General features: G+C 59.8%; 54 protein-coding genes and 1 other annotated feature (1 of these 55 cut by a window edge). Of the genes, 23 read left to right on the top strand and 31 right to left on the bottom strand.

The annotated features are described in order from the left end of the window. Positions 1-69: 69 nt before the first annotated feature. From JNB88_RS04500 to JNB88_RS04485, 4 genes are all read right to left on the bottom strand, one after another. A complete protein-coding gene (locus tag JNB88_RS04500) occupies positions 70-1,041 on the bottom strand; it encodes a beta-ketoacyl-ACP synthase III (protein ID WP_037134728.1) in 972 nt (323 codons plus the stop codon). A gap of 19 nt (positions 1,042-1,060) precedes the next feature. Then, positions 1,061-2,107: a phosphate acyltransferase PlsX gene (gene plsX, locus JNB88_RS04495; RefSeq protein ID WP_037134726.1), complete on the bottom strand. Its 1,047-nt coding sequence runs from the start codon at positions 2,105-2,107 to the stop codon at positions 1,061-1,063. Positions 2,108-2,210: 103 nt separating this feature from the next. After that, complete coding sequence (locus JNB88_RS04490; RefSeq protein WP_220354461.1) at positions 2,211-2,765, bottom strand: YceD family protein; 555 nt, start codon at positions 2,763-2,765, stop codon at positions 2,211-2,213. Between the two features lie 9 nt (positions 2,766-2,774). Then, positions 2,775-3,365: a ubiquinol-cytochrome C chaperone family protein gene (locus JNB88_RS04485; protein ID WP_197066673.1), complete on the bottom strand. Its 591-nt coding sequence runs from the start codon at positions 3,363-3,365 to the stop codon at positions 2,775-2,777. A 179-nt stretch (positions 3,366-3,544) separates the two neighbouring features. Here JNB88_RS04485 and JNB88_RS04480 point away from each other — a divergent pair, with 179 nt between their 5' ends. Further along, the gene (locus JNB88_RS04480) at positions 3,545-4,078 is read left to right on the top strand and encodes an outer membrane protein assembly factor BamE (RefSeq protein WP_220354460.1); all 534 of its coding nucleotides are present in this window, start codon (positions 3,545-3,547) and stop codon (positions 4,076-4,078) included. 70 nt (positions 4,079-4,148) lie between these two features. Here JNB88_RS04480 and JNB88_RS04475 read toward each other — a convergent pair whose 3' ends face one another. The 3 genes from JNB88_RS04475 to JNB88_RS04465 form a co-directional block, all read right to left on the bottom strand. Then, positions 4,149-6,284 (bottom strand): sodium-translocating pyrophosphatase, encoded by a 2,136-nt coding sequence (locus JNB88_RS04475; RefSeq protein ID WP_037134717.1) that lies wholly within the window; start codon positions 6,282-6,284, stop codon positions 4,149-4,151. A gap of 208 nt (positions 6,285-6,492) precedes the next feature. Next, a complete protein-coding gene (nusB, locus tag JNB88_RS04470; RefSeq protein ID WP_037134715.1) occupies positions 6,493-6,975 on the bottom strand; it encodes a transcription antitermination factor NusB in 483 nt (160 codons plus the stop codon). A 3-nt stretch (positions 6,976-6,978) separates the two neighbouring features. Next, positions 6,979-7,434 carry a 6,7-dimethyl-8-ribityllumazine synthase gene (locus JNB88_RS04465; RefSeq protein ID WP_007801069.1) on the bottom strand — a complete coding sequence of 152 codons (456 nt, stop codon included), beginning with the start codon at positions 7,432-7,434 and terminating at the stop codon, positions 6,979-6,981. A gap of 332 nt (positions 7,435-7,766) precedes the next feature. Between JNB88_RS04465 and JNB88_RS04460 the strand changes: the two genes are divergently transcribed. The 3 genes from JNB88_RS04460 (at position 7,767) to JNB88_RS04450 (ending at position 9,279) form a co-directional block, all read left to right on the top strand. Further along, positions 7,767-8,117: a hypothetical protein gene (locus tag JNB88_RS04460; RefSeq protein ID WP_220354459.1), complete on the top strand. Its 351-nt coding sequence runs from the start codon at positions 7,767-7,769 to the stop codon at positions 8,115-8,117. A gap of 99 nt (positions 8,118-8,216) precedes the next feature. Then, the gene (locus JNB88_RS04455; protein ID WP_220354458.1) at positions 8,217-8,720 is read left to right on the top strand and encodes a cupin domain-containing protein; all 504 of its coding nucleotides are present in this window, start codon (positions 8,217-8,219) and stop codon (positions 8,718-8,720) included. A gap of 25 nt (positions 8,721-8,745) precedes the next feature. After that, positions 8,746-9,279, top strand: a complete 534-nt coding sequence (locus JNB88_RS04450; RefSeq protein ID WP_220354691.1) for a GNAT family N-acetyltransferase — start codon at positions 8,746-8,748, stop codon at positions 9,277-9,279. Here the strand turns inward: JNB88_RS04450 and JNB88_RS04445 are convergent. The 8 genes from JNB88_RS04445 to JNB88_RS04410 form a co-directional block, all read right to left on the bottom strand. Then, complete coding sequence (locus JNB88_RS04445; protein ID WP_220354457.1) at positions 9,242-9,862, bottom strand: riboflavin synthase; 621 nt, start codon at positions 9,860-9,862, stop codon at positions 9,242-9,244. The two genes, JNB88_RS04450 and JNB88_RS04445, sit on opposite strands and share 38 nt — an antisense overlap. Further along, entirely contained in the window at positions 9,862-10,971 is a 1,110-nt protein-coding gene (gene ribD / locus JNB88_RS04440) for a bifunctional diaminohydroxyphosphoribosylaminopyrimidine deaminase/5-amino-6-(5-phosphoribosylamino)uracil reductase RibD (protein ID WP_220354456.1), read from the bottom strand. Before ribD ends, JNB88_RS04445 begins: the two co-directional genes overlap by 1 nt. Positions 10,972-10,974: 3 nt before the next feature. Then, complete coding sequence (nrdR, locus tag JNB88_RS04435; protein WP_007531462.1) at positions 10,975-11,451, bottom strand: transcriptional regulator NrdR; 477 nt, start codon at positions 11,449-11,451, stop codon at positions 10,975-10,977. Positions 11,452-11,460: 9 nt separating this feature from the next. After that, complete coding sequence (glyA, locus tag JNB88_RS04430; protein WP_037134701.1) at positions 11,461-12,759, bottom strand: serine hydroxymethyltransferase; 1,299 nt, start codon at positions 12,757-12,759, stop codon at positions 11,461-11,463. Between the two features lie 152 nt (positions 12,760-12,911). After that, positions 12,912-14,216: a L,D-transpeptidase family protein gene (locus JNB88_RS04425; protein WP_220354455.1), complete on the bottom strand. Its 1,305-nt coding sequence runs from the start codon at positions 14,214-14,216 to the stop codon at positions 12,912-12,914. Between the two features lie 388 nt (positions 14,217-14,604). After that, positions 14,605-15,450 carry a glycosyl transferase gene (locus tag JNB88_RS04420; RefSeq protein ID WP_220354454.1) on the bottom strand — a complete coding sequence of 282 codons (846 nt, stop codon included), beginning with the start codon at positions 15,448-15,450 and terminating at the stop codon, positions 14,605-14,607. A gap of 185 nt (positions 15,451-15,635) precedes the next feature. Beyond that, the gene (ldtR, locus tag JNB88_RS04415; protein WP_037134694.1) at positions 15,636-16,151 is read right to left on the bottom strand and encodes a transcriptional regulator LdtR; all 516 of its coding nucleotides are present in this window, start codon (positions 16,149-16,151) and stop codon (positions 15,636-15,638) included. A gap of 131 nt (positions 16,152-16,282) precedes the next feature. Further along, positions 16,283-16,720 (bottom strand): DUF6163 family protein, encoded by a 438-nt coding sequence (locus JNB88_RS04410; RefSeq protein WP_037134691.1) that lies wholly within the window; start codon positions 16,718-16,720, stop codon positions 16,283-16,285. A 135-nt stretch (positions 16,721-16,855) separates the two neighbouring features. Between JNB88_RS04410 and hemB the strand changes: the two genes are divergently transcribed. The 4 genes from hemB to JNB88_RS04390 all read left to right on the top strand — a co-directional run bounded on the left by hemB (position 16,856) and on the right by JNB88_RS04390 (position 20,233). Further along, positions 16,856-17,869: a porphobilinogen synthase gene (gene hemB / locus JNB88_RS04405; protein WP_220354453.1), complete on the top strand. Its 1,014-nt coding sequence runs from the start codon at positions 16,856-16,858 to the stop codon at positions 17,867-17,869. 61 nt (positions 17,870-17,930) lie between these two features. Next, positions 17,931-18,389, top strand: a complete 459-nt coding sequence (locus tag JNB88_RS04400; RefSeq protein WP_220354452.1) for an RDD family protein — start codon at positions 17,931-17,933, stop codon at positions 18,387-18,389. A gap of 179 nt (positions 18,390-18,568) precedes the next feature. Then, positions 18,569-19,345: an arginyltransferase gene (locus JNB88_RS04395; RefSeq protein WP_037134680.1), complete on the top strand. Its 777-nt coding sequence runs from the start codon at positions 18,569-18,571 to the stop codon at positions 19,343-19,345. After that, positions 19,346-20,233, top strand: a complete 888-nt coding sequence (locus tag JNB88_RS04390) for a DMT family transporter (RefSeq protein ID WP_220354451.1) — start codon at positions 19,346-19,348, stop codon at positions 20,231-20,233. Here the strand turns inward: JNB88_RS04390 and JNB88_RS04385 are convergent. Beyond that, positions 20,172-20,681 (bottom strand): SRPBCC family protein, encoded by a 510-nt coding sequence (locus JNB88_RS04385; protein ID WP_223217075.1) that lies wholly within the window; start codon positions 20,679-20,681, stop codon positions 20,172-20,174. The genes JNB88_RS04390 and JNB88_RS04385 overlap by 62 nt on opposite strands. Before the next feature lie 157 nt (positions 20,682-20,838). Further along, a complete protein-coding gene (gene parC, locus JNB88_RS04380; RefSeq protein ID WP_220354449.1) occupies positions 20,839-23,094 on the bottom strand; it encodes a DNA topoisomerase IV subunit A in 2,256 nt (751 codons plus the stop codon). 237 nt (positions 23,095-23,331) lie between these two features. On the opposite strand from parC, the gene JNB88_RS04375 reads away from it, so the two are divergent. Then, a complete protein-coding gene (locus tag JNB88_RS04375) occupies positions 23,332-24,519 on the top strand; it encodes a YdgA family protein (protein WP_220354448.1) in 1,188 nt (395 codons plus the stop codon). Between the two features lie 53 nt (positions 24,520-24,572). Here the strand turns inward: JNB88_RS04375 and JNB88_RS04370 are convergent, their stop codons facing one another. Both JNB88_RS04370 and aspS read right to left on the bottom strand, forming a co-directional pair. Continuing rightward, positions 24,573-26,054 (bottom strand): SulP family inorganic anion transporter, encoded by a 1,482-nt coding sequence (locus JNB88_RS04370; protein WP_220354447.1) that lies wholly within the window; start codon positions 26,052-26,054, stop codon positions 24,573-24,575. A gap of 66 nt (positions 26,055-26,120) precedes the next feature. Next, positions 26,121-26,176: a sequence feature (sul1 is cis-regulatory element that is thought to sense ions involved in sulfur or methionine metabolism; They are found in Alphaproteobacteria), on the bottom strand. A 92-nt stretch (positions 26,177-26,268) separates the two neighbouring features. Further along, positions 26,269-28,062, bottom strand: coding sequence for an aspartate--tRNA ligase (gene aspS / locus JNB88_RS04365; RefSeq protein ID WP_220354446.1), 1,794 nt, complete (start codon positions 28,060-28,062; stop codon positions 26,269-26,271). 266 nt (positions 28,063-28,328) lie between these two features. On the opposite strand from aspS, the gene JNB88_RS04360 reads away from it, so the two are divergent. The 4 genes from JNB88_RS04360 (at position 28,329) to JNB88_RS04345 (ending at position 33,566) form a co-directional block, all read left to right on the top strand. Next, the gene (locus JNB88_RS04360; protein ID WP_220354445.1) at positions 28,329-29,720 is read left to right on the top strand and encodes a multicopper oxidase family protein; all 1,392 of its coding nucleotides are present in this window, start codon (positions 28,329-28,331) and stop codon (positions 29,718-29,720) included. An 83-nt stretch (positions 29,721-29,803) separates the two neighbouring features. Beyond that, the gene (gene rnd / locus JNB88_RS04355; RefSeq protein ID WP_037134664.1) at positions 29,804-30,949 is read left to right on the top strand and encodes a ribonuclease D; all 1,146 of its coding nucleotides are present in this window, start codon (positions 29,804-29,806) and stop codon (positions 30,947-30,949) included. A gap of 145 nt (positions 30,950-31,094) precedes the next feature. Beyond that, the gene (locus JNB88_RS04350; RefSeq protein ID WP_037134662.1) at positions 31,095-32,162 is read left to right on the top strand and encodes an adenylate/guanylate cyclase domain-containing protein; all 1,068 of its coding nucleotides are present in this window, start codon (positions 31,095-31,097) and stop codon (positions 32,160-32,162) included. A 45-nt stretch (positions 32,163-32,207) separates the two neighbouring features. Then, positions 32,208-33,566, top strand: coding sequence for an esterase-like activity of phytase family protein (locus tag JNB88_RS04345; RefSeq protein WP_220354444.1), 1,359 nt, complete (start codon positions 32,208-32,210; stop codon positions 33,564-33,566). A gap of 96 nt (positions 33,567-33,662) precedes the next feature. Here JNB88_RS04345 and JNB88_RS04340 read toward each other — a convergent pair whose 3' ends face one another. From JNB88_RS04340 to JNB88_RS04315, 6 genes are all read right to left on the bottom strand, one after another. Further along, the gene (locus tag JNB88_RS04340) at positions 33,663-34,283 is read right to left on the bottom strand and encodes a YdeI/OmpD-associated family protein (RefSeq protein ID WP_220354443.1); all 621 of its coding nucleotides are present in this window, start codon (positions 34,281-34,283) and stop codon (positions 33,663-33,665) included. 194 nt (positions 34,284-34,477) lie between these two features. Beyond that, a complete protein-coding gene (locus tag JNB88_RS04335; RefSeq protein WP_220354442.1) occupies positions 34,478-35,437 on the bottom strand; it encodes a DMT family transporter in 960 nt (319 codons plus the stop codon). Between the two features lie 68 nt (positions 35,438-35,505). Further along, positions 35,506-37,029 (bottom strand): exopolyphosphatase, encoded by a 1,524-nt coding sequence (gene ppx / locus JNB88_RS04330; RefSeq protein WP_037134655.1) that lies wholly within the window; start codon positions 37,027-37,029, stop codon positions 35,506-35,508. A gap of 12 nt (positions 37,030-37,041) precedes the next feature. Continuing rightward, positions 37,042-39,246 carry an RNA degradosome polyphosphate kinase gene (locus tag JNB88_RS04325; protein ID WP_220354441.1) on the bottom strand — a complete coding sequence of 735 codons (2,205 nt, stop codon included), beginning with the start codon at positions 39,244-39,246 and terminating at the stop codon, positions 37,042-37,044. Positions 39,247-39,311: 65 nt separating this feature from the next. Further along, positions 39,312-40,025, bottom strand: a complete 714-nt coding sequence (gene hdaA, locus JNB88_RS04320; RefSeq protein ID WP_220354440.1) for a DnaA regulatory inactivator HdaA — start codon at positions 40,023-40,025, stop codon at positions 39,312-39,314. Then, complete coding sequence (locus JNB88_RS04315; RefSeq protein ID WP_220354439.1) at positions 40,022-41,143, bottom strand: AI-2E family transporter; 1,122 nt, start codon at positions 41,141-41,143, stop codon at positions 40,022-40,024. Before JNB88_RS04315 ends, hdaA begins: the two co-directional genes overlap by 4 nt. 246 nt (positions 41,144-41,389) lie before the next feature. Between JNB88_RS04315 and purM the strand changes: the two genes are divergently transcribed. Both purM and purN read left to right on the top strand, forming a co-directional pair. After that, on the top strand, positions 41,390-42,463 hold the full coding sequence (purM, locus tag JNB88_RS04310; protein ID WP_220354438.1) for a phosphoribosylformylglycinamidine cyclo-ligase: 1,074 nt from the start codon (positions 41,390-41,392) through the stop codon (positions 42,461-42,463). Continuing rightward, complete coding sequence (gene purN, locus JNB88_RS04305) at positions 42,460-43,134, top strand: phosphoribosylglycinamide formyltransferase (protein ID WP_220354437.1); 675 nt, start codon at positions 42,460-42,462, stop codon at positions 43,132-43,134. The genes purM and purN overlap by 4 nt, the downstream gene beginning before the upstream one ends. An 82-nt stretch (positions 43,135-43,216) precedes the next feature. On the opposite strand, the gene JNB88_RS04300 is transcribed toward purN, so the two are convergent. From JNB88_RS04300 to JNB88_RS04290, 3 genes are all read right to left on the bottom strand, one after another. Next, entirely contained in the window at positions 43,217-44,380 is a 1,164-nt protein-coding gene (locus tag JNB88_RS04300; RefSeq protein WP_220354436.1) for an alpha-D-ribose 1-methylphosphonate 5-triphosphate diphosphatase, read from the bottom strand. Positions 44,381-44,476: 96 nt separating this feature from the next. After that, a complete protein-coding gene (locus tag JNB88_RS04295; protein WP_220354435.1) occupies positions 44,477-45,070 on the bottom strand; it encodes an NUDIX domain-containing protein in 594 nt (197 codons plus the stop codon). Further along, positions 45,067-47,205 (bottom strand): molybdopterin-containing oxidoreductase family protein, encoded by a 2,139-nt coding sequence (locus JNB88_RS04290; RefSeq protein ID WP_220354434.1) that lies wholly within the window; start codon positions 47,203-47,205, stop codon positions 45,067-45,069. The genes JNB88_RS04295 and JNB88_RS04290 overlap by 4 nt, the downstream gene beginning before the upstream one ends. Before the next feature lie 83 nt (positions 47,206-47,288). Between JNB88_RS04290 and JNB88_RS04285 the strand changes: the two genes are divergently transcribed. After that, entirely contained in the window at positions 47,289-48,158 is an 870-nt protein-coding gene (locus tag JNB88_RS04285; protein WP_220354433.1) for a 23S rRNA (adenine(2030)-N(6))-methyltransferase RlmJ, read from the top strand. Positions 48,159-48,216: 58 nt separating this feature from the next. Further along, positions 48,217-48,813 (top strand): glutathione S-transferase family protein, encoded by a 597-nt coding sequence (locus tag JNB88_RS04280; RefSeq protein ID WP_220354432.1) that lies wholly within the window; start codon positions 48,217-48,219, stop codon positions 48,811-48,813. Here JNB88_RS04280 and JNB88_RS04275 read toward each other — a convergent pair. Next, on the bottom strand, positions 48,804-49,709 hold the full coding sequence (locus tag JNB88_RS04275) for a LysR family transcriptional regulator (RefSeq protein WP_220354431.1): 906 nt from the start codon (positions 49,707-49,709) through the stop codon (positions 48,804-48,806). The two genes, JNB88_RS04280 and JNB88_RS04275, sit on opposite strands and share 10 nt — an antisense overlap. 113 nt (positions 49,710-49,822) lie before the next feature. Here JNB88_RS04275 and JNB88_RS04270 point away from each other — a divergent pair, with 113 nt between their 5' ends. Continuing rightward, the gene (locus tag JNB88_RS04270; RefSeq protein WP_220354430.1) at positions 49,823-50,656 is read left to right on the top strand and encodes an oxidoreductase; all 834 of its coding nucleotides are present in this window, start codon (positions 49,823-49,825) and stop codon (positions 50,654-50,656) included. A 69-nt stretch (positions 50,657-50,725) separates the two neighbouring features. On the opposite strand, the gene JNB88_RS04265 is transcribed toward JNB88_RS04270, so the two are convergent. Beyond that, positions 50,726-51,358, bottom strand: a complete 633-nt coding sequence (locus JNB88_RS04265) for an outer membrane protein (protein ID WP_037134630.1) — start codon at positions 51,356-51,358, stop codon at positions 50,726-50,728. Positions 51,359-51,721: 363 nt separating this feature from the next. Here JNB88_RS04265 and JNB88_RS04260 point away from each other — a divergent pair, with 363 nt between their 5' ends. The 5 genes from JNB88_RS04260 to JNB88_RS04240 all read left to right on the top strand — a co-directional run bounded on the left by JNB88_RS04260 (position 51,722) and on the right by JNB88_RS04240 (position 55,947). Further along, positions 51,722-52,489, top strand: coding sequence for an SDR family oxidoreductase (locus JNB88_RS04260; protein ID WP_037134823.1), 768 nt, complete (start codon positions 51,722-51,724; stop codon positions 52,487-52,489). Continuing rightward, positions 52,486-54,525 (top strand): excinuclease ABC subunit UvrC, encoded by a 2,040-nt coding sequence (uvrC, locus tag JNB88_RS04255; protein ID WP_220354429.1) that lies wholly within the window; start codon positions 52,486-52,488, stop codon positions 54,523-54,525. The genes JNB88_RS04260 and uvrC overlap by 4 nt, the downstream gene beginning before the upstream one ends. Before the next feature lie 111 nt (positions 54,526-54,636). Next, entirely contained in the window at positions 54,637-55,227 is a 591-nt protein-coding gene (pgsA, locus tag JNB88_RS04250) for a CDP-diacylglycerol--glycerol-3-phosphate 3-phosphatidyltransferase (protein WP_220354428.1), read from the top strand. Beyond that, on the top strand, positions 55,224-55,478 hold the full coding sequence (gene moaD / locus JNB88_RS04245) for a molybdopterin converting factor subunit 1 (RefSeq protein WP_220354427.1): 255 nt from the start codon (positions 55,224-55,226) through the stop codon (positions 55,476-55,478). The genes pgsA and moaD overlap by 4 nt, the downstream gene beginning before the upstream one ends. Position 55,479: 1 nt before the next feature. Continuing rightward, on the top strand, positions 55,480-55,947 hold the full coding sequence (locus JNB88_RS04240) for a molybdenum cofactor biosynthesis protein MoaE (protein ID WP_220354426.1): 468 nt from the start codon (positions 55,480-55,482) through the stop codon (positions 55,945-55,947). Here JNB88_RS04240 and JNB88_RS04235 read toward each other — a convergent pair whose 3' ends face one another. Beyond that, positions 55,948-56,482, bottom strand: partial view of a branched-chain amino acid ABC transporter permease gene (locus JNB88_RS04235; RefSeq protein ID WP_220354425.1) — the 3' portion only. Its footprint extends 362 nt past the window's final position; the window shows 535 of its 897 coding nt (coding positions 363-897); its start codon lies off the right edge, out of view; it ends in the stop codon at positions 55,948-55,950. It lies immediately after the preceding gene.

The following is a 56,482-nucleotide window of genomic DNA, read 5'->3' as shown; positions in this document are numbered from 1 at the left end:
AACAAAGAGTATTTGTCTTGCGCCTCACGGTCAAGCTCTTGTTCGTCGGTAGTTTTTTGGATTTTCGGGTTACCAGCGCAGGAGTGCCGCGCCCCAGGTGAAGCCACCGCCCATCGCTTCGAGCATCACCAGATCGCCTTCCTTGATCCTGCCGTCGCCAGCGGCTGTTGCCAGCGCGAGCGGAATCGAGGCGGCAGAGGTGTTGCCGTGCAGATCAACCGTAACGACTACCTTCTCCGGAGCAATATGCAACTTCTTGGCGGAGCCGTCGATGATGCGACGATTGGCCTGATGCGGTACGAGCCAGTCGAGATCGTCAGGCGTGGTGCCTGTGGCGTCAAACGCAGCCTGAATCACGTCGGTGATCATGCCGACGGCATATTTGAAGACTTCGCGGCCTTCCATGCGCAGTTTGCCGACAGTGCCGGTCGTCGAGGGACCGCCATCCACGTAGAGCTTTTCCTTGTGGGAGCCGTCGGAGCGCAGATGCGCTGTCAGCACGCCGCGATCCGCAGTGGTACCCTCACCTTCCGCTGCCTCCAACACGATCGCACCAGCGCCGTCGCCGAAGAGCACGCAGGTGGTGCGGTCGTTCCAGTCCAGGATCCGCGAGAAGGTCTCGGCACCGATCACCAGCACGCGCTTGGCAAGGCCGCCCCTGATGTAGGCGTCGGCCGTCGTCACCGCGTAAACAAAGCCGGTGCAAACGGCCTGCACGTCGAAGGCAAAACCGTGATGCATCCCCAGCCGGCTCTGGATATTGACTGCGGTCGCCGGAAACGTGTTGTCAGGCGTCGAGGTGGCACAGATGATCAGATCGATATCGGCCGGCGTCAGACCAGCCCTGTCGAGCGCAGCGCGCGCTGCGGCCTCACCGAGCGACGACGTCGTTTCGCCCTCGCCGGCGATGTAGCGCTGACGAATGCCCGTGCGCTGGACAATCCATTCGTCCGATGTGTCCACGACATCTTCCATGTCGCGATTGGTCATAACGCGTTTCGGAAGTGCGGCTCCGAACCCACGAACAACTGAACGGATCATATTGCTTAAACCCCGTCGCTCATGCGGCTTCCGGCCCGATCGGGGGCAGCCGCTTGGCATGATACTTCTGCAGATCGTTTTCTATTTTCTGATTGAGGCCATTCTTGGCCATGTCGTAGCCAACCTCGATGGCGGCAGAGATGCCTTCGGCGTTAGCGCCGCCATGGCTCTTGATGACAACGCCGTTGAGGCCCAGGAAGACGCCGCCGTTGACGCGGCTCGGATCCATCTTTTCGCGCAGCATGTCGAATGCGCCCTTGGCGAAAAAGTAGCCGATCTTGGCAAGCAGCGTGCGCGACATTGCAGCACGCAGATACTCACCGATCTGCCGCGCCGTACCTTCGGCCGCCTTCAACGCAATATTGCCGGAGAAACCTTCGGTCACCACGACGTCGACGGTCCCCTTCCCCAGGTCGTTGCCTTCGACGAAGCCATAGTACTCGAGCGAGTCGATGTTTGCTTCGCGAAGCAGGCGTCCCGCTTCCTTAACCTCTTCCTGTCCCTTGATCTCTTCGACACCGACATTCAGCAAACCGACCGTCGGACGCTCGATCTCAAACAGCGCGCGAGCCATTGCCCCACCCATAAGGGCAAAATCCATCAACTGCTGCGAATCCGCGCCGATCGTTGCGCCGACATCAAGGACGATGCTCTCGCCCTTCAACGTCGGCCAGATGGCGGCGATCGCCGGTCGCTCGATATTGGCCATCGTGCGCAAACAGAACTTGGCCATCGCCATAAGGGCGCCGGTATTGCCCGCTGACACGGCGACGTCAGCTTCCTTCGTCTTCACTGCCTCGATTGTCCGCCACATGGTGGAGACATAGCGACCGCGGCGAAGCGCCTGGCTCGGCTTCTCGTCCATGCGGACGGCCAGCTCGCAATCGTGGAAGACAGTCTTTTCCTTAAGCTTCGGAAACTTGTCGAGAACCGGCTCGCACTGTTCCTTCAAACCATACATCACGAAGGAAATATCGGGATGTCTTTCCAGTGCCTTAGCGGCGCCGGGGATGACAACCTGGGGGCCATGGTCGCCACCCATGAGGTCGATAGAAATTCTGATCACGCGTCCCTGATCCTTATTTTTCGCCTCCGGCGGGCGAAATTTCGGCCAAAATACCGGTTTTCCCGTCGCTTACAACTGAATTGTGTCAAATCCCCAACGGGGTTCAGTCCTTTTTCCAATCCTTCAACACGGCGAAGGCGGATGGCTTTTTATCGTTTTCTCCGGTGTCTTCTATGTGACTACCGAACTCGACACCAGCCTTGCGGGGATAAGGATCGATCGCAAGCGCAGCGAACTCAGTCACCACCTCACCTGCATCGATCGTATCGCCGGCAAAGCTTTCGGGAAGGTCTGGACCGTCCGGATCGAGCACCATCTCACCGGCGTCATTGGCTGGTCGGCGTGCCAGCTTCGAATTCTCAGGCACGAAAATCTGCTCGAAGGTCTCGTCGATCGCGGATGGGACGGGATCGAGGGTGACGACGCAGGACTGTACGATGTTAGCCTGAACCCTGCCCTTGATGCGGATGCCATCCCGTTTCCAGCGACCGATCTGCAATTCCGCAGTGAAGCTGTCTACCGAAAGAACACTCCAACTCTCGGCGAGCGCCACCAATTCCCGCTTGTCCGCCTCCAGACGCACCTCGACAGGATTGGCCGATATATGACCGACATTCACGAGGTAGGAGAATGGCACGTCATCTCTCTTGTTCTTCATCGTCTTCTCCTAGGCAACCTTCGGAAGCGTCGCCGAGCCCGTTGCGATGACGTCTTCGGACAGCGACAAAAGATGATCCTCGGCCTCGAACATCCAGCCCGCGAGACCGCGCATATCGACCGGCTCTGTCGCCTGGGGATGGATGTTTCGGACGAGCGCAACGGCAAGGCCCTCGGCATCCCTGACATCCATCGCCTTGGAGTAAGCCTCAAGGCGGCCGTAGAACATGCCGGCCAGCTTTTTCATGCGCTTCGGCACGCTGTTGTCACCAATGCCAAGTTCCCGGATTGAATAGTCGATGTCCTGAAAGAAGGCATCGACGATTTCCTGTGCGATTTCCTGGCCGCTCGTCTCAGACGTTCGCGTACGTCGGAAAAAGAGGATCATCACCGCAGAGAGCATTTCGAAGCGCCCCATGACGGTATCCGGAACATTCAAGCGCTCGTAGAGTTCCGGCATTCGCGCGGCTGACGTCAGTGTCTCATATTGCCGATCTACGATTGCCTGGTTGTTGTTTTTCTTGCCAAAGAGCCCGAAGATCATCGTTTTTTCCGGAAAGGCCGCATTCTTGACGCCAAGCGGCGTCCGGCCTTGTTGCATGATTTCGAAAGCTGGTTTACCGAAGCAGGCGCGAATTGCAATGCCGAAGGTGGCCACTTTCGGGACAGCACCCCATCTGTCCGCATGAGCCAACGGGACTTCTCACCCCGGAATGGCCACAATGGTTTTGCATCAGCGATCTGAGGCCGGTGGCTGCCATTCATAATTTTAGGGAGTAGATGTCGTTGACGAAACGGTATTTCAAGTCTGACAAAAAATTCCTCAGCAATGCCGCCATTGCCATCATCATCGCCTCCGCCGGACTTTCGGGCTGCCAGACAGGAACCGTCCTCAATGGCGGATATGTCGCCGATGAGCAGTCCCTGAATCTCGTCCCGGAAGGATCGAGCCGCGAGCAGGTTCTCCTGTCCCTGGGTACGCCTTCCACGACGGCGACGTTCGATGGCGAAGTCTTCTACTACATCTCGCAGCGCCGCGAGCGCTCGATGGCCTTCCAGAAGCTGAAGGTCGTAGACCAGAGCGTTCTTGCGATCTATTTCGACAAGGACGGCATCGTTACGCGTCGCGCGAACTACACCCTCAAGGACGGCAAGGTCTTCGATACGATCACGCGCGTCACCCCGACGGGCGGCAAGGACCTCACCTTCATGCAGCAGCTTCTGTCCGGCGGCAGCGCCGCGAACATGGCCAAGGGCCTCTTCGGCGCGGGCAACACCCCGGCTTCTCCACAGAACCCGGCCAGCTTGCGCTAGCCGGCACATACCCTTCAACGAGAAAACCCGCCGGATCGCTCCGGCGGGTTTTTTAGTGTTCGCGGTCGCCTCAGGCCAGAGAGGCAAGCAGCAGCAACGCAACGATATTGGTGATCTTGATCGCCGGGTTCACAGCTGGGCCGGCCGTGTCCTTGTAGGGATCGCCGACTGTGTCACCGGTCACAGAAGCCTTGTGGGCGTCGGACCCCTTCATGTGACGGACGCCGTCCTTGTCAACGAACCCGTCTTCGAAGGACTTCTTGGCGTTGTCCCAGGCGCCACCGCCCGAGGTCATCGAGATTGCCACGAACAAGCCGTTGATGATGACTCCGAGCAGCGATGCGCCCAGCGCCGCGAAGGCCGACGCCTTCGAGCCGGAAATGATCAGGACCCCGAAATAGACGACGATTGGTGCAAGTACCGGAAGCAGCGAAGGGATAACCATTTCACGGATCGCCGCCTTGGTCAGAAGATCGACAGCGCGGCCATAGTCCGGCTTCTCCGTGCCCTGCATGATGCCGGGCTTCTGCTTGAATTGACGGCGAACCTCTTCGACAATCGCGCCGGCCGCGCGGCCGACGGCGGTCATCGCGATGCCGCCGAAAAGGTAAGGAATGAGGCCGCCGAAGATCAGTCCGGCGACGACATAGGGATTGGAAAGATCGAAGGAGATGTCCCCAATACCCGCGAAATACGGGTACTTGTCGCCGTTGGCGGCAAAGTACTTGAGGTCGTAGGAATAGGCCGCGAACAGAACCAGGGCGCCGAGACCGGCAGAGCCGATCGCATAGCCCTTGGTGACGGCCTTCGTCGTATTGCCGACTGCGTCGAGGGCGTCGGTCGACTTGCGAACTTCCGGCGGCAGGTGGGACATCTCCGCGATGCCACCGGCATTGTCGGTCACCGGACCGAAAGCGTCGAGAGCAACGATCATGCCGGCAATGCCGAGCATGGCGGTAACCGCAATGCCGGTGCCGAAAAGGCCGCCGAGCTGATACGTCGCAAGGATGCCACCGACGATGACAATCGCCGGGAGGGCTGTCGATTCAAGAGAGACGGCAAGGCCCTGGATGACGTTGGTGCCGTGGCCGGTCACAGAGGCCTGGGCAATCGAATTGACTGGGCGCTTGTTGGTGCCGGTGTAGTATTCGGTGATGACAACAATCAGCGCTGTGACGAGCAGGCCGATCAGACCGCAGACGAAGAGATGCGTACCGGTAATGTCCTCGCCACCGACGGTGCCAATCGAACCCCAGCCAACGGTCAGTGACGTCGCTGCGCCAAGGCCGATGATGGACAGCAGACCCGTTACGATCAGGCCCTTGTAGAGCGCGCCCATGATCGAGCCGTTGCTGCCGAGCTTGACGAAGAATGTGCCGACGATCGAGGTGATGATGCAAGCGCCGCAAATCGCAAGCGGGTAGAGCATTGCCGATTCAAGAACGGGTGCACCGGCGAAGAAGATTGCGGCGAGGACCATCGTTGCAACGACGGATACGGCATAGGTTTCGAAAAGGTCGGCCGCCATGCCGGCGCAATCGCCGACATTGTCGCCGACGTTGTCGGCAATCGTAGCAGGGTTGCGCGGATCATCTTCCGGAATACCCGCTTCGACCTTGCCGACGAGGTCACCGCCGACGTCCGCGCCCTTGGTGAAAATACCACCGCCGAGACGGGCGAAGATCGAAATCAGCGACGCACCGAAGCCAAGCGCGACGAGTGAATCGATGACTTCGCGAGAGCCGCCTTCATGTCCGAGGATAGCGGTAAGAACGTAGTAGTAGATAGACACGCCAAGCAGCGCGAGGCCGGCGACCAACATACCGGTGATGGCGCCCGACTTGAACGCGATTTCAAGGCCGGCTGCCAAGCTTTGAGATGCTGCCTGCGCCGTGCGGACGTTGGCGCGCACGGAGACGTGCATGCCAATAAAGCCAGCGGCGCCGGAAAGTACAGCGCCGATAAGGAAACCGATTGCAGCCGTGCCGGAGAGCAGCAGCCAGGCTGCAATGAAAACGACGATGCCGACAATTCCAATGGTCTTATACTGGCGCGTAAGGTAGGCCTGCGCGCCTTCACGAATATAACCTGCAATTTCCTGCATGCGCTTGTTGCCCTGATCGGCGGCAAGCACCGACCGGGTTGCCCAGATGGCATAGACCACCGAGAGCAGACCGCATGCTATTACCCATAAAAGAATGCTCATTTCGCTCTTTCCTCCAAAAGAGCCGGAGCTCACTCCTTCTCCGGCTGCGAACACGCCGACTCGATTTCCTCCCACAGAAATGCTGCAACGCCGGGCGGAGATTGCGTGGAGGAAAACGGCGCGTCAAGTCCGCAAGGGGGCAAAAGCCCTTGCAGCACAATGGGAACCGGGGATTTCTGGAGGTCAGGGCCGCAGCCCCGCAGGAACGCTACTTCTTGGCTTCGCCGCGAACCTGTTTTGCAATGCGATCGAGCACCGCGTTGACGAGCTTCGGCTCATCCTCGCTGAAGAAGGCCTGGGCGATCTCGACGTACTCCGTGACGATAACCGCAACCGGAACGTCCTTGCGATCGAGGATCTCGAAGACGCCGGCGCGCAGGATCGCGCGGACCGTGCTATCGAGCCGCGACAGAGCCCAATCGTCCTGCAGTGCGGAGGCGATCAGCGGGTCAAGACGACGCTGTTCGCGGACGACGCCGGATACGATGGATCGGAACCAGGAGGGGTCGGCCTTCAGATAGGTCTCGCCATCAAGTTCCTGGCCAAGGCGATGCGCCTCATACTCGGCGACAATTTCAAGCACGCCGGTGCCACCGATATCCATCTGATAGAGCGCCTGAACGGCAGCCAGGCGCGCGGCACCTCGCTGGTTCGCGGTCTTGACGGGACGCTCTGTGTTCTCGTTGGTCATTCGCTATGCACCCAGTTTTTTCTTCAACTCGATCATCGTGAGAGCTGCCCTGGCGGCAAATCCGCCCTTGTCCTTGTCCGAACGGCGGGCGCGGGCCCATGCCTGATCGTCATTCTCAACCGTCAGAATGCCATTTCCGATGGCAAGGGATTCGCTCACGGCCAGATCCATCAGCGCGCGCGAGGATTCATTCGACACAATATCGAAATGATAGGTCTCACCGCGGATGACCATGCCAAGGGCTACATACCCGTCATACTGCGTACCGTCATTATCTGCTCCGTCGAGCGCCATGGCAATCGCTGCCGGAATCTCGAGCGCGCCAGGAACCGTGACGACTTCATAGGTCGCGCCGGCCTCTTTCAAGGCGAAGGTCGCGCCTTCCAGCAGGGCGTCGGCCATGTCGTCGTAGAAGCGGGCTTCAACGATCAGAATGTGGGGTGCGGTTTCTCGCGCCATGCTTCACCTTCGGAGCTAGAGGACTTCGCCATTCGGCAGGTCGCGGTCAAAACACGCCGCGACCCGAATGGCAAGCAAATTCCGAGCATGGCTCGGATGCGAAATCTGGAATTAGGGCCGGGACACAGGGGGCAATCCATACTGCACCTTTCCGTAGCGGCTTCCCGGCGCTTCGAAAATGGCAAATCAAGGGCGATCCGCATGAACAATTTGTAACTGAATTCCAGCTACTTATCCGTTGAAAGCGAGTGCGCGCGGCACCAACTCAAACTCCGTAACGCCGCGATCGACTGCCGGCAGTCGATCGTCGGAGCAGAGGAAAGGACACTCCCATGAATCGCGTTGCCGCAATCGCATCCGCAGTCGCTGCTCTAACCTTCGCGGACGCCAGCCGCGCCGACAGCCTGGACATGAACACGCCTTCTGGCATCGAGAGAACGCTCCGCACCTTCAGCGGCAGAAATCTCGATGTGCGGCAGATTTACGATCACGGCGGATCCGGAAATATTGGTGATCCCAAGTCCTTTGCCGCACGCAGTGTGAACGACATCCAGATGATCCGCGCTGCCATTGCGATCAACAAGCCTCTCGTGCATCAACTCAACGCCAGGGGCGTGCTCTTGGGAAACATTGTCAACGCTGATCAGGCGGCGGATGGCGGCATCACCGTCTATTATCGCTAAAAGCAGAGGGCGACAGCGCAAGGCTGCCGCCCGGTACTATGCTTTGCGGTTGTATTTTCTGGCAGGATAGTGCCTCTTCTCCGGAAACAGGAGGAGACCATGTCCAGCGTATCGAAGCCGGTTATCAACGTCGGCGATTTGAAGCTTGAGCAGTGGAAGCAGGGAGACCTGTATGAAGGCGCGGACGTCTCGTTTGGCTCGCTCCTCGGCCTCGCCGGTCTCGGCATAAGCTACAACGAAGTTCCGCCCGGCAAGTCCAGCTGTCCGTTCCATAACCATCACGTGGAGGACGAGCTGTTTTTTGTCATTGAAGGTACCGGCGAATACCGCTTCGGCGCTGACCGCTACCCTATTCGAAAGGGTGACACACTCGGCGCCCCAGCCGGTGGAAAAGAAACGGCGCATCAGATCATCAACACCGGCTCAACGACGCTGATCTATCTCGGCATCTCGACCAACTCGAAGACCGAGATCGTCGAATATCCCGATTCCGGCAAGTTCCTGGCCCGAGCAAAACGCGATGGTGACCGAGGGAACCGCTTCCACTTCATCGGAAAGCAGACCGAGGAGCTGGATTATTGGGATGGGGAGCCGGGCGCATGACTTTCATCAGGGAGTGCATCTCGTGATGGCCAGTATTCCGACCATTGAGACAGAACGGCTGCTGTTGCGTCCACATACCATCGACGACTTTCCCGCCTATCAGACACTGTGGAGCGATGAAGCAGTTGTCCGCCACATCTCCGGCATTCCCTCGACACGCGAGCAGACTTGGGCGCGGCTGATGCGCGCTGCCGGCATGTGGCACCATATGGGCTTCGGTTTCCTCGCGATCGAGGAAAAGTCGACCGGACAAATGATCGGCGAGGCTGGATTTCACGAGGTCAGGCGCGACATGAGCCCTTCGATTGAGGGCACTCTGGAGGTCGGCTGGCTATTGTCACCTGAATCGCAGGGTCGCGGTTATGCGATGGAGGCGCTGCAGGCACTCATCGGCTGGGCGGGCGCAAACTTTCCGGGCAAGCCGATGACGTGCATCATCAGTCCAGAAAACTTGGCATCGCTACGGCTCGCAGGCAAGCTCGGCTTCGCCGAATTTGCCCGTGCCGACTATCATGGAGACGTCATTCTGCTTTCGCGGTCGGGAACTCCGCCAGCCTAGCGGCATAGCGCGCCATCGTATCAACCTCGAAATTCACGAAATCGCCTGCCTTCCGTTCACCCCAGGTCGTGACCTCAAGCGTGTGGCGGATCAGCAGCACGTCGAAGTCCGTGCCGTCGACCGCGTTGACCGTGAGTGAAGTGCCGTCAAGAGCAATGGAGCCCTTGGGGGCCACGAACTTGGCAAGATGCTCCGGCGCACGCAGGCGGAAGCGCGTCGCATCCCCCTCCTCCGTCACCGAGAGAATCTCGGCCTTGCCATCCACATGGCCTGAAACAATGTGGCCGCCGAGTTCATCACCGATCTTCAGCGAGCGCTCGAGATTGATGTGGCTGCCTTCTTTCCAAGTCGCGATGGTGGTCAGGCGCAGCGCCTCCTCCCAGGCCTCGACCTCGAACCAACGGCCGTTGCTGCCTTCATCTGGCAGGCCGGTTACGGTCAGGCAGATGCCGGAGTGGGAGATTGAGGCGCCCATGTCGATGGTCGCCGGATCATAGGCCGTGGCGACACGCAGCTTGATGCCTTCCTTCAGCGGAGAAACGGACTCGATCGTGCCGACGTCGGTGACAATTCCGGTAAACATCAAAGCTCTCTTTCGTATTCGTCCAGGCGATCGCCGCCAAACATGAATGTGCCCCTGTGAAGGAAGCCCGATGGCATATCGGTCTTCCTCACTGGCGATTCAATACCATCCTGCCCGATCACGACAGGACCCTGATAGAGGAGAATGCGATCGACGTATCCGGCATCGAGAAAGAGTTTCGCCGTCCGAGCGCCGCCTTCGACGACAAGTGAGGAAATGCCGCGCGATGCAAGCGCTGGCAGCAATTCGTCCGGGCGGTTCGGGTTGCATTGGAGCACTTCGACGCCCGCCTGATCCAAAGCATCTCTTCGTGCGAGAAAGGCCTTGTCGTTGCTGTCTTCAAAGCCGGGCGGCTCCGTTGCGACAACGATCAGGGGAACCTGCTTCGCTGTGGCAACCAGCTTGCTATCCAACGGCAACGATAGGTTTTCGTCGAGTATGACACGGATCGGCGATCGTGTCTCAAGGCCCGGGGTACGGACCGTGAGCAAGGGATCATCGGCGATCGCGGTACCGATTCCGACTAGAATTGCATCGGTTTCCCCACGCAGCCTCTGGACTTCGGCGCGGGCCGCCGGCCCTGTGATCGCGATCTGCCCCTCGCCTCTCTTTCCGATCATGCCATCGGCAGAAATCGCAAGCTTGAGAGTCACATAGGGCCGATTCTTCGTCTGCCGTGTTAGGTAGGCAGCAAGCGAACGCTTGCCTTCATCCTCTAGAACCCCGGACTCGACCTCAATCCCGGCATCGCGCAGCATGGCAATGCCCCTGCCCGAGACGCGGGGATCCGGATCGGTCACGCTGATGACCACACGGCCAACGCCGTAAGCAATCAGCGCGTCTGCGCAAGGCGGTGTCTTGCCGTAGTGCGAGCAGGGTTCGAGTGTGACGTAGGCGGTCGCGCCACGCGCCAGTTCTCCGGCCTCGGCCAAGGCCTGCGGCTCGGCATGCGGACGCCCGCCGACTGCCGTCGTGCCACGCCCAACGATCTGCCCATCACGCACGATGACGCAGCCGACCGAGGGATTCGTGGATGTCTGACCGAGGTGCAGGAGACCTAGGCGGATGGCCTCTTGCATGAAACGCGCGTCGTCTTCCGAGGCGCTCATCAGCTAGTTATCCAGGGGATCGCGGGCGATCTTGGCGTTGATCTCGGATATGACTTTTTCGAAATCCTCGGCATGCGAGAAATCGCGATAGACCGAGGCGTAACGAACAAAGCCGACATCATCCAAGCTCTTCAACGCTTCCAGCACCTGCAGGCCGATCTGCTCGGAGCTGATCTCGACCTCGCCGGAGCTTTCGAGCCGTCGAACGATACCGGAGACCGCGCGCTCGATGCGGTCGCGATCGACAGGACGCTTGCGTAGCGCGATCTCGAAAGATCGCACCAGCTTGTCGCGGTCAAAGGGCACTTTCCGGCCAGTCTTCTTCGACACCATAAGTTCGCGCAGTTGCACGCGCTCGAAGGTGGTGAAACGACCGCCACAATCGGGACAGATACGCCTCCGGCGGATGGACGTATTGTCCTCCGCCGGGCGTGAATCCTTGACCTGTGTGTCTTCCGATCCGCAGAATGGGCAGCGCATGCGCTATCCTTAGCCGATGTAGTCGTACATTGGGAAGCGGCCGGTGAGGTTGACCACTTTGTCGCGTACGGCTGCTTCGACGCTGGCATTGCCTTCGTCTGAGTTGGCGGCCTTCAGGCCATCGAGAACCTCGACGATGAGGTTGCCGATTTCCTTGAATTCGGCTTCCTTGAAGCCGCGCGTGGTGCCGGCAGGCGCGCCGAGGCGGACGCCTGACGTAACGAAAGGCTTCTCAGGATCGAACGGTATGCCGTTCTTGTTGCAGGTGATATAGGCTCGGCCGAGCGCTGCTTCAGCCCGCTTGCCGGTCGCGTTCTTCTTGCGAAGGTCGACAAGCATCAGGTGGTTGTCAGTGCCGCCGGAGACGACATCGAGGCCGCCTGCGACCAGGGTTTCGGCAAGCGCCTTGGCGTTCTTGACGATCTGGGCTGCGTAGTCCTTGAACTCGGGCTGCAGCGCTTCACCGAAGGCAACGGCCTTGGCGGCGATGATGTGCATGAGCGGGCCGCCCTGCAGACCCGGGAAGACGGCCGAGTTGAACTTCTTCGCCAGATCTTCGTCGTTCGTCAGGATGACACCACCGCGCGGGCCGCGCAGCGACTTGTGGGTCGTGGTCGTCGCAACATGGCAGTGCGGGAACGGCGACGGATGCTGGCCACCAGCAACGAGGCCGGCAATGTGGGCCATGTCGACCATCAGGTAGGCGCCGACTTCATCGGCGATCTCGCGGAAGCGCTTCCAGTCCCAGATACGAGAGTAAGCGGTGCCGCCAGCAATGATGAGCTTCGGCTTGTGGGTGCGTGCCTTCTCGGCGACGTCGTCCATGTCGAGGAGGTTATCGCCTTCGCGCACGCCGTAGGAAACGACGTTGAACCACTTGCCGGACATGTTGACCGGCGAACCGTGGGTCAGGTGACCACCGGAGTTGAGGTCGAGGCCCATGAAGGTGTCGCCCGGCTGCAGCAGCGCGAGGAAGACGGCCTGGTTCATCTGCGAACCGGAGTTCGGCTGAACGTTGGCGAAGTTGACGCCGAACAGCTTCTTGGCGCGTTCGATCGCGAGTTCTTCGGCGATATCGACGAACTGGCAGCCACCGTAGTAGCGCTTGCCCGGATAGCCTTCGGCGTACTTGTTGGTCATGATGGAGCCCTGGGCTTCCAGAACCGCGCGGGAAACGATGTTTTCCGAAGCGATCAGCTCGATCTCATGACGCTGGCGGCCGAGTTCCTTTTGGATCGAACCGAAGATTTCCGGATCGGTATCGGCAAGCGAGCGATTGAAGAAGGTCTGGGTGGAAGCATTTGTCATGGGCGGGCTCCTCAACTGGAATGCGCGAAGGTATTAGCGCCCCGCCCTGTCAAGGGCAATACGAAGAACGACATTTGCTAGGCAATCTACGCGCAACAAAAAACCGCGCCGGGAAGGCGCGGTTTCAAAAAGGCAAAACAAGACGCGAGCGACTATTGAACCGGCTGCTCGGTGCCTGACGTCGTATCGAGCGCGAGTTCGGCATTGCCGTCGAGCTGGTAGATGTCGTCGCGGAACTGCACGACACCGTCAGGCATGCCCCATGCGGAGATGTAGACGAAGTACACAGGCACCTCCACGCCGAGCGTGATCGGCGTGTTCACGCGGCTTGCGATCACCTGCTCCATCTGCTGACGCGGCCAGCCGGGCGTATCGCGCAGCAGCCAGGTCGTAAGGTCGCGCACGTTCTGCACACGGACACAGCCCGATGACTCGAAGCGCATGAGCTTGTTGAACAGGCCCTGCTGCGGCGTGTCGTGCATGTACTCGCCGTTCTTGTTATGGAAGTTGATCTTCGTGGACGCCATGGCGTTGATCTTGCCAGGATCCTGCCGGAACATGAAGTTCGGCGCCTTCTCGGCATTCCAGTCGACCGTTTCCGGCGCGACCTCGTTGCCCCTGCCGTCGATCAGACGAATGGCATTCTTTTCGAGGTAGGTGGGGTCCTTGCGCATCAGTGGCACGATGTCCTTCTCGACGATCGAGCGCGGTGCGGTCCAGTAAGGATTGAGAATGACTTCGTAGATCTTCGAGTTCACGAGATGCGTCGGACGGCTGATGCGGCCGACAACGGCAGCGTGACGCGTGGCAACGCTGCCATCTTCCACCGCCTCGACGTAGGCCGCTGGAATATTGACCATGACGTGACGGCGACCCAGATCCTCTGGGAAAGTCTGCAGACGGATGAGATTGGTGTTCAGCTGCTGCAGGCGCACATCGGCTGGAATGTTCATCGCCTTCAAGGTGAATTCACCGATGACGCCGTCGGCCGGAAGGCCGTGGCGTGCCTGAAAGCGCTTCACCGCTCCATCGACGTAGGAGTCGAACGCAGAGGACATGCCGGCTTCACGCGGGAGGTCGCCGGTGATGGCGAGACGCTGGCGAAGGCTCTCGACGGCTGGATCCGTCACGCCGATCTGCAGGCGCTGCTGGCTGGGATTAACCTGCGGCCAGCCGCCGGCCGAAGCGATCTGCTGATATTGCCAAATCGCCTGCTGGATGCTGGGCACCGACTGCGGTCCGAGAATCGGCGTGTTCGAAACGACAGCCGTTGCCGTGCGGGATGCTGCTTTTGCATCGAACTGATCGTCCCAATCGCCGCGCCGCGGAGCATTGATGAGCGAATCGATTGCCGATTGCGCAAGCGCGGGAGCAGCAAGAGCGCCAGCACCAACCATTGCCGCCGACGTCAGAAACGTCCGACGAGAGAAAGCTTCAGTTCCTGTTTTCTTTGACATTCATCCCAACCACTAAATTGCCGCTGCTTGAGAGATCGGCGACCTTTACGCTATCCCTGCGAGAACGCAGATCTCTATCAACCCGTTGCTATGGCGCATCGCACAATTTTGCTGCCGGCGATCACATGATTGCGAGCAGGCAGCGCGAGGTTGTCGGACCTCATTGGGGAAGCGCCATTTGCCGTGTATTTTCGCTGACATGCTAATATGGCCAATTCGTGTCGCCTTCCACCACGCTCAACCATCAGTGGCGCGCGATGCCGAAGAAACCATACCAATACACAGGGTTTGGCGGGTAATAGCGGCTAAAAAACGGCTTGAATACAGACGATTACGCTTGACTGCCATGCGTTGCAAAGATGTCACGAAATCGAGAAGGAGGAGACGTTCACTCGCGCCAGTGGTCGGCCACCCATGGCGTAGGGCGGATGTAATGACGTAGGTAACGAAACAGCGACTTGTTCCTTCTCCATTCCGAATCGAACATGTGAAGGATGTGATCGAACGGCGCCGCCGCTCTGCCCTTCAACCCGAACCTCCCCTCCACCGCAAACTGCGGATGAAAGTTGCGAGGGAAAAGGATGACCCGCGCATCAGCGGGCAGGCGCGGTGCAAGGAAATAATTCAGCGGGAGGGGCCAGCAACAGTCTTGCTTGAAATGCAACACCCATCGGCGTGGGAAAAATTTCGCGCCCCCAGGTGCATTCCGGGTCACGAACCGCTGCTCGAATTCGTACTTGTCGGCCACGCCTTGCGGATCAGCGCGGAACTTCTCCTGCAGTGGAACCAACTTGCCGACGGGAAACCGAAAAAGCGAGGTCTGCCCGAGGCGCTCGAAAGGCGTCGTCTGGTTGCGCGAGAGGACCACATCATCAGGCCCGCCAACCTCGAAGAAGGAATCGAGGGAGCCTACGATGACGAGATCGAGGTCCAGGAAAAGAACTGGGCCGCTCAAATTTCCAAGTGTCGGCCCCCAAAGCCGCCCCTTGGGCCAGATGCCCTTCGTCCTGACAGGCATGTTCTCGACATCCAGCGGCGGCAGGTCTTCGCAGAGAATTTCGGGATTCAGGTCGGCGCGGTTATCGGTAAAGCAGGTGAAGGTGAAGGGCGGCGTTATGTTGCGCTTCACCATGGCGTACAGGCGATTGATGAAGGGGGCGCCGTATTTGGTTCCCCAACTGATGCAGATAACCTGCTTCACCCCACCGCTTGCAGCCAATACAGCTGACGTCATAACGCACAAACTCCTGCTTCCGCAAAAACCCGGACATCCGTATCGAAGTCATTATCAACTCGGCGACAGAATAAGTAGCCCCCTCGCGAAGCGCAGAAAACAGCGAAAAGGGCGCCACGGAATACCGTTGCGCCCTTTCGTGCCTTGGAGGTCCGATAAGCCAGCAGGGAAGTTGGCTTTAGAGATTACAGGCGGTACAGGATCTGGTCGTTCCAGAAGCGGTCCAGACGTGTCAGCAGCTTGTTCATCTGCGTGAACTCGTCGGTGCCGATGCCGCCGACCTTGTCGATCGAGCCGACGTGGCGCTCATAGAGCTTGGCGACGGTTTCGGCGATGTCCTGGCCGCTTTCCGTCAGGCTGATGCGGACCGAGCGACGATCGATGCGCGAGCGCTGATGGTTGATGAAGCCGAGGTCGACCAGCTTCTTGACGTTGTAGGAAACGTTGGAGCCGAGATAGTAGCCGCGAGAGCGAAGTTCGCCGGCGGTCAGCTCGGAGTTGCCGATGTTGAAGAGAAGAAGGGCCTGGACGGCGTTGACGTCGCTGCGACCCTGACGGTCGAACTCGTCCTTGATGACGTCGAGGAGACGGCGGTGAAGACGTTCAACTAGATGAAGGGATTCCATGTAAAGATCACGGATGCCCTGCTCCTGCTGGTCACGGAAGTTCGATACCGCCTGCGGCTTGATTTTCGTGTTCATGATGACTGCCTCACTGTTTTGTTTGGCGGTGTTGGTTTTCTTCCCGCCTTGAGACAGACCCTATCGAATACAAATAAAATTCTACTTAAACCGCAGGCTTAACAGGGCCTTACCGAAAACCTCGCGTTGTATCAGGGTAAATCAACGCTTACCTGCTGGCGCCTCTTGCGCGCTTCGTACCAGAGCACGGCACGGAATCCGAGGTAGGCCATGACGACCGCGACATGCAGCAGAACGATCAATCGGTTCGGCCCGAAGACCTCCGGCATGAAGCCATACATGATGATTTGCCCGCCTGCTGCGAGGACCCAGATAACGGGGCCCCAGGAGACAGCAAGCCACAGGCCGAGGGACGCAACCGGGAAGAGGACAGCAAGGCAGGTGCTGGCGACTTTCCAGGGGAGGCTGAGCAGATCGAAGCGGCCTGCGCCGACCAGCGAATAACCGACCAGCATCGCCCAATACTGCAGTCCGAACCAGAAGCAGGAAATGGCGACAAGCCGCAGGAACAGAATGAAGAGAACGCTGGTCAGCGTCCGTTTCGGTATCGTCGGAGAATCAGCGTCCATGTCTCAAACAATAGGGTTGCTGTTGCGACTTCGCCAGCGTCTCTTCGATTGCGGCCAATCGTCCGGTTTGGATTTGGGCCATGCCATGATAATGAGCGCTTCGACAAACCGGAATGGCAGAAAACTGGAACGACCATGCAGGACAAGACCCACCTCGTCGACGAAATCACCGGCCATCGGCGCATGCGCCGCAACCGCAAGGCCGACTGGACGCGACGTCTCGTTCAGGAAAATCGCCTGACCGTCGACGATCTCATATGGCCGGTTTTTGTCGTTCCCGGCACCGGCATCGTGGAACCGATCCCGGCGATGCCAGGCGTCAACCGCATGAGCGTGGACCGGCTTGTCGAAGCCACCAAGGAAGCGGTCGACCTCGGCATCCCGGCAATTGCGACCTTCCCGAACATCGAAATGGAACTGCGTGACGAAACCGGTTCGAACAGCCTCGAGGCCAACAACCTCATCAATCAGGCGACGATCGCGATCAAGAAGGCGGTACCAAATATCGGCGTGATCACCGATGTTGCGCTCGATCCCTTCACCAGCCACGGCCACGACGGGATTTTGAGACAGGGCGAGATCGTCAACGACGAGACCGTCGAACAGGTCGCCCGCGCAGCCGTAATGCAGGCAGATGCGGGATCGGACATCATTTCGCCCTCCGAGATGATGGACGGCCGTATCGGCGCCATCCGCCGCGCGCTGGATGCTGCAGGGCATCAGAACGTTGGCATCATGAGCTACGCCACCAAGTTCGCCTCGGCATTCTATGGCCCCTACCGTGAGGCGATATCGACAGGCGGCCTGCTCAAGGGCGATAAGAAAACATACTACATCGACCCTGCGAACGGCACGGAAGCGATCCGCGACGCCGCGCTCGATGTGGAGGAAGGCGCCGACATGCTGATGGTCAAGCCCGGTCTACCCTATCTGGACATCTGCTGGCGCATGAAGGAGGCCTTCGGTCTGCCGACCTTCGCCTACCAGGTTTCGGGCGAATACACGCAGATCAAGGCTGCAGCGATGAATGGCTGGATCGACGGCGAACGGGCCATGCTCGAAACGCTGCTATCGTTCAAGCGTGCGGGCTGCGATGGCGTTCTCACCTATTTCGCAGTCGAAGTAGCGCGGATTCTCGCCAAACGCTGATTGCATTTGATGAAGGCGATACCATATCAGCGGCATCGCTTCTCGAAAGGAGACCGCTAAAATGACGCTCACCCCCAACCCGCTCTATGCCGCACCGGACGACTGGCGCGCCTATAGCGGCACGCTGAGCCGTCGTGTCTTCGCGTTCATCCTGGATTACGTGATCATCCTGCTGCTCTGCATTCCGGCAGCGGTCTTGCTCTTCTTTCTGTCTATCGTGACGCTTGGGTTGGGATTCTTTCTCTATCCAGCGTTGTTCGTGATCGTTGCCGGCCTCTATTTCGGTTTTACCGTCGGCGGCTCCAGTCAGGCCTCCCTCGGCATGCGGGCGATGGGGATCGCGATCATGCGCGTCGACGGACAACGGATGGATTTTCTGTTGGCGATCGTGCACCTGGCGCTTTTCTGGATCCTGAACTCAATTCTGACCCCGCTGATTCTGCTGGTCGGCCTTTTCACCGAGCGCAGCCGCCTGATCCACGACTTTCTGGTAGGTACGGTCACCGTACGCACTGCCTAACCAGCTTTACAATAAGCTAAAATAAACGCCGCTCCCGGCCTTTGCCGGGAGCGTCCCGACACCATATCCCAAAGTATGACGCTCGACAGTGGTTCCTCAAACGGCCCCGCTGTTGACGTTTTTTATTCTTAAGTCATCCTACTACATACGCAGCGAACCGAAGGAATTCTCGGCACCAGATGAATACGCAGACAACGCCATCCCCGCAGTTTTACCTGACGGCCCCGGCTGCCTGTCCCTATCTGGCCCATGAGATGGAACGCAAGGTTTTCACTCATCTTGTTGGCCCGCGCGCTGCGGAGATGAACGACATCCTGACGCAAGGCGGCTTTCGCCGGTCGCAGAACATTGCTTACCGCCCCGCCTGCGAGGCCTGCCGCGCCTGCATCTCCGTGCGGATCCTCGCCCAGGAGTTTCAGCCCACGAAGTCCATGAAGCGGGTGCTGGCGACGAATGCGGATATTATCGCCACGGAGTTCCCGGCTCAGCCTTCCAGCGAGCAGTATTCGCTGTTCCGGCATTATCTCGACTTTCGGCACCAGCAAGGCGGAATGTCCGACATGACCGTGCTCGACTATGCCATCATGGTCGAGGATACGCATGTAAACACCAAGATCATCGAGTATCGGGTTCGCGAAGAGGGATCCGGCCTCGAAGAGCGCCCGAAAGGCGAGCTCGTGGCGGCAGCCCTTACGGACAGGATGAGCGACGGCCTGTCGATGGTCTATTCCTACTTCAACCCTGACTTGGACCGCCGCTCGCTCGGCACGTTCATGATTCTCGACCACGTCAGGCGCACAAAGGCCTTGGGTCTCCCGCACGTCTACCTCGGTTACTGGGTTCAAGGATCGCGGAAAATGGACTACAAGACGCGCTTCCAGCCGCAGGAGCATCTCACTTCACGCGGCTGGGAACGTTTTGATCCCTCCACGACGCCTGAAAGCACACGCTACTAAATGCACCTTCCTGCCCTTTCCGATCATCGGAAGGGTCTGCTGCTGACAGCAGTCGGCGGTCTGGCTCTTTCGATGGACATTCCGCTCGTGCGCCTCGCCCACGGAGACATGTGGTCGATCCTCGGTATCCGTAGCATCACGACGGTTGCTGTCACTCTGCTCGCGATTTGTCTGATCAGATACATCAAGGGGGCTTGGCCGGTTCTCGTTCCTGGCCGGCACGGGGTCGCAGCCGGGCTGCTCTACGGCTGCTCCACGCTGACCTTCCTGCTCGCCGTCTTCAACACGGCGACTGCCAACGTCGTCTTCATCGTCGCTTTCAATCCGATGTTCGGAGCGCTCTTGTCGTGGCTGTTCCTGAAGGAGCGCCCCGCCGCATCCACGCTCGTCACAATGGCTGTCATGGTGGTGGGAGTTGGCCTGATCGTCCACGACGGCTTGGCGGGCGGTCATCTATTCGGCGACGCGATGGCGCTTCTCAGTGCCCTTATCCTCGCGTCGGCCATTACGCTCGGCAGGGCGTCGCGACGGGACATGGGTTTCGTGCCTCTGCTGGCCGCCGCCCTGCCCGCCGCGCTCGGCTTCGCGAATGCCTTGCCGAGCGGCCTCGCCATCGAACATCCTGCGTGGATCATCCTCAACGGGGCAGTTCTGATGCCAATCGCCTTTTGGTGCTTGGCCACCGGACCACGGTATCTCTCAGCACCCGAGGTCGGCATGTTCTATCTGCTCGAAACCATCCTGGCTCCGATCTGGGTATGGCTGATCTTCGCGGAGGCTCCGCCGACGATGACACTCATCGGCGGCACAGTCCTCGTTTGCGCGATTATGGCGCACTCGCTTTGGATGGTTCGAGCGAAGGCTGCGAGACAATCTCTGGCACATTGACGACTTGCATCGCCTCAAGCTCGCGTTCCAGCCCGCTCATCACATGAGCCCAGCCCTGTCGCGTCTGCTCTTCAAGGTGGCTCCATTCAGCGCACATCTCGTGCGAGAGCGTCAGCCGCGTGCCTTCGGCCAGCGGTTCGATGTCGATCTGGATTCTGTCCGCGTTGTGGTCATGCTCAGCGGAAGAGAAGCAGAAGACCATTCGACGCGGTCGGCGCAACTCCAGAAATACGCCGTAATGCACCGCATCGCCTGTGGGACGCCGGTCGATAACGAGAAAATGACCGCCAACCTTCGGATCGATGTCGGCACGGATAACCCGGCCTTCGTCACTCGCGAACAAAAAGCGTTTTGCAATCTGAGGGTTCAGCCATGCGTCATAAACGGCGCAGGGCAATGCATGGAATGTATGCGCAACGTTCAAGGTGATGGTATTGCAAGCACTCATCAACATTCCTCCATGATCGGACATGGTGCCTGGTTAGGGGCGACCATACACGACCATTCCGTCCGCCTGCGGAATGATGTCTGTCCATGTTGTGATTACTGGACAAATTAGAGGGGCTACCTCGCTCGCCAAGAGCGAGGCGCGGAATTATTTCGCCTTAACCGGCGAACTTGCCACTGCGCGGGAAACCCTTGGGGACAGTCCGGCCGGCGGTCGCACGGTCAGCGAGCCACTCGGCGAGTTCGTCCTTGCGCTTCGTGAAGGTGCGTCCAGCGCTATCTTCCCATACGAGCCCGTCCGCAATCGCGAAGCACCGGACGTCCGAAATGCCGCCGTCCTTGTAGCGCTGCAGGCGAACGCCCTTGCCGCGCCCCATTTCGGGCACCTGCGCCAGCGGGAAGACGAGTAGCTTGCGGTTCTCGCCGACAACGGCGACATGATCCCCACTGACGGGAACGATCAGTTTCGTTTCGTCTGGCATGGAGACGTTCATGATCTGCTTGCCCTTGCGGGTATTGGCCACCATGTCGGCCTCAGCAACAACGAAGCCGTTGCCGGCAGTCGAGACGATCATCTGCTTGCGGGCAGGATCATGCACGAAGGCGGTCAAGACGTCCTGATCGTTGTCCATATCGATCATGATGCGCAGCGGCTCACCGTGACCACGACCGCCGGGCAGTTTATCGCCGCCGAGCGTGAAGGCCTTGCCGCCTGTCGTGATGATCAGGATCTTGTCGGTCGTCTGCGCCGGGAAGGCAACCTTCAGCGCATCGCCTTCCTTGAAGGTCAGGGATGCGGTGTCGGAAATGTGCCCCTTCAGCGCGCGGATCCATCCCTTCTCTGATACGACGACGGTGATCGGTTCCTTCTCGATCATCGCCTGCTGGATCGCCTGCTCGTCGGCCTCGGGCGCATCGGCAAACTGGGTGCGACGGCGGCCGAGATCTGTCGCCTTCGCGAACTTCTTCTTCACCTCGCCGATTTCCCAGGCGACGGTCTGCCACTGCTTTTCTTCCGATGCCAGAAGGGCTTCGATCTCGCCCTTCTCCTTCATGAGTTCGTCGAACTCGGTGCGGATCTCGAACTCCTCGAGCTTGCGCAACGACCGCAGGCGCATGTTCAGGATCGCTTCGACCTGGTTGTCGGTCAGTGACCAGCGCGCGATCATCACGGGCTTCGGCTCGTCCTCTTCGCGGATGATACGAATGACCTCATCGATGTTGAGGTAGGCGATCAGCAAGCCGCCGAGAATTTCGAGGCGCCGGTCGATTGCGGCCAAGCGGAAGCGCGAACGCCGCTGCAGCACTTCGCGGCGGTGGTCGAGCCACTCCTTCAACACCTCGTTGAGTGCCATCACCCGCGGGATGCGGCCCATCGAGAGAACGTTCATGTTCAGCGGGAACCGGCTTTCCAGCTCCGTAAGCTTGAACATGGATTCCATGAGGATCGTCGGATCGACCGTGCGGTTCTTCGGAACCAGCACGACGCGGACGTCTTCGGCAGACTCGTCGCGGATATCCTCGAGCAGCGGCAGTTTGCGCGCCAGCAGGAGCTCTGCGATCTTTTCAATCAGGCGAGACTTCTGCACCTGAAAGGGAATTTCGGTGACGACGATCTGGTAACCGCCCCGTCCGAGATCCTCGGTCTCCCACTTGGCGCGCGTACGGAAGCCGCCACGGCCAGTCTTGTAGGCCTCGATGATGCTTTCGCGACCATCGATGATGATGCCGCCGGTCGGGAAGTCCGGACCGGGAATGAACTCCACCAGCTTTTCGACGGTCGCGTCGGGATGCTTGATGAGATGAAGTGCGGCGTCGCAAAGTTCATGGACGTTGTGCGACGGAATGGACGTCGCCATGCCGACCGCGATGCCGGAGGAACCGTTCGCGAGCAGGTTCGGGAAAGCGCCCGGCAGGACGACAGGCTCTTCGTCTTCTTCGTTGTAGGTCGGACGGAAATCGACAGCATCCTGCTCGATGCCGTCGAGCAGGAGACCTGCCACATCGGTCATGCGGGCTTCGGTATATCGGTAGGCAGCAGCGCTGTCGCCATCGATGTTGCCGAAATTGCCCTGCCCGTCGACGACGGGGTAACGCTGCGAGAAATCCTGCGCCAGGCGCACCAGCGCATCGTAGACAGATTGGTCGCCATGCGGATGGAACTTACCGATGACGTCGCCGACGATACGGGCACATTTCTTGAACGCGGAATTGGGCCGGATGCCCATCTCGCTCATGGCGTGAATGATACGGCGATGCACCGGCTTCAGACCGTCGCGCACATCGGGGAGCGCACGGTGCATGATGGTCGACAGCGCATAGGCAAGGTATCGCTCTTCGAGCGCCGCCTTCAGATCAACCGGAAGGATACTATCGTCGTCTCCGCCAGAGGGCGGCAAAATCTCTTGTCCCATACGTCCTGACTAGCCGAGAAGACCCCGTTGAGCAAGGATTCCGGGCATTCCGGCTGTGGACGAAGTCTTGGGAATGCACGAAAAGAACGGTCGAAGACACTTTGCCTGAATTTGGTCGTTGTTTCGTTTTCCCTTCAACACAAATTTAGAAATCCGCAAATATAAACCGCCATCGAACCACAGTAGACCGGCGACGAATTCTCGCTCGCCGTTCAGCACGCCACCAGGGGACCCCAGATGACTTTTTATCGGACGACACGGCTGATGCTTTCGGGAGCGGCCTTTCTTTCCCTCGCCGGCTCGGCATTCGCGCTCGACGGTCAGGATCTGCTGAAGAAGATCAATGCGGCGTACAGCCAGCAGGGCGGTACGATCGTTGCCGACGGCGTCGATGTCGACGGCACGACCGTGACGCTGAAGAAGGCAAGCTTCAAGGCGAACAGCGGCGAAGCTGTTTCCATCGGCGATATCACCATGACCGGCGTCGAAGAAGACGAAGACGGCGGATACTATGTCGAGGAAGCGTCCTTCCCGAATGTCAGCGCGAGCAGTGACGGCTCCACCTTCACGGCCACCGATCTGAAGCTCAGCGGTATTTCGATCCCCGCAGACCCCAAGGGCGAAGGGCTCGATTCCATGCTGCTCTACGAGAACGCGCACAGCGGCCCTGTAAGGGTTGTCCAGGACGGCGCCGAGCTGTTCTCGATTGCCGAAAGCGACATGAACCTGACGCTTCGCGAAGACGAGTCCGGTTTCGATTTCGATGGTGTCTTCAAGGGGCTGAAGGCCGACCTCAGCAAGACGACAGATGCCCAGAGCAAGGAAGCGATCGACAAGCTCGCCCTCCAGCACATCCAGGGCGATATCACGATGAAGGGCTCCTGGGACCTGACGCCCGGCACGATTGACGTGTCGGAATTCGCCTTCGACTTCAGCAATATCGGCAAGCTGAACCTCGGCTTCAAGATCTCCGGCTACACGTTGCCCTTCGTCAAGTCGCTGCAGGAAGCCGCCAAGCAGGCTGAAGCCAACGCCAACAAGGAAGAGGCACAGCAGGCCCTCGGGCTCTCGATGCTCGGACTGATGCAGCAGCTGTCGTTCGAAAGCGCGCAGATCCGCTTTGACGATGCTTCCATCACCAAGCGCGCGCTGGACTACGCCGGCAGCCAGCAAAACATGTCCGGACAGCAGATGGCGGATTCGCTGAAGGCGATGACGCCGATCATGCTGGCGCAACTCAACATTCCCGAACTGCAGAACGCCGTGTCCGCAGCAGTCAACACGTTCCTCGACGACCCGAAGAACCTGACACTGGCCGCCGCGCCGGCAAAGCCCGTTCCGTTCCCAATGATCATGGGCGCGGCGATGGGCGCACCGAACACGCTGCCGCAGGTTCTCGGCGTGAAGGTTACCGCCAACCAGTAAGGCCTCAAGGCCTCAAGGGAAGAAAGCCCGGCTCAATGCCGGGCTTTTTGCGTTCAGTGCGCGGCAGCGGAACCCAGAGCATCCTTGTCGTGTGTTGCAAAGCGGTCGAGCATATTGGCGCTTGCCTCGTTCAAACCTCGAACGTCCACAGCTACGCCACGCCGACGGTATCTCAGGACGATCTTATCAAGTGCTCCGACGGCAGTGATGTCCCAGAAGTGCGCCGCGCTGACATCGATCGTTACGGATCGAACCGGCTCGTCGAAATCGAAGGCTGCCGCGAAGCTTTCTGCCGATGCGAAGAACAGCTGACCATCGACAATGTATGTCCGGGCTTCGCCGTCTTCGCTTATCCGCGAGCGCACATGGAAGAGCTTTGCAACCTTCCCCGCAAAGAAAACACCGGAGAGAAGCACCCCCACCAGCACCCCCTTCGACAAATCGTGCGTCGCAACGACCGTGACCACCGTTGCCAGCATGACCGGTGACGATGACGGTGGATTACGCCTGATCTCAAGGATCGAGCGCCAGGAGAACGTGCCAATCGAAACCATGATCATGATGGCAACCAGAGCCGCCATCGGCACGACACGCAGGATATCGTCTAGGACAAGCAGCAGAAGCAGCAGGAACGATCCGGCGATGAACGTCGACAACCGACCACGACCGCCGGAACTGACGTTGATGACCGACTGGCCGATCATCGCACAACCGCCCATGCCGCCGATCAGGGCCGAGGCAATATTGCTGGCGCCCTGCCCATAGCACTCCCTGTTCTTGTTGCTTTGCGTGTCTGTCATGTCGTCGACGATCTGAGCAGTCAGGAGCGACTCGAGGAGCCCCACGGCAGCGAGGCCGATCGAATAGGGAAAGATGATGCGCAGCGTTTCGAACGTGAACGGCACCTGCGGAATCGTGAATACCGGCAGACTTGTCGGCATCTCGCCAAGATCGCTGACGGTACGAACATCGAGCCCCAGAACGATGGTGGCAGCCGTCAAGACGGCAATCGCCACGAGGGGCGATGGGATCACCTTGGTTGCGTAGGGGAAGAGATAGATGATCGCCAGCGCTGCCGCGATCATGACATAGGTCGTTTGCGGCATGCCGATCAGTTCTGGCAACTGTGCGACGAAGATCAGGATCGCCAGAGAGTTCACGAAACCCGTCATGACCGACCGGGAGACGAACCGCATGAGCCGTCCAAGCTTCAACAGGCCGGCAACAAGCTGGAGGACGCCCATGAGGATCGTCGCCGCAAAGAGATATTGCAGCCCATGCTCACGCACCAGTGAGCCCATGAGGACAGCGGTGGCAGCCGTTGCCGCCGAGATCATCCCCGGACGGCCACCGAGAATGGCCGAAACGCAAGCAATCGCCACGGAGGCAAAGAGGCCGACTTTCGGATCGACGCCGGCGATGACGGAGAAGCCGATGGCTTCGGGGATCAGTGCGAGGGCAACGACGATGCCGGACAGTATGTCGCCACGAATGTTCGAGAACCATTCGCGCTTGTAAGCGGAAATCTTGTTCATGTTGGATTTTCGTATAGTTCAGCGCACCGGATGAGAAACCGGTTCAACATATTGGAGGATGTTGTGCGTTGTCTGGCGGATCGGCGGCCAGAAGAGCCACCCGGAGTTTCACCGGGTCCGGGGCGAATCCCTCAACCTATAGAGGCCGCTTTTTTCTCGTGCAACATGAAAAAAGCCCGGCTCAAGCCGGGCTTTTTGTTTTGATTGGCCAGGATCAGTCTTTCTTGACCGGGGGGATCGGGCGGATCGCCAGTTCGCGCAGCTGGGTCGGCGTTGCCGGCGTCGGTGCGCCCATCAGAAGGTCCTGTGCCTGCTGGTTCATCGGGAACAGCGAGATTTCGCGCAGGTTCTTGGCGCCGACGAGCAGCATGACGATACGGTCGATACCGAAGGCAGCACCACCGTGCGGAGGCGCGCCGTACTGGAAGGCGCGGTAAAGGCCGCCAAACTGCTCCTCGACTTCCTGTGCCGACTTGCCGGTCAGTTCAAACGCCTTGACCATGACCTCCGGAAGCTGGTTACGGATAGAGCCGGAAGCGATTTCAAAGCCGTTGCAGACAGCATCGTACTGGTAGGCCTTGATCGTCAGCGGATCCTGATTCTGCAGCGCATCGAGGCCGCCCTGCGGCATCGAGAACGGGTTGTGAGCAAAGTCGATCTTCTTTTCGTCTTCCAGCCACTCGAAGAACGGGAAGTCGACGATCCAGCACAGCTCGAAGCGATCCCGGTCGATCAGGTTCAGTTCGTCGGCAGCGCGGTTACGGGCCTCGCCTGCGAACTTGTAGAACTTGGACGGCTCCCCGGCGACGAAGAAGCAGGCATCGCCTGCATCGAGGCCGAGCTGCGTGCGGATCGCTTCTGTGCGCTCTTCACCGATGTTCTTGGCGAGCGGGCCGGAGCCGCCGATCTTGCCGTCTTCTTCCTTCCAGAAGATGTAGCCGAGGCCGGGCTGGCCCTGGCTCTGCGCCCAGGCGTTCATGCGGTCGCAGAATGCTCTGGAGCCGCCGGTCTTGGCCGGGATCGCCCAGATCTCGACCTTCGGGTTTGAGGCGATCATGCCTGCGAAGACCTTGAAGCCGGAGCCGGCGAAGTGATCGGTGACGGCTTCCATGACGATCGGGTTGCGAAGGTCCGGCTTGTCGGAGCCGTACTTGCGGATCGCTTCGTCATAAGGAATACGCGGCCATTCCTTGGTGACCGGCTTGCCTTCGGCGAATTCCTCGAAGATCGAGGTCATCATCGGACCCATGGTGTTCCAGATGTCTTCCTGCTCGACGAAGCTCATTTCGAGGTCGAGCTGGTAAAATTCGCCCGGCAGGCGGTCAGCGCGCGGGTCTTCGTCGCGGAAGCACGGCGCGATCTGGAAGTAGCGATCGAAACCGGCAACCATCAGCAGCTGCTTGTACTGCTGCGGCGCCTGCGGCAGGGCGTAGAAGGTGCCGGGATGAATACGCGACGGTACGAGGAAGTCGCGCGCGCCTTCCGGCGAGGAGGCCGTCAGGATCGGGGTCGTGTATTCGGTGAAGCCGGCACCGCCCATTTCGCGGCGCATGGCCGAGATGACCTGCGTGCGCTTTACGATGTTCTTGTGCAGCGTTTCGCGGCGCAGATCGAGGAAGCGGTACTTGAGGCGAACATCCTCAGGATAATCCGGCTCGCCGAAGACGGGCAGCGGCAACTCCTTGGCGGCGGAGAGGACTTCGATCTCCTGCGCGTAGAGTTCGATCTCGCCGGTCGCCATGTTCTTGTTGACGGTGTCTTCCGTACGCGCCTTGACAAGGCCGTCGATGCGGATGACCCACTCGCCGCGGACCAGTTCGGCCTGCTTGAACGCCGGCGAATCCGGATCGGCAACGACCTGGGTGATGCCGTAGTGATCGCGAAGGTCGATGAAGAGAACGCCGCCATGGTCACGAACGCGGTGGACCCAACCGGAAATCCGGACGGTCGAGCCAACATCCGTCTTGCGGAGGGCTGCACATGTGTGGCTGCGGTAACGATGCGTCATCTGAATTCCCGGTATCTGGCTTGAAGACGGCAGCAGGGGCTCCAAAGGCTCTCCGGCACCGACAAGAAAATCGGGCGGAAAAGCGCATGGACCGCCTGATTTGTCAAGACTTGGCGCATAGCGCACGCGCGTTGCGACGGCTTTATAGCACGCATGCAACCGTCTCATCGAGAAAGCCGTGCGGCAGTTTGGCAGGCCTGCGCCATATTGCTGAAGCTTGCGGTCAACTTTAAAGAGGAACGACATTGTCCCCGCGGAGTTTCACAATGCCCGTTCTCACTCGCCGCAATCTGCTGAAAGCCTCCGCCGTCGCAGGGGCTTATGGCGTCGGGATTGGCGTTGCCGGCAAGTTCGGACTGGCGGAAGCGGCGCCGGAGCCGGAAGTGCTGAAAGCGGCGAGGACGACGGCCAGCATCGCCGATTCAGGTGTAACGAAAGACATCATGACCTGGGGCGACGGCGGCATGCCGCCGGTGCTCCGGATGACCAAGGGCAAGCCATATGCAGCGAGGCTGACGAATACGCTCGACGAGCCGACGACGATCCACTGGCATGGTTTGAGAATCGCCAACAAGATGGACGGCGTGCCGTTCATGACGCAGCCCTACGTCTATACCGGCGACAGCTTCGACTATGCCTTCACGCCGCCGGATGCCGGCACCTTCTGGTATCACCCACATTGCAATACCTTGACGCAGATGGGGCACGGAATGACGGGGGTTCTGGTGGTCGAGGATCCGGCCGATCCGACCTTCGACGCCGAAGTCGTGCTCAATCTGCGTGACTGGCGCCTCGGTGGCGACGGTCAGTTCATTGCGCCGTTCCGACCGCGCGATGCGGCCAAGACCGGCACCTACGGAACAGTCCGGACGGCCAACTGGCATCAGGAGCCGCAATATGATGCGCCAGCTGGTGGCCTGATCCGGCTGAGGATTGCGGTAACCGACGTCACCCGCATCTTCTCGCTGAAGATGGAAGGGGCGGAGGCGACGGTCATTGCGATCGACGGCAATCCCGTACCAAAGCGCTTTCCGCTCGACCTGCTTTTGATCGGTCCCGGCCAGCGTCTCGATCTCGCCGTGCGCATGCCCGATAGCGAGGGCGCGATTGCGACGCTCGAGGACATCAGGGGCACCACACCCAAGACAATCGCCAAGCTCAGGGCTGTCGGAGCGTCGTTGAAGCGCAATGTCGGCGATCTTGCAGAGCTCGGCGAAAACCCGGTCGCCAAAGCCGATCTCTCTTCCGCCCAGAAGATCCCGCTCATATTAAGCGCCACGGCCGAAAGCGCACCCGCTGATAGCATCTGCGGCACCCTTGGCTACAGCTTCTGGGCTATCAACAAGGTCCCGTGGCCGGGCGACACGCCCGACCCGACTGCGCCGCTGGCCGAATTGAAGCTCGGCAAGAGCTACATCCTGCAGCTTGAGAACGTGACGCCGCACACGCATCCCATCCACCTGCACGGCATGAGCTTCACCGTGCTTTCGTCGTCGACGCGAGAGGCCCTGCCCCTTGTAAGCGATACCTATCTCGTCCAGCCCGACGAAAAGGTGCAGCTCGCCTTCGTTGCCGACAATCCGGGCGACTGGTTGCTGCATTGCCACATCATCGAGCATCAAAAGACCGGTATGACCAGTTATGTTAGAGTTGTTTGATCGGTCTTTGCGGGTTCTAGTTGACATATCCGGCCGAAAGGAGAAGGAAGGTTCAACTATGTCTATCCTGCGAATGAATTGAGATGATCGAAACAACCGCCGATTTGGAGGCGGCCTGCAAAGAGCTGGCCAAGTCAGAATTCATTACCATCGACACCGAGTTTCTCCGAGAGACGACGTTTTGGCCGGAACTCTGCTTGATCCAGATGGCAAGTCCGACGACGGAAGCGCTGGTTGATCCTCTGGCGAAGGGGCTCGACCTCAAGCCGTTCTTCGAGCTGATGGCAAATCCTGATGTCCTGAAGGTCTTTCATGCAGCGCGCCAGGACATCGAAATCATCTACAACAGGGGCGGTCTCATTCCGCACCCGATCTTCGACACCCAGGTTGCCGCGATGGTTTGCGGCTTCGGCGATTCCGTCTCCTACGACCAGCTCGTCAGCCGCACGAAGGGCGTACAGATCGACAAGTCTTCGCGCTTCACCGACTGGAGCCGGCGGCCGCTTTCCGAAAAGCAGCTGGACTACGCGCTGGCCGACGTGACGCACTTGCGCGACGTTTACCTCTATCTCAAGGCCGAGCTCGAACGCGAGGGGCGCTCCTCCTGGCTCCGGGAGGAGATGGATATCCTCGAAGCCCGCGAGACCTACGACATGCATCCTGATGATGCGTGGCAACGTCTGAAAATGCGCCTGCGCAAGCCGCAGGAGCTTGCGATTTTGAAATTTGTGGCGGCCTGGCGCGAACGCGAGGCGCGCTCCCGCAACGTGCCGCGCTCGCGTGTGCTGAAGGACGACGCGATCTACGAGGTCGCCCAGCAACAACCGAAGGACGCCGAAGCGCTCGGCCGGCTGCGTACGATCCCCAAGGGTTGGGAACGGTCGGCGGCAGGCAGCGCCGTCGTCGAGGCCGTCAACGCCGCGCTTGCCTTGCCGAAGGCTGACATGCCGCATGCTCCACGGCAGACGCAGCCACCTGAGGGCGCCGCCGCGGCGGCGGAACTGCTGAAGGTGCTGCTAAAGCTGATCTCGGAAAAGCACGGCGTTGCACCGAAGGTCATCGCCAACAGCGAGGATCTCGATCGGATTGCCGCGGAGGGCGAGAAGGCCGAAGTCGCAGCGCTTCACGGCTGGCGCCGCGAGCTGTTCGGCGAGCCTGCACTGCAACTCATCCAGGGCCAAGTTGCCCTGCGCTTCGTCGGCAAGAAGGTCGAGACGGTAGCTCTCTAGCTGCCATAAGCCCGACGTTTTTGAGAGCATAGTGCTTCGTGGTCGATTCGACTGCGGAATCAGGTGCAGCGCGCCTTACGAAAACGCCCGACCTTTCCTATATGCCAAGGCATATCGGGCTAGATATCAGGGCGAAAAGGACTAAATGCGGGAAATATCTCCGGTCCAGAACTGGCTACTCATCGCGCTCGTGATCGCGGCGAGCGGCGTCCTGTACGATATGCGCTTCTACGGAGGCCATCCCTTTGTCGGCGCAACCTTCGCACTTGCCATCGGGATGCCGATCATCGCATTCGAGCGCAAGGTGATCCTGCGTTCGCTCTATCGCCGAATGCAGGCACTCCCGACGCTGACGTTCTTCCTTGCGGAGATCTTCGTCTACGAGATCCTGATGAGCGTCGGATTTGCGGTTGCCGGTCTGTCGATGTGGTGGCTTGGCGTCTTTCATCCGGCGTCATGGGTGGATGCAGTCGTCCTGCCGTTCGAAGCGTTTCTGTATGCACTCGCTGTATGTGCGCTCATCATCTTCGTGCTTCGGATACGCGAACTGCTGGGGCGCGACATCTTCATGAATATGCTTTTCAGTCGCTACCGGAAGCCGATCAGCGAGGAGCGCGTCTTTCTCTTCATCGACCTGGTGGATTCAACCGCCTTTGCCGAAAAGCACGGCGACCTTCGGGCGCAGCAGATGCTCAGTTCTCTGTTTGCCGCCTTCGCCGAGCCGGTCAGGAAGTACAAGGGTACCATCGACGACTATGTCGGCGACGCCGCAATCATCAGCTGGCCACTGGAGCGCGGAATAAAGTTCGCACGCTGCGTGAACTGCATCTTCGATATCATCAGTGAGATAGAGGCCGACGCCGAAAGCTGGCTGAAGACTTACGGTCAGGTCCCTCGCCTGCGCGCAGCCCTGCACGGCGGCACTGTTATCACGGCCGAAATCGGCGTCGATCACCACAAGATCACCTATTTCGGTGACACGGTGAACACGACGTCGCGGCTTGAATCACTCTGCAAGACGTTGAACCGCTCCGTCCTGATCTCCTCCGATCTCGCCCAGCGGATCAAGATGCCGGAAACGGTATCTGCCCAGGATCTCGGAAGCCACGCCGTCAAGGGCCGGGGCCAGAGCCTCGGTGTGATAGCCCTCGTCAAGGCGGACAACCACAAGACGTCACCAAAGCTTCACGCAAGCGTCAACGCGCCGACATGAAAGCCTTGCTAATCGAGACCCGCATTCCATCCTTTGGGGGTTTCGATGAAAAATACTCTACTTGCTTCCGTTTCATTTCTCCTTTTGATCGCCGGCTCGGCTGCTGCCGACCAGCAGGAGTTTCCAGCCAAGCTCGCAGGCCAGGTCATTTTGCCCGCCAACACGCTTGTCGCGGCTCCCGCCGACGCACCAGAGTTCCTCAAGCATTCCGGCAAATTCACAACGGCCGACCGCAAGCGCACCGAAGCCCTCGGGACAGTTCCCGGCAAGGATGGAGCGCGCGTCACGGATCTGAAGCTTCCTCTCGACGGCCAGCCGATCCAGGGATTCTCCGGCATCAAGACCATGGCTGACGGCACATTCTGGACACTCTCCGACAACGGCTTCGGCTCCAAGGCAAACTCCAGCGATGCGATGCTTTTCCTGCATCACGTGAAATTCGACTGGCAGACGGGCAAGGTAGAGGTCGTCAAGAACCTTTTCCTCTCCGACCCCGACAGGAAGGCTCCCTTCCCGATCGTGCTGGAGGGTGCTGAAAAGCGCTATCTCACCGGCGCGGACTTCGACATCGAATCTGTTCAGCCCGTGGCCGACGGCTTCTGGATCGGCGACGAGTTCGGACCCTATATCCTCAAATTCGACACGGAAGGCCGCCTGACCGACGCGATCTCGACCACCGTCGACGGCAAACCGGTCCTCTCCCCAGACAATCCGGTCCTCGCCGTTCAGGCAAACCCGGCCGCCAAGATGCCGGTCTTCAACCTGAAGCGCTCGGGCGGCTTCGAGGGTCTTGCCATGTCGAAGGACGGCAGCAAGCTCTACGGGCTTCTGGAAGGTGCTCTATACCAGGATGACGGCAAGATGGAGTCGGTCGATGGCCACACTGCCATCCGCGTCATCGAATTCGACATCGCTTCCAAGAGCTGGACGGGCCGCAGCTGGTTCTATCCCTTCGAGGACAAGGGCGTTTCGATCGGCGACTTCAACATGCTTGACGATACGACCGCGCTCGTCATCGAACGTGACAACGGCGCTGGCACGAAGGACAAGGCCTGCGCCGACCCCAAGCAGCCGAAGCCGGATTGCTTCGAGGCACCTGCCGAACTCAAGCGCATCTACAAGATCGAGTTCAACGACGCCAACGTCGGCAAGGCTGTTCGCAAGGTCGGCTACATCGACCTCCTAAATATCAAGGACCCCGACAACAAGAAAAAGGCCGGCAGCAAGGATGGCATCTATGACATGCCATTCGTGACGATCGAAAACGTCGACCGCGTCGATGCCACGCACATCGTCGTCGGCAACGACAACAACCTGCCCTTCTCTGCCGGGCGCGCTGTCGACAAGGCCGACAATAACGAGTTCAGCCTGCTCGAAGTCGGCGAGCTGCTGAACGCGAAGTAAGTTTACGCAGCAAGAAGGCCCCGCTTAGGACGGCGGGGCCTTTTCACGAAGTGCGCGGCAGGCAGCCAGAAACTGGCCCCTGTTAGCAAATTTGAACTACCGCTCGGTTGCGCCCTTTCCGGCGAGAATGTGATCCCGGAACCTGGCGATCCGCGTTGTTCGCGTTTCCGACTTCTTCACCCCGTTGAGATTGATCACGTAGCTTTTCTGCCGGCCCGGTGTCAGATCGTGAAACGCCTCGGCAAGCTCAGGGTCGGAATCCAGCGCCTCCACCAACTCCTCAGGCAAGTCGACCTGGCCTTGCCCCTTCGGCGGCTTGATGCCCGCCTCGGCATAGCCCATCGCTTCCTTCAAGTAAGACCGGATAACAGGCTCCATCTTCGCGACCTGCGCATTGTCCACAAAGCGAAGCATATCGGGATGCTGGGTGTTCGGCCCCTGCTTCTCAAGGGCGCCCTGGGGGTCCTTCAGCAGTGCTGCATTGAAGAAAGTCAGGCGAAAATCTCCGCGGAAGGCGCCTAGTATCGCGATGTTGCGGCCTTCGTGCATGTAGCAGGGATGCGCCCACTTCACCGTCTCGACGAGATCCGCCTCACGACAGATCCGGCGGAGCTCGTTCAGGCCGTCGATCCACTGCCGCGTCGAACAGTCCGGTGTCGCGAAGCGTTCGCAGCGTCCGCATCCTTTCGTGAAAAAGTCTTCGATGTCCGTGATCATGTCTCTCGCTCAGATTCCATTCACAAGGTTGGCTGCTCAGTTGACGCATACCAAATCAGTACGTCAACTTAGGGCCGAATTTTTTCGAATGCGACGCAGGCGATCAACCCAAAGCATCCCCCAGCAGAGAGAAGCTGGCGGTCAGCGCGTCCCAAGCGGTTCGCCTGACGTACACGGTAGCCCACACCTCAGGCCTATGCGGCTTGTGTCTTCGGCTTCAGGAAGATGATGAGAAGCAAGCCGGCGACGATGAGTGCTGCGCCTTCGAGATGATAGCGTTGCAACTGCTCACCGAGGATCAGGTAGGCAAGCACTGCGATGAAGATCGTCTGAATGTAGAGGAGCACGCCCGCCCGAGCAGCACCCAAGGCCTCGATGCTGCGATTGAAGAGATAGTACATCACCGCCCCGCCGGGGATCGCGACATAAGCGAGTGCGATAAGTCCGCTGGCGTTCAGCGTCGAGCGTTCGTCGGAGAAAAGTTCGAAGAGATAGAAGGGTAGCGCGGTCAGCACTGCTGCGCCGAGAAGCAGCACCAGGAGCGCAAGGCGATTGACATCGAACTTTGCCCGGCGGAGCAGGACGGTATAGAGGCTGAAGCAGAACGCACCGGCGACAATCCACAGTTCGCCAGGATTGAAGTCGAGGCGCATCAGCGCGGCTGGGCTGCCCTTGATGATGATGACCACGATGCCGAAAAAGGCCAGGATCGACCCGATGACCTGCCAAGGCCCCATGGGTTCAGCCAGAAACAGGCGCGCAAGGATCATGGTGATGATCGGGATCAGGGCGATGATGATGCCAGCCGTGGTAGCGTCCGCGTGCTCCAGACCGACAAAAATCATGCCTTGGCAGATCGCGAGCCCCACTCCGCCGATGGCAAGCAGTTCGAGAGGGCGCGCTCGCGCCAGCGCGAGCATGGCGCCGAAATGCCGGCGTACGATCGGCATCAGGATCGCCCAGGCGATCAGCACGCGCCAAAAGCAGAGCGCCCAGGGCGGCATCTCGGCGGAAACCCATTTCGCAGCGATATAGACGCCAGCCGACAGCAGCCAACAAAGGATCCCGACGGAATAGGCGCTGGCAAGCGAATTGCCTGTCGCCTGTTCCGTCCCGACTGTATCGCGGTGGACAGCCAAGACATGTATCGCCATGGCTCAGTTATGCCACAATTCGCGTCGGCTGGACAGAAGGCGGCAGAGTTTCGCCTGTCAGACGAATGCTACTCGAAGCGGAAGGCCAAACGCTTGTTGGTCAACTTGGAGAGCTGCTGGAGGCGCCCCTCGAGGCGTTCGCCGGCAAAGTCGTGATATTCCGCCGGAACCACGAACTCCAAATCGAGATCGGGATTGGTCGACTTTCGGAATGTCAGATTGCGCACGATACCGGGCATGGATGCCGAGAAGAGATAGACGACGCGCAACATTCCACCGAGCAGTTTGGCACGCTCGATATATTGTGGCGTAGCAATCGCGGCCAAAGGACCAGTCGCACCATCGTCGTGCGGCCCTTCAAACCGGTAGTAGTTGGTGAGCGCGATAAAGGCACGGCCCGGATGGCTGATGCCAACAAAGGACGAATGAGCGATGATATTCAGCGCCTGCAGGCCGCGATAGTCAGGGTGCGCGCGCCAGCTGATATCCGCCAGGAGACAGGCAGCCTGGCGATAGCGCGCTTCCTCTTCCGTTTCGGTTATGCCGAAGTAGGGCATCATGTGGCCGGTCCAGTCCGCCAACTCTCGCGCGTGCTCCGGCGAGCGGGCGCGCAGGATGGCGAGTTCACCGGCTGCCGCCAGCAGCGGATCGCTGCGGCGCTCGTTCTCCGAGAGCAAGGAATACAGGTAGCCTTCGCGCACGCCCTGGCCCGAGAATGAGATCACGGACGGCTTCATCGCGCTCAGGACTTCCTTCATAGCGACCGCACCGAAGGGAAGCAGCGCGCGGCGATGCTTCGAGACGGCCATCCATGCAGGATCCTTGGAGTCCTTGGCAATCTCCACCTGATCCAGAAATTGCATCATCGCCTCGAGCGAAACCTCATAGCCCTGCATCATGTGCAGCGGATACTGTGTCATTTCCATATGGAGCTTGGCGATATTTCGCCAGGTGCCACCGACGGCGTAGAACGTGCGCCCCGCCCCATTTGCCAGCAGCTTGGCGCTGGTTCTCACATGCTTGCGGGCAAAGGTTCTGGCCTTGTCCAGCGACCCACCGGCATATTCGGACAGGCGAAGGCCGCCGAGCGGCAAGGTAATCCCCTTGCCGATTGACTTGCCCTTGATGTCGATAAGTTCGAGCGAACCACCGCCCAGGTCACCCGCAATGCCATCGGGTTCATAGAAGCCGCTGACAATGCCGAGCGCGGAGAATTTCGCCTCCTCCTCACCGGAGAGAACCCGGACCTTGCGCTGGAGAATGACCTCTGCCTGATGAATGAAGTCAGGGCCGTTCGATGCCTCGCGGGCGGCCGCGGTCGCCAGCACATACATGGTGGCGGCGCGCGCCTGATCGGACAGTGCCTTGAACCGATGCAAGGCCGCCAATGCCCGCTCGACGCTTGCCTCGTCCATCTTGCCGGTCAGCGCGATGCCCTTGCCCAGACCGCACAACACCTTCTCGTTGAAAAGGATCGTCGGCGATCGGGACATGCCTTCATAGATGACCACACGGATCGAGTTCGACCCGATATCCACAACGGAGACCGGGGCAATCCCTGGAAGGCGCCCCTGGGCTTCTGATTCAACCATGCAGGTCCAATATTACTTGTTGTTCCGGCCGGAAAGGAGCCCGGCAATCAGCTTGGGTGCACTGGACTTCAAAGCTTCACCGCGGCCGGACAGGCTGGGATTCGTCATGAAGTACTGTTGCGCATTGAACGGCTCTTCGCCCTTGCGCACCTCCATGCGCCTGGACGTTCCGTCGGGCAATATCTCGTAGCTTTGCTGATTGTCAATGATATTGCCGAGCATAATCTGCGACAGGACCTGCTCGTGAACCGTTGGATTGGTCAACGGAACAAGGGTCTCGACACGGCGGTCGAGGTTACGCGGCATCATGTCGGCCGAGCCGATATAGACGAGCGCCTTGTCGGACGGCAGCCCGTGACCGTTGCCGAAGCAGAAGATGCGGCTGTGCTCCAGGAAGCGCCCGACGATCGACTTCACGCGGATATTGTCGGACAAGCCGGGCACTTGCGGGCGCAGGCAGCAGATGCCGCGGATCACGAGATCGATCTCAACACCGGCGCGGCTCGCCGTGTAGAGCGCGTCGATGATCTCCGGATCGACCAGCGAATTCATCTTCATCCAGATCGCTGCAGGCGCGCCTCGCTTGGCATGCTCGATCTCTTCCTCGATATGACGAACGATGCGCGAGCGAAGCGTGTAGGGAGAAACGGCGAGCTTCATGCTCTCTTCCGGCTCGCCATAGCCGGTGATGAAGTTGAAGATGTTCGCCATGTCGTGTGCAATCACCGGGTTGCAGGTGAAGAACGACAGGTCGGTGTAGATCTTCGCGGTAACCGGATGATAGTTGCCGGTACCGAGATGGCAGTAGCTGCGGAGCTTGCCTTCCTCGCGCCGAACGACCAGCGACATCTTCGAGTGGGTCTTCAACTCGATGAAACCGAAGACGACCTGCACGCCAGCACGCTCCAGGTCGCGTGCCCAGCGGATATTGGCCTCCTCGTCGAACCGTGCCTTCAGCTCGACCAGGGCGGTGACCGATTTGCCGGATTCGGCCGCATCAATCAGTGCTCGGACGATCGGGCTGTCGTTCGAGGTACGGTAAAGCGTCTGCTTTATCGCCAGTACGTCAGGATCGCGCGCAGCCTGGAGCAGAAACTGGACCACCACGTCGAAAGATTCATAAGGGTGGTGAACCACCATGTCCTTTTCTCGGATGGCAGCGAAGCAGTCGCCTGCATGCTCACGGACGCGCTCGGGAAATCGCGCATTATAGGGCGGAAATCTAAGGTCTTCGCGGGGCGCCTTGGTGATTTCGGAAAGCGTATTTAGGGCGAGCAGACCCGGCAGGACGGCGACCCGGTTTTCCGGAACGCTGAGCGCCTGAACGACGAATTGGCGGAGCGAGGCCGGCATCTCGGAATCGGTCTCGATGCGGATCACCGATCCGCGTCGGCGGCGCTTAAGCGCTGTTTCAAAGAAGCGCACGAGGTCTTCGGCTTCTTCCTCGACTTCAATATCGCTGTCGCGGATGATGCGGAAGGTACCTGAGCCTTGCACCTCGTAGCCCGGATAGAGCCGGTGAATGAAGATGTTGGCGACGTCCTCTAGCGTGATGTAGCGGATCGTATTGCCGTCATCAGGTAAGCGAACGAACCGGTCGAGTGCCGGCGGGAGGCGCAGCAGTGCCGTCATCGGCTCGCGGCCGTTCTTGCTGACAAGCTGCAGACCGATCGAAAAGCCCAGGTTCGGGATGAAAGGGAACGGGTGGGCCGGGTCGATCGACAGCGGCGTCAAAACGGGGAAGATCGCCTGCTCGAACTCTGTTGCGAGCCAGGTACGATCGGATGCACTGAGAGCGCCCGGACGGACGATCAGGATGTCCTCTTTCGCAAGGTACTGCTGGAGCACCGCAAGCGATGCCTGCTGCTCCATCTGCAGGTTGTCGATTTCCTGAAGGATGGCATCGAGCTGTTCGGCGGGCGTCTTGCCGTCGGGCGTACGCACGACAATATTCTGGCGCACCTGCCCCTCAAGGCCGGCAACGCGCACCATGAAAAATTCGTCGAGGTTTGCCGCAGAGATAGACAGGAAGCGAACGCGCTCAAGCAGCGGATGCTCGGTGTTCAGCGTTTCTTCAAGAACACGGCGGTTGAACTGTAACCACGAGAACTCGCGATTGATAAACCGTTCGGGGCTCGCGAGCAGTTCTTCCAGCGGCGGCACACTCCCATTGTTCGCGGGAATAGGTTCGTGATGCTCCGCAACTGCGCTATCCATGGTCTGATTGCCCCGTTTCATTCGGCCCAGCGAATTATATCAGTTTCACGACGGAACTGTGACAGTCAATCAACCGGTTCGGAATTACCCAATTCATTCAACACTTCAGCGGCAAGAGTTCGGGTAATCTTTGTACCGCGTGAAAGGGCGAGCCGGTCCAGCCTGTCCACGATCGTCTGCGCCGCATTCAGCGACCGTTCCATCCGGTTGACGATATAAAGCACAAGTTTGTCGTCTATATAAAGCTGACGGTCGGCAAACAGCTTGACGATGACTTGTGACAGCAATTCCTCGTCAGGCTCGCCGATCTCGACAACTGTCGCCGCCTTCAGCCGCGAGCGCAGGTCGGGCAGTTGCACGGGCCACGACATCGGCCAGAGCCGGCTTGTCATCAGTAGGCTGTGACCGTTTTCCCGCACACTGTTGATGACATGGAAAAGCTCGTTGTCGTCGAAACCACGCCGGTCGACATCCTCGAACAGAACCGCGCCGTTGGCTGCATCAACAGCGGCGTTGGCACCCGCCTTCGGATGAATCTCAATCGCACTGCTGTGATCTTTCCATATGTTCGCCAGGTGCGTTTTTCCGGAACCGACCGGCCCGGCGAGGATCACCACCGGTGACGGCCAGTGCGGCCACGCATCGACGATCGACACGGCCGCGGCCAATCGTTCGGAGATCAAGAGATCATCACGCCCGGTTGCGGCATCGTGCGAAAAGGCCAAGGGAAGCTGCTCGACGGCATTGCGCCTTGAACCAGCGTTTTTCACATCAGTCATTTAGGGTCAGCTTTTGTCTTGCCGACGTGGCCATTCTTCGACCTGCCGGCATAGAGATCGCTATCAAGGTAGCGTGAAAGGGCAAAACGAACAAGCACGCCAACAGCCGCGGCGGCCGGTACAGCGACGAGCAGGCCAACAAAGCCGAACAGCGCGCCGAAGGCAAAGAGAGCAAACATCAGCCAGACCGGATGTAGCCCGACACTGTGCCCCACCAGCTTGGGCTGCAGGATATTGCCTTCCATGAACTGCCCGCTGAAGAACACGGCGAGCACTGCGCCTACCCAGATATAGTCGGGCCAGAACTGGACAATGGCCACACCAACGGCAAGAACGAGGCCGACCAGCGACCCAACATAGGGAATGAAGCTGATCATGCCCGCAAACAGGCCGATCAGAAGGCCAAAGTTCAAGCCAACCAGCGACAGGCCGACCGCATACCAGATACCCAGGATGAGGCAGAGCGAGCCCTGGCCGCGGATGAACCCGGCGATCGCCTGATCGATCTCGCGCATGATCTGGTGGACGTTGGCCACATAGTCGCGCGGAATGTACTGATCGACCTTGGCGATCATGCGATCCCAATCGAGCAACATGTAGAAGGCCACTACAGGCGTGACGATCATCAGTGAGATCACGTTGACGACGGCAAGGCCGGAACTCCACACCTGACCGAAGAGACCGGTGAGCAAGCCAAATCCCTGCGACAGTATTTCGGAGAAATTATTCTTGATCGTTCCGAGTTGGCTTTGCACCCAATCCGGCATCAAGGAATTCTGGGACTGCACGATGAAGGTCTGCAACTGATCGATGTAGCCTGGCAGACGGCCAGCGAAGTCGCTGAACTGGCTCGCCAAAACCGGTATCAGGATCATCAATGCGAGTACAATAAGAACGACGAACGCAATCAATATGACGATCGTCGCCATCAGGCGGCTCAGCCCAAGGCGCTCCAGCCGATCGGCAACCGGATCGAGGAAATAGGCGAGCGCCATGCCTGCGAGAAACGGCAGCAGGATCGAACTGAAAACGAAGAGAAAGCCGATAAAGAAGGCGAGCACGATCAGCCAGAAGATCACCTGGCGCTTCAGACCTGCCCCGCTAACCTGCTGTGGCATCACATTCCCCGCTGATCGACTGTCTCGATTTTTCGCATCATAGCGATGCAACCTTTCGAGCACATAGGATGTGGCCGAGAGAATGGTCAACCCCGACGCTAAAAATCCAGAGGGCCTGCGTCAAAAGAGCGGGAAATTGGGGCTTTTTCCATGCAATCGCTTGCATGTAGGCCCGTGTCATGCAATGGCGACCCGCATATCGAGGCGGTGACATTTCCCGCCCCCGCGCAGCCATCGGAGAGCAGCATGAGCCAGTCTGGAAAAAACGGCCTGACCTATAGCGACGCAGGCGTCGACATCGATGCCGGAAACCTTCTGGTGGAGAAGATCAAGCCCGCCGTGCGCTCGACGCGCCGCCCCGGCGCGGATGGCGAGATCGGTGGCTTCGGCGGCCTGTTCGATCTCAAGGCTGCAGGCTTCACCGATCCGGTTCTCGTTGCTGCCAATGACGGCGTCGGCACCAAGCTGAAGATCGCCATCGACGCCGATTATCACGACACTGTCGGCATCGATCTCGTTGCCATGTGCGTCAACGATCTGGTCGTCCAGGGTGCGGAACCGTTGTTCTTCCTCGACTACTTCGCGACAGGCAAACTCGATCCCGACCAGGGTGCGGCAATCGTCGAGGGCATTGCTGCCGGCTGCCGCGACGCGGGCTGCGCGCTGATCGGCGGCGAGACCGCCGAGATGCCGGGCATGTATTCCTCGGGCGACTATGACCTTGCAGGCTTTGCCGTCGGTGCGGCCGAGCGCGGCCAGTTGCTGCCGTCGGGCGACATCGCAGAAGGCGACGTCATCCTTGGCCTCGCCTCGTCAGGCGTTCACTCCAACGGCTTCTCGCTGGTGCGCAAGATCGTCGGCATTTCGGGCCTCGCCTGGGATGCTCCGGCTCCATTCGCGGAAGGCAAGAGCCTTGGCGAAGCGCTGCTGACGCCGACCCGCATCTATGTAAAGCCGCTCCTGAAGGCCATTCGCGAAACCAAGGCCATCAAGGCATTGGCGCACATCACCGGCGGCGGCTTCCCGGAAAATATTCCGCGTGTACTGCCGAAGCACCTCGCAGCCGAGATCGATCTGGCTGCCGTCAAGGTACCGGCCGTGTTCTCCTGGCTTTCCAAGACTGGCGGCGTTGAAGCCAACGAAATGCTGCGCACCTTCAACTGCGGCATCGGCATGATCGCAGTCGTTTCGGCCGAGAATGTCGCGACGGTTACCACCGCGCTCGAAGCTGAAGGCGAGACGGTCGTAACGCTCGGCCGGATGATCGCGCGCGCCGAAGGTGCAGGCGGTACGGTTTACAAGGGTACGCTCGCCATATGACGTCGCCGCGCAAACGCGTCGTCGTCTTCATCTCCGGCGGCGGTTCCAACATGATGGCGCTGGTCGCAGCAGCCAAGGCTGCCGACTTTCCGGCTGACATCGTCGGCGTCATCTCTGACAGGGCCGACGCCGGCGGGCTTGCCAAGGCGGCGGCCGAAGGCATCCCAACCTTTGCTTTCGTCCGCAAGGACTATGCGAGCAAGGAAGCGCACGAGGAGGCGATCTTTGCCGCACTCGATCAGCTTTCGCCCGACATTCTTTGCCTTGCAGGCTACATGCGACTGCTGAGCGGCACCTTCATCCAGCGCTACGAGGGACGGATGATCAACATCCACCCATCGCTGCTGCCGCTGTTTCCCGGCCTGCACACGCATCAGCGCGCGATCGATGCCGGGATGCGGATCGCCGGCTGCACCGTGCATTTCGTCACCGAAGGCATGGATGAGGGACCGGTTATCGGTCAGGCGGCCGTCCCAGTCCTTTCGAGCGACAGCGCCGACAGCCTGGCTGCCCGCGTGCTCACCGTCGAGCATCAGCTGTATCCGCAGGCGCTGCGGCTCTTTGCTGAGGGCAAGGTGAAGATGGAGGGCGGCAAGGCCGTCAGCACCGACGCTGCGGCAGCGCCGGCGGAACGCAACAGCGTTATCTCGCTGATCGGCGAAGGCGCCTGAAGCACCCGCCCTGCTCTAATTCTCTGTTTCTACGCATATCCATCTCCCGAAAGGCTCCGCTTTCGGGACATATTCCGTGCCCTCAGGCGGCAAGCGCCCGAGGCTGATGCAGCGTGCCGTCGCTGTAGACGAACAAGCCCTTGCGGAAGGTAGCTCGGATGCGGTGCACGTCGCCGGCTTCGATGGCAACCAGATCGGCCTGCTGACCGACGGCAATTTCACCGCGATCGAGGAGACCGGCCGAGCGCGCCGCGTTGCGGGTCGCCATGGCGACGGCGTAAGGCAGGCTCGTGCGCTCGGCGATCTTGAAGATGCCGGGCACGAAGGCCGCAGGATGATAGTCGGCGGCGATGACGGTCAGAAGGCCGGCGGCAGCGGCATCCAATGCGCTGAGATTGCCGGACATCGATTGGCCACGCAGCGCGTTCGGTGCGCCCATCAGCGTCCAGAGACCGCGACGCCGCGCTTCTTCCGCTGCCGGGAGCGTCACCGGAAATTCGCTGATCGTGACGCCGAGATCGTGCATCTGCGCGACCTTCTCAGCGCTATCGTCATCGTGGGAGGCGAGCGACAGCTTGTGCTTCAGGGCGAGATCGACGATCTGCTTCAGCTTGATCTCGATGTCAGGATTGTTGCGCATCTCGATACGCTTGGCGACCATCTCGGCGGCCATCTCCTCGGAGATGGCGCGGCGCTCGGCGATGCTGAGGATGTAGCTCTCGATGTTGTTATACTGGCCCTGCCCTGGCGTGTGATCCGTCAACGAGACCATGTCGACATGGCCGGCATCGAGCAGCCTTTCGAGCGTCGGTGCGGCGCCGAGATTGGTGATCTCGTAGCGCGCATGAACCTTATGGTCGATCAGCAGGTTGTTCTTCAGCCGGCTGATGCTTTCGATTACGGCCGACGTCGTTTCGAGCGAACGGACGTGACCATAGACGCTTTCCGTCGCGAAGGAGACCGCCGCGAATGCGGTCGTGACGCCCGCGGCTGCGAGCTTCTTGTCGAGTTCGTGGATGCTGAAATCGATCGGCATCGGCGCATTCGGACGCGGCGCGATCTCGCGTTCGACCATGTCGCCATGAAGGTCTACGAAGCCCGGCATCAGCAGGCGTCCACCGCCATCGATCGCAGCGTTGGCGACCGGTTCGGGCCTGATTTCGGCAATGACGCCATCCTCGACGCGCACCGAGCCGTGGCTCACGATCTCATCTGGAAGGACAAGAGTAAAATTGCTGAGCCACATTGGTTTTTCTCCAGGCAGGTATTTATGACAGGCGGAGCGCATAGCGCTGATTCATGACATGGCTATGAATGATTGACCCCGCAAATCGGCCAAAGCCTAGCGCAGCGCGCCGCGGTTCATTACCGCCCATTGCAGGAGCGTGATCGTCTTCAGGTCGATGATCTCGCCGTGTTCGATCATCGTTATCGCCTTGTCGAGCGGGACCTCCAGAACCTCGATATCCTCGTGCTCGTGCGCAAGGCCGCCGCCGTCGGAGACGCGGTCAGCAGTGTCGATCGAGGCGGCAAAGAAATGCAGCAATTCCATGCTCGAGCCCGGCGAACTGTAGGCCTTGAAAAGGAAGCGGACGTCACGGACGCGGAAGCCGGTTTCCTCCTCGGCTTCCCGGCGGATGGCCGCCTCCGGGGCATCGCCATCCAGCAGCCCCGCCGGTGCCTCGATGATCCAGGCCGGCTCGCCGTGAAGGAAGACCGGCAGCCGGAACTGCCGCACGAGGACAACGGTGTCGCGTTTCGGATCGTAGAGCAGGATCGTCGCGGCCGGGGTGCGATGGTAGACCTCGCGCTGCAGCCGGTGTGTCTCCCCATCGGAATCGGTATAGTCGATCTGGAAGCCGCTCAGGCGCGTCCAGCCGTCGGAGAGCGTCTTTTCGTCGACGATCTCGGCTTTTGCCTTGTCAAATCTCGTCATGCGACATCCCTGCGCAGCCAGACCTTGTTGTCGTGAACTGCTGCGCCGCCATAGGGCGCGACCGGATCGGCACCCGTCAGCACGTTGATGCCTTCACCATCGACGTGCGCCTTGTTCGGCCAGAGCCCCTCGGCAATCAACACGCCCGGCTTGACCTCATCGGTGACCCGCACATGGATCCGCAGGTCGCCTCGGCTATTGCCGATCCGTACGAGGTCGCCATGCTCGATGCCGCCTGCCGCAGCATCTGCGGGGTTCATCATCAGCTCCGGCCGTCCCTCTTTCTGGCGCGAGGTCTTCGTCTCGGAGAAGCTGGAATTCAGGAAGTTGCGCGCTGGCGACGTTGCTAAACGGAACGGATGCTCCGCATCTGGGACCTCGATGACATCGACCTGATCCGGAAACGCCGGCAATCGCTCGTGTGGTCCGAGAGCGCCGACAGCAGCCGGGGGCTTGTTCGGCGCGGGGCCGTCAACCCAGTCCGGCCGGAAATGGAACTTGCCATCGGGATGCGCGAAGCCCTTGAGGAAATGCGCATCCTCGAAATCCGGCTGGCGATCAAACCACTTGTGTTCGAGGAAATGATCATATCCCGGCAAATTGCTGTCCTGGAGGACACGATCTACCATTTCGCGCGCGGTGAAGCCGAAGCCCGGACGATCGGCAACGCCGAGGCGTTTGGCCAGTTCCTCGATCACGAACAGGTTCGTGCGCACCGTTTCCGGCGGCTCGACGAGCTTGGGGCCGAGCAGGATGTGGTTCTGGCCGCCAGCGCGATAGATGTCATCGTGCTCGACGAACATCGTCGCCGGAATGACGATATCGGCCATCTCGGCGGTATCCGTCATGAACTGCTCATGGACTGCAACGAAAAGATCGTCGCGGGCAAAGCCGCGCTTTACTAGCCGCTGTTCAGGGGCGATGTTCACCGGGTTGGTGTTCTGGATCAGCATGGCCGTCACCGGGCCGCGATGGCGAAGCGCAACGGCATCCCCGGTCAGCGCGCGGCCGATCTGCGATTGGTCGATCATGCGGATATCCGCATCCTTCATCGATTTGCCGGTCAGTTCCGCATTGTTCATACGGAAGATATCGCTGTTGGAATGGAAAGCACCGCCGCCTTCGTATTGCCAGGAACCGAGCACCGTCGCGATAGAAGCCGCCGCATGCATGGCAACCGCGCCATTGCGCTGGCGGGTAAAGCCGTAGCCGAGACGGAAATAGGTCTTCTTTGTCGTGCCAACGAGGCGGGCGAAACTTTCGATCTCGTCGACGGAAAGGCCCGTGATGGCGGCCGCCCATCCAGGCGTCTTCATCTTCAGATGGGCTTCAAGGCCGGCGGGGTCGTCGGCATACTTCGCCATGTACTCACGATCGGCATAGCCGTCGCGGAAGGCGATGTGCATGACGGCGCAAGCAAGAGCCGCATCCGTGCCCGGCTTGACGATCAGCGCCATGTCGGCCTGCTTCATCGTCGGGTTGTCGTAGATGTCGATCACGACAATCTTGGCGCCGCGCTCCTTGCGGGACTTGATCGCGTGGGTCATCACGTTGACCTGCGTCGACACCGCATTCGTGCCCCAGATCACCACGCAATCTGTGCGGCCCATCTCGCGCGGATCGGGTCCGCGCAGCGTGCCGGTCGCCATGGTGAAGCCGGTCCAGGCCGGATTGGTGCAGATCGACGAGAAGAAACCGGAATACCGCTTGGCGTGGCGCAGGCGCTCGATCGAGTCGCGCTGAACCCAGCCCATGGTACCGGCGTAGAAATAGGGCCAGATCGCTTCGCTGCCGTCCCTGGCTTCCGCCTTGACGAAGGCTTCGGCGATTTCATCCAGCGCGTCGTCCCAGGAAATCTGTTGCCATTGCCCTGCCCCCTTGGCGCCGGTGCGGCGCAGCGGGTGCATCAACCGGTCCGGATGATAGAGACGCTCGGCGTAGCGCGCGACCTTCGCGCAGATGACGCCCGAGGTATAGCTGTGATCGTTTGCGCCACGCACACGGCCGAGGCAGCCATCGTCGCCGATCTCCACCTCCAGCGCGCAAGTGGAGGGACAGTCGTGCGGACAGGCGGTGTGACCGAGCCTGACATTCGACTTGGCGGATTTGGCGTGAATGGGGGTCGCAATGTTCATGGCTTTTCTATATTCGAACCGGAAACCAGCCAAAAGTCACAAATGACGTCGATCAGGCGAATTCATCACGGGCATCAGCGAAAATGAACTACCGCCACATCTACCACGCGGGCAACTTTGCCGATGTGCTCAAGCACGCCGTTCTGGCGCGGCTCGTCCGCTACATGCAGAAGAAGGATGCGGGCTTTCGCGTGCTCGACACGCATGCCGGTATCGGGCTCTATGACCTCTCCTCTGAGGAAGCACAGAAGACCGGCGAATGGAACACGGGCATCGGCAAGCTTCTGGACGCGGAACTTGCTCCACAGGTCGCCGAGCTGCTTGAGCCCTATCTTTCCGCTGTACGCGAACTGAACCCCGACGGCGGCGTCCGCTTCTATCCCGGCTCGCCAAAGCTCGCCCGAATGCTGTTCCGTCCGCAGGACAGGCTCTCCGCGATGGAATTGCATCCGGAGGATTTCGCGCGGCTGCACCGGCTGTTCGAGGGCGACCATCATGTCCGGATCACCGAACTGAACGGCTGGCTTTCGCTCGGCGCACACCTGCCGCCGAAGGAGAAGCGCGGCATCGTCCTCGTCGATCCGCCCTTCGAGGAGGATGGTGAATACGAGCGCCTGGTCGATGGCCTGGCGAAAGCCTATCGCCGCTTTCCCGGCGGCACCTATTGCCTGTGGTACCCGCTGAAGAAGGGCGCACCAATCAAGGAATTCCACGAGGCGCTGCAGGACCTCGACATTCCGAAGATGCTCTGCGCGGAACTCAGCGTTCGCAGCGACCGGGGGATCACCGGATTGACTGGCTCCGGGCTTGTTATCGTCAACCCGCCCTTCACGCTGAAGGACGAATTGCACGCTCTTCTACCCGCACTCAAGGACTATCTTGCGCAGGATCGATACGCCTCGCACCGCGCATTCTGGCTGCGCGGCGAAAGCAAAGCGACGAAGGACGATTGACCGACTCTTTGCGGCGCGAAATAGTCGTGCCAAAACATGATCATATGGAAGAACGACCATGAAGATTCTTTGCGCACCGACCTCTCCCTATTCCAGCAAAGTACGCATGGCCGCGCGCTATCTGGAACTGGATATCATCGAAATCCGCGTGGACACCAATGCCGGTCCGGCAATCCTTGTCGACAACAACCCGCTAGGCAAGATCCCGACCCTGCTGACCGACGACGGACATTCGATCTTCGACAGCATCGCCATCATGCATTATTTCGGCCGAATGAAGGGCAAGAAGCTCTACCCCTCGAAGAATGGCAAGCGGACGGAGGCTGAAATCCTCGAGGCGCTATGCGACGGGATCTGCGACTGCCTGCTTGCCATCGTCTACGAGCGGCGCTTCCGGGACGACGAAAAGGTGCACCAGCCTTGGATCGACCGGCAGTGGAAGAAGGCTGTCAGCGGTTTGAATCACCTCGCCGTTCATCTGCCGAAGATTGGCAAACGGCTGCACGGCGGCCACTTCGCGCTTGCTGCAACGCTCGGCTACCTCGATCTGCGCTTCAAGGGACAGTGGGAATCCGATCATTCCGAACTCATCGGCTGGCTTCGCGCGTTCGAAAAGAAGTTTGCCGCTTACGACGAGTTGAAGCCTCAAACCTGAGAGCGCCCCCTGTCCGCCTTGACGAAATCGACAAAGGCGCGCAGCGCCGTCGGCAATTGCCGACGGCTCGGGTAGTAAAGGAAGAAGCCCGGATAGAAAGGGCACCAGTCTTCCAGTACGCGCACCAACCTGCCGTCCGCAACCGCCTCCTGGACCTGCTCCTCGAAAAGATATCCAAGTCCACAACCACGCATCACGGCATCCAGAATAATGTCTTGGTCGCCTAGCGTCAGGGGACCGCTGACCTCGATCTCCAGTTCGATGCCACCGCGCTCGAACTCCCATCGATAGAAACCACCACCGGCAAAGCGGTAGCGCACACATTCGTGCTCGCGCAGATCGTGTGGCGTCATGGGGTGGCCCCTGCCCTCGAAATAACTTGGCGCGGCAGCGACCGCAAAACGATGACGTGGACCGATCGGCACTGCGATCATGTCGGCCGCGATGCTTTCGCCGAAACGGACACCGGCGTCGAAGCCGGATGACACCATATCGACCAGCGCGTCATCGATGACGATCTCGACTTCGACGGAGGGATAGACCCTGAGGAACCGGGAGACGAGCGGCAGGAGAACAAGCTTGGTGGAGGCACGCGCCGCATTGATGCGCAACTTGCCATGCGGCTGACCGCGGAAGTTGTTGAGATCGTCGAGTGCAGCATCGATATCGAGAAATGCTGGGCGTATTCGGTCAAACAGCCGTTCACCGGCCTCGGTCAACGCCACGCCGCGGGTCGTTCGGTTGACCAGCCGGACAGCCAACCGCTCCTCGATCGCCCGCAGGGCATGGCTCAGGGCAGACGCCGTAACCCCCAATTCGACGGACGCCTTCCGGAAGCTGCGGTGATTTGCGATTGCGAGAAAGATCGCAAGATCGGTGGAACGGACGCGCTTCATTGATGAATTTTTCTCAGCAAGTCGTGAAATACAGCGTAAATTCTCTCAGCTATGTCAATACGCTACCTTCACTCCGTAAGCAAATCGCAGCACAACGGACAAAGGAGATCGTCATGCGTGTTTGGTTCATCACAGGGGCATCCCGTGGTTTCGGCGCCCTGATCACCCAGGAAGCCCTCAATGCCGGCGACGCCGTCGTAGCGACAGCGCGAAATCCAAAGGGGCTCGAGGAGAAGTTCGGCCATCATGCCAATCTGCTCGCGGTATCACTTGACGTGACCGACGAAACCTCTGCGCACAAGGCGGCGGAGGCGGCCGTCAAGCGCTTCGGCAGGATCGACGTGCTGCTCAACAATGCCGGCTTCGGTCTGCTCGGGGCGGTGGAAGAAGCGACCACTGAAGAGATAGAGAAGCTCTATGCCACCAACGTCTTTGGGCTGTTGAAGGTAACCCGCGCCGTGCTACCGCACATGCGCCGCCAGCGCTCCGGGCACGTCCTTAACGTCTCGTCCATCGGAGGCTATCACTCGCATGCCGGTTGGGGCGTCTATTGCTCGACCAAGTTTGCTGTCGAGGGCCTTTCGGAAGCGCTGGCCGCAGAAGTTGGCCCGCTCGGCATCAAGGTGACGGTCGTCGAGCCAGGTTTCTTCCGCACCGACTTTCTGGATGAGAGCTCGCTGGCCGTCAGCCCGAGCTCGATCGGCGACTACCGGGAAACACCTGTTGGCGCGATGCGGGAATTCGCGGCCGGCCATAACCACCAGCAGCCTGGCGACCCCGCTCGCCTGGCAAAAGCAATGGTCACCTTGGCACATTCGGAAAATCCGCCGCTGCGCATGCCGTTCGGCAGCGATACCGTGGCGGTGATCGAAGCAAAGAATGAATATGTCGCGAAAGAGCTCGCTGCATGGCGTGAGCTTGCCGTCTCAACCGACTTCCCCAACTAGTCGTTCGACGGCTCATCGCACAAAAAAAGCCGGGCTGAAGCCCGGCTTTTTCGGTGTTCGACATTCGGCTTAGAACTTGACGCCGATACCAACCTTGACGCTGTGTTCGTCGTAGCCGCGCGAGACGTTCGCGCCGCCGATGTTGAAGTCGCCACTCTGGTAGTCGGTGTAGCGATATTCCACACGCGCCGTGATGTTGTTCGTCACGAAGGTTTCCGCACCAGCACCGACCGTGTAACCGAACGAGGTGTCGGTGTCAGAGCCAGCAGCGTTGCTGAACTTGTTCTTCGTGGCAGCAAGACCGGCCGTGCCGTACAGCAGGAACGGGTTCAGATCGTAGCCGATGCGGCCGCGGATCGAGCCGTTGACTTCGTTCTTGCCCTCACCGTTGCCGGCAGCGCCATCAGCGCCGGAATAGCCGATGTCGGCTTCAGCACCGTAAACGATCTGGCCGGCCTGCCAGTTGTAACCGGTATAGATCTGGCCGCCGAGAGCACGAGCGTTGTACTTGTCGCCAAAGCCGCCCAGGTTGTAGGTGCCAGCGCCACCGAGATAGAAGCCCTGCCAGTTGGCTGCCGGAGCCGGCTCGTTCTGAGCAACCGGTGCTTCCGGGATCTGATCAATCGCGTCTGCTGCATAAGCGGCGGAAAAACCACCAAGGGCAACGGTCGAAACCAACAGGCTGGCAATAAACGTACGCATACTCGTCTCCTTTTCAGACCCGCGCCCTTCGTCAACTGTCCTACGGCGAAGCATTCGCGGGCTATTACAAATGTCCCTTGCGGTTCGAGAGAGAAATTGATGCCCAATTGAGGATTTGAAAGAGCCAAATTGTGATTTGATTGTGGCGCCTGAATGGCTGAAATTCGATGTTGCTTTGTCGCAACAGAATATTTGTTAACCATAACGAATGGTTAAATCATGAATACTTATTTTACGAGATTATATTCTTAAACAATACATACAGTAATTCCGGTGCAATCGCAATCAAAACGCCTATTTATCTCACCTTCTCCCCCGCCTATATAAGCAGCGGACAGAGTTTCGCGGCGAAAAGGCATGATTTTGAACGAGAAAAGACTTCGAACAGCACTCGTGACAGGGGCGGCCAAAAGAATAGGCAGGGCGATCGCTGAAGATCTGGCTGCAAATGGCTTTGCGGTCGCAATCCACGCCAGCCGTTCGATTGAGACGGCCGAGAATTTCGCGGCGGAATTGCGGCAGAGCGGTTCTCGCGCGATTGCCGTACAAGCCGATCTCCAGAAAATTGATGAGACAAGTGACCTGATAAAGAGGGCCTCCGAAGCGCTCGGGCCGATCGATCTGCTGGTCAACAATGCCTCGGTTTTCCACGAAGATTCCGTCCGTCATATCGATGCGGCGGCGTGGGACGAGCATTTCGCCGTGCATGTCCGCGCCCCGTCGATTCTGTCGGCCGGTTTCGCGGCGCAACTGCCCGAGGGGACGGAAGGCCTAATCGTCAACATCATCGATCAACGCGTCTGGGCACTGCGCCCCAGCTTCTATTCCTACACGCTGTCGAAGTCGGCCTTGTGGACGGCAACACAGACGATGGCACAGGCACTTGCTCCACGCATCCGCGTTAATGCCATCGGCCCGGGCCCCTCGATGCCCAGTGAACGACAAGCGCAAGAAGACTTCCAAGCGCAGGTTTCAGCGCTTATCCTCAAGCGAGGGCCGCAGCTCGGGGAATTCGGCAAAACGATTCGCTTCCTCTACGAAACGCCCTCGATCACCGGCCAAATGATTGCCCTCGACGGCGGCCAGCATCTCGCCTGGCAGACTCCCGATGTGGCGGAGATTACGGAATGAATTCAAGAAAGCTGCCGGACGGCGGCATTCTTTACGACGAAACGGACGATGCAGACGACGATATCGAAGTGGAGAGCGACGCCTCCCCGGCTCCGAAATCGGCCGCGATCGATTGGAACGAAGGCGGGCTCAATGAAACCGGCCTTGTCGGCGCGGATCTGATTGCCGAGTTCGTCAAGCGGCTACCGAACAGCCCCGGCGTCTACCGTATGTTCAATGAGGCCGGCGACGTTCTTTATGTCGGCAAGGCCCGCAGCCTGAAGAAGCGCGTCAGCAACTACGCGCTCGGCCGCGTGCACTCCAACCGAATCGCCCAGATGGTGCGACTAACGGCGAACATGGAGTTCGTAACGACTCGCACCGAGACCGAAGCACTGCTTCTGGAAGCGAATCTGATCAAGCGCTTGCGGCCACGCTTTAATGTGTTGCTGCGTGACGACAAGTCGTTTCCCTACATCCTGATCACGGGCGACCATCGGGCTCCGGCCATCCTCAAGCATCGCGGCGCCCGTGCCCGGAAGGGTAACTATTTCGGTCCTTTTGCCTCAGCCGGTGCCGTCGGACGGACGATCAACTCGCTGCAGCGCGCCTTCCTTATCCGGACCTGCACCGACAGCGTCTTCGAGACGCGCACCCGTCCCTGTCTGCTCTACCAGATCAAGCGCTGTTCCGGGCCTTGTACGCACGAAATCAGCGACGAGGGATACGCCGAACTCGTGCAGGAGGCGAAGGACTTCCTTTCTGGCAAGAGCCAGAAGGTCAAGGAGCATATCGCCGAAGCCATGAACCTCGCGGCCGAGGATCTCGATTTCGAACGCGCCGCTGTCTATCGCGATCGCCTGGCTTCGCTCTCGCACGTTTCCAGTCACCAGGGCATCAACCCGGCGGGCGTGGAAGAGGCGGATGTCTTCGCGATCCACCACGAAGGTGGCATCTCGTGTATCCAGGTGTTCTTCTTCCGTACGGGCCAGAACTGGGGCAACCGCGCCTACTTCCCCAAGGCCGACCCGCAGCTTTCCGCTGCGGAGGTGCTCAATGCCTTCCTTGCGCAGTTCTACGACGACAAGCCGGTGCCGAAGCAGATCCTGTTGTCGGAGACGGTCGAGGAAATCGAACTCCTGGCTGCAGCGCTCGGCGAAAAGGCCGGACACAAGGTGTCCATCCTGGTGCCACAGCGCAGCGAGAAGCGCGATCTGGTCGAGCACGTGATCGCCAACGCACGCGAGGCCCATGGCCGCAAGCTCGCGGAGACGGCGTCGCAGTCGCGGCTGCTCGAGGGCTTCAAGGAAACCTTCAAGCTTCCCTATGTGCCGCAGCGGGTCGAAATCTACGACAACTCGCACATCATGGGCACCAACGCAGTCGGCGGCATGGTCGTGGCGGGGCCGGAAGGCTTCGTGAAGAGCCAGTACCGAAAGTTCAACATCAAATCGACGGACATCACCCCGGGCGACGACTTCGGCATGATGCGTGAGGTGATGACACGACGCTTCTCCCGTCTGCTGAAGGAAGAAGGCATTCCCGATCGCAGCCAACCGGCATCACCGGCAGATGCTGCCGACATGCCATTCCCCGCCTGGCCCGACGTGATCCTTATCGATGGTGGACAGGGCCAGATGACCGCAGTGCGCGCGATCCTCGAGGAGTTAGGCATTACCGAGAGTGTTATTGCCATCGGCGTCGCCAAGGGTGTCGATCGAGACGCCGGTCGCGAACGCTTCTTCCCGCCCGGGCATGAGAGCTTCACCCTGCCGCCACGCGACCCCGTGCTCTATTTCATCCAGCGCATGCGCGACGAGGCGCACCGTTTCGCCATCGGCTCGCATCGCGCCCGGCGCAAGAAAGAGATGGTCAAGAACCCGCTCGACGAGATCGGTGGAATTGGGCCGTCGCGCAAGCGTGCACTGTTGCAGCATTTCGGAACCGCCAAGGCCGTCTCCCGTGCAGCTCTCTCCGACCTGATGGCCGTCGAGGGGATTTCAGAGATCGTTGCCAAGCAGGTTTACAATCATTTTCACGACGACGCCGCGAAATAGGTGGCGTCGGTCGCAAATTCCACGCAAAGGCAGCGAAAAAACAGAAAGAATGTTGACGCTTTGCGGTCAAAGCCGTCATCTACCGGCGCATCAATTTCAGAGACATGTTTCATGGCATCGCGCGCATACAGTATACCGAACCTGCTGACCTACGGTCGCATTCTCGCCGTTCCGGCGATCGTGCTCTGCTTCTTCCTTGAAGGAAAGCTTGCGATCAGCAACACCGCGCGGTGGGTGGCGCTATGGATCTTCGTCATTGCCTCCCTCACCGACTTCCTCGACGGCTATCTCGCCCGCATCTGGAACCAGACGTCGAATATCGGCCGGATGCTCGACCCGATCGCCGACAAGCTCCTGGTCGCCTCCATTCTTCTGCTGGTGGCCGCCGACCAGACGATTGCGGGCTGGTCGATCTGGGCTGCAATCACCATTCTCTGCCGCGAAATCCTGGTGTCCGGACTGCGTGAGTATCTCGCAGCCCTTAAAGTCAGTGTGCCCGTCACTCGGATTGCCAAGTGGAAGACGACCGTGCAGCTGGTGGCGATCGCGTTCCTGCTCGCGGGTCCGGCCGGTGACGAAGTGTTCCCCTATACGACAAAGACCGGCATTGGCCTTCTCTGGATCGCAGCGCTGCTGACGATCTACACCGGCTACGACTACTTCCGCGCCGGCCTGAAGCACATCGTGGATGATGAAGAATGACAAAGCTCGTTTATTTCGCCTGGGTGCGCGAGCGAATCGGCAAGGCTGAAGAAGAAATGGCCCTGCCCTCCTCCGTTGTCACGGTTGCCGATCTTCTGAATCATTTGAAGACGATGGGCGAAGAATATGAGACCGCGCTTCAGTTTCCCGACGTTATCCGCGTCGCGATCGACCAGGAGCACGTCGAGCACGACGAGCCTATCGGTGACGCCAGGGAGATCGGTATTTTCCCGCCGATGACCGGAGGCTGAAGTGAGCACCAAGGTCGTGCCGGATATCCGCGTCCAGCGTGAGGATTTCGACCTGCAGGCCGAAGTTGACCGTCTCGGCATGAGCGCTAGCGGCATTGGCGCGATCGTAACGTTCTCAGGGTTGTGCCGTGACGAAGGCGGCAGGCTCGCGGCGCTCGAACTCGAGCATTATCCCGGCATGGCCGAGGCGGAGATGACCCGGATCGCCAGCCTTGCGATCGAGCGTTTCGGGCTACTGGGCCTTACGGTCATCCATCGTTACGGCAAGATAGCGGCGCGGGAGAATATCGTCCTGGTCATTGCCGCGGCCCCGCATCGACAGGCTGCGTTCGATGGAGCGAACTTCGTGATGGACTATCTGAAGACGGCCGCACCCTTCTGGAAGAAGGAGCACGGCAAGGACGGCTCCACCGGTGATTGGATTACGGCCAAGGACGCGGATGACGCGGCGCGCGACAAGTGGAAATAATCAGGGTATCGCCCGCTCCCTTCTGCTGAGGACCAACAGAAGGACCAGCAGGGAGAAGACAACGAGATCACGCCAGAGATACGGACCGTAGGCGCTCCACATCGTCTCGACCACTCCGAGACCAGCGGCACCAGCCGCCGACTTCAAGGGGTCGGAATATCCGCCGACGGCTGCTACCATCAGGACCTTGAGGCCGAACATCAGCCCGGCGCCGAAATCCATAGTGCCGTAGTAGAAGGTCGCGAGAATGCCACATGCAGTGGCGATCAAGCCTGCAGCCGCGTAAGCTACAAGGAAGACCCGGTCAGCGCTGGTGCCGCATAGTTCTGCCGCCAGCGGATCGTCGGTGACCGCGCGCCACAGACGCCCCCAGGAGGTGAGCCGTATGACGGCGACGCCTAGCGCGATGATGGCGCACATCAAACCCGTATTGATGAGCTGGATCTCGGTGAGCGTCACCTTGAACGCCCCATCGTTCCAGAAGACCACGACGCGGTTCAAGAACGGCGAAAGCCACAGACTCTTGGTGTCCGAT

The organism is Rhizobium cauense, assembly GCF_019511525.1.
GTDB lineage: Bacteria > Pseudomonadota > Alphaproteobacteria > Rhizobiales > Rhizobiaceae > Rhizobium > Rhizobium cauense.
The sequence above is the reverse complement of the archived record's forward strand: the minus strand, read 5'-3'. Positions and strand labels throughout refer to the sequence as shown.

Bases quoted from the DNA above. Each gene is read 5' to 3' on its own strand.
- aspS (WP_220354446.1), bottom strand. From the start codon at position 28,062: ATGACGCATCGTTACCGCAGCCACACATGTGCAGCCCTCCGCAAGACG.
- glyA (WP_037134701.1), bottom strand. From the start codon at position 12,759: ATGACAAATGCTTCCACCCAGACCTTCTTCAATCGCTCGCTTGCCGAT.
- JNB88_RS04475 (WP_037134717.1), bottom strand. From the start codon at position 6,284: ATGAGCATTCTTTTATGGGTAATAGCATGCGGTCTGCTCTCGGTGGTC.
- JNB88_RS04420 (WP_220354454.1), bottom strand. From the start codon at position 15,450: ATGACGTCAGCTGTATTGGCTGCAAGCGGTGGGGTGAAGCAGGTTATC.
- JNB88_RS04345 (WP_220354444.1), top strand. From the start codon at position 32,208: ATGAAAAATACTCTACTTGCTTCCGTTTCATTTCTCCTTTTGATCGCC.
- JNB88_RS04445 (WP_220354457.1), bottom strand. From the start codon at position 9,862: ATGTTTACCGGAATTGTCACCGACGTCGGCACGATCGAGTCCGTTTCT.
- purN (WP_220354437.1), top strand. From the start codon at position 42,460: ATGACGTCGCCGCGCAAACGCGTCGTCGTCTTCATCTCCGGCGGCGGT.
- hdaA (WP_220354440.1), bottom strand. From the start codon at position 40,025: ATGACTGATGTGAAAAACGCTGGTTCAAGGCGCAATGCCGTCGAGCAG.
- JNB88_RS04280 (WP_220354432.1), top strand. From the start codon at position 48,217: ATGAAGATTCTTTGCGCACCGACCTCTCCCTATTCCAGCAAAGTACGC.
- JNB88_RS04350 (WP_037134662.1), top strand. From the start codon at position 31,095: ATGCGGGAAATATCTCCGGTCCAGAACTGGCTACTCATCGCGCTCGTG.
- JNB88_RS04450 (WP_220354691.1), top strand. From the start codon at position 8,746: ATGGCCAGTATTCCGACCATTGAGACAGAACGGCTGCTGTTGCGTCCA.
- JNB88_RS04325 (WP_220354441.1), bottom strand. From the start codon at position 39,246: ATGGATAGCGCAGTTGCGGAGCATCACGAACCTATTCCCGCGAACAAT.
- JNB88_RS04390 (WP_220354451.1), top strand. From the start codon at position 19,346: ATGCACCTTCCTGCCCTTTCCGATCATCGGAAGGGTCTGCTGCTGACA.
- JNB88_RS04465 (WP_007801069.1), bottom strand. From the start codon at position 7,434: ATGGCGCGAGAAACCGCACCCCACATTCTGATCGTTGAAGCCCGCTTC.
- JNB88_RS04485 (WP_197066673.1), bottom strand. From the start codon at position 3,365: ATGCAACAAGGCCGGACGCCGCTTGGCGTCAAGAATGCGGCCTTTCCG.
- JNB88_RS04370 (WP_220354447.1), bottom strand. From the start codon at position 26,054: ATGAACAAGATTTCCGCTTACAAGCGCGAATGGTTCTCGAACATTCGT.
- rnd (WP_037134664.1), top strand. From the start codon at position 29,804: ATGATCGAAACAACCGCCGATTTGGAGGCGGCCTGCAAAGAGCTGGCC.
- nusB (WP_037134715.1), bottom strand. From the start codon at position 6,975: ATGACCAACGAGAACACAGAGCGTCCCGTCAAGACCGCGAACCAGCGA.
- nrdR (WP_007531462.1), bottom strand. From the start codon at position 11,451: ATGCGCTGCCCATTCTGCGGATCGGAAGACACACAGGTCAAGGATTCA.
- JNB88_RS04285 (WP_220354433.1), top strand. From the start codon at position 47,289: ATGAACTACCGCCACATCTACCACGCGGGCAACTTTGCCGATGTGCTC.
- JNB88_RS04290 (WP_220354434.1), bottom strand. From the start codon at position 47,205: ATGAACATTGCGACCCCCATTCACGCCAAATCCGCCAAGTCGAATGTC.
- JNB88_RS04315 (WP_220354439.1), bottom strand. From the start codon at position 41,143: ATGCCACAGCAGGTTAGCGGGGCAGGTCTGAAGCGCCAGGTGATCTTC.
- ppx (WP_037134655.1), bottom strand. From the start codon at position 37,029: ATGGTTGAATCAGAAGCCCAGGGGCGCCTTCCAGGGATTGCCCCGGTC.
- JNB88_RS04270 (WP_220354430.1), top strand. From the start codon at position 49,823: ATGCGTGTTTGGTTCATCACAGGGGCATCCCGTGGTTTCGGCGCCCTG.
- JNB88_RS04410 (WP_037134691.1), bottom strand. From the start codon at position 16,720: ATGGACGCTGATTCTCCGACGATACCGAAACGGACGCTGACCAGCGTT.
- hemB (WP_220354453.1), top strand. From the start codon at position 16,856: ATGCAGGACAAGACCCACCTCGTCGACGAAATCACCGGCCATCGGCGC.
- purM (WP_220354438.1), top strand. From the start codon at position 41,390: ATGAGCCAGTCTGGAAAAAACGGCCTGACCTATAGCGACGCAGGCGTC.
- parC (WP_220354449.1), bottom strand. From the start codon at position 23,094: ATGGGACAAGAGATTTTGCCGCCCTCTGGCGGAGACGACGATAGTATC.
- JNB88_RS04455 (WP_220354458.1), top strand. From the start codon at position 8,217: ATGTCCAGCGTATCGAAGCCGGTTATCAACGTCGGCGATTTGAAGCTT.
- JNB88_RS04395 (WP_037134680.1), top strand. From the start codon at position 18,569: ATGAATACGCAGACAACGCCATCCCCGCAGTTTTACCTGACGGCCCCG.
- JNB88_RS04360 (WP_220354445.1), top strand. From the start codon at position 28,329: ATGCCCGTTCTCACTCGCCGCAATCTGCTGAAAGCCTCCGCCGTCGCA.
- ribD (WP_220354456.1), bottom strand. From the start codon at position 10,971: ATGAGCGCCTCGGAAGACGACGCGCGTTTCATGCAAGAGGCCATCCGC.
- moaD (WP_220354427.1), top strand. From the start codon at position 55,224: ATGACAAAGCTCGTTTATTTCGCCTGGGTGCGCGAGCGAATCGGCAAG.
- JNB88_RS04375 (WP_220354448.1), top strand. From the start codon at position 23,332: ATGACTTTTTATCGGACGACACGGCTGATGCTTTCGGGAGCGGCCTTT.
- uvrC (WP_220354429.1), top strand. From the start codon at position 52,486: ATGAATTCAAGAAAGCTGCCGGACGGCGGCATTCTTTACGACGAAACG.
- JNB88_RS04295 (WP_220354435.1), bottom strand. From the start codon at position 45,070: ATGACGAGATTTGACAAGGCAAAAGCCGAGATCGTCGACGAAAAGACG.
- JNB88_RS04300 (WP_220354436.1), bottom strand. From the start codon at position 44,380: ATGTGGCTCAGCAATTTTACTCTTGTCCTTCCAGATGAGATCGTGAGC.
- JNB88_RS04490 (WP_220354461.1), bottom strand. From the start codon at position 2,765: ATGAAGAACAAGAGAGATGACGTGCCATTCTCCTACCTCGTGAATGTC.
- JNB88_RS04500 (WP_037134728.1), bottom strand. From the start codon at position 1,041: ATGATCCGTTCAGTTGTTCGTGGGTTCGGAGCCGCACTTCCGAAACGC.
- JNB88_RS04385 (WP_223217075.1), bottom strand. From the start codon at position 20,681: ATGAGTGCTTGCAATACCATCACCTTGAACGTTGCGCATACATTCCAT.
- JNB88_RS04340 (WP_220354443.1), bottom strand. From the start codon at position 34,283: ATGATCACGGACATCGAAGACTTTTTCACGAAAGGATGCGGACGCTGC.
- JNB88_RS04425 (WP_220354455.1), bottom strand. From the start codon at position 14,216: ATGTCAAAGAAAACAGGAACTGAAGCTTTCTCTCGTCGGACGTTTCTG.
- JNB88_RS04275 (WP_220354431.1), bottom strand. From the start codon at position 49,709: ATGAAGCGCGTCCGTTCCACCGATCTTGCGATCTTTCTCGCAATCGCA.
- JNB88_RS04460 (WP_220354459.1), top strand. From the start codon at position 7,767: ATGAATCGCGTTGCCGCAATCGCATCCGCAGTCGCTGCTCTAACCTTC.
- JNB88_RS04400 (WP_220354452.1), top strand. From the start codon at position 17,931: ATGACGCTCACCCCCAACCCGCTCTATGCCGCACCGGACGACTGGCGC.
- JNB88_RS04265 (WP_037134630.1), bottom strand. From the start codon at position 51,358: ATGCGTACGTTTATTGCCAGCCTGTTGGTTTCGACCGTTGCCCTTGGT.
- JNB88_RS04480 (WP_220354460.1), top strand. From the start codon at position 3,545: ATGTCGTTGACGAAACGGTATTTCAAGTCTGACAAAAAATTCCTCAGC.
- ldtR (WP_037134694.1), bottom strand. From the start codon at position 16,151: ATGAACACGAAAATCAAGCCGCAGGCGGTATCGAACTTCCGTGACCAG.
- pgsA (WP_220354428.1), top strand. From the start codon at position 54,637: ATGGCATCGCGCGCATACAGTATACCGAACCTGCTGACCTACGGTCGC.
- JNB88_RS04335 (WP_220354442.1), bottom strand. From the start codon at position 35,437: ATGGCGATACATGTCTTGGCTGTCCACCGCGATACAGTCGGGACGGAA.